Here is a 48,345-nt window from a genome sequence, read left to right as displayed (position 1 = left end):
TGAACGCTGAACGCTGAACAGCGATGATTAAAAACGGGGAGCCATGTGCTCCCCGTTTTTAATGGTACAGCCACCCGTCATTCACTTTCGATCTAGCTCTTCGCTAGGCATTGCCATACTCGCCTCTTACAATACGCATTGGCTAACGCCAGATCCACTACCGGATTACGCCCGCCGCAATACCAACATAAACCACGCGGCAACAACCTTTTCAGGCAAAGCACTAAACAATTGGAGGTTTAGGCATGACACTCACCCGAATAATCACGGCACTTATTTTTGTTTTAACTCTTAGCGCTTGTAACCAGAACGATTCCCCCGACACCACAATGCAAGCGGCCCCTTTAACATCATCCACCAGCTCTGTAGCGACCTCCGTCTGCAAAGCCGACATCAACTGGATCACTAACCCTAATCCGCCCAATGAAATTCCAGGCGGCGGCTCTAATTTTTGCCAGTTTTATCAATTCTCTTGGCAGTGGTTTTTTTACCTAATGTCACCGTCACAAACCGACCCATCACTGCGCAACTTCCAAGTTACCAGTGAATACCCAGTACTGGAGATCGATGGCAACTCTTGTGCTAGTAGTGCAACAGAACCAGTATTTTTTGTGCGCACAGTAAAAGATGAGGCCAGTGATACGGCGTTTACACTGCCTGAACGTATCGGCCAAGCCGGTGGAGGTGCCACTATTTACGACCAGGACGGCAATGTCGTTTTCTACAGTATCGCTTTTAGCCGCAGCCTATGTACGGCACCTGCCCAAGGTGATTTGCCCGATGACACCACGGAACTAAAACTTGCTTGGCGAGTGATTAGTGATGCTGAAAAGTCCGATTACTTTTGGATTGAAGCCGACGTCATACCCGAACAAGGCGCCCCGGTTGGTGAAACCCTCGGTTTAATTGGTATGCACCTGGTGCGAGGCACAGCGGAACATCACGAGCTGGTATGGGCCAGTTTTGAGCACCGCAACAATGCCCCCAACTGCCAGAGCCCAGCCCAAGCGCCACAAGGAGGGTGGTCTTTTACATCCTCGCAATGCGAGAGCTGCCTCAACAACCCCACCGCCAGCTGTCTTGAGAGTTGTGCGTTTAACAAAGCCAGCCCGGCAAGCTCATTGAGCGGTGCAGCCTCGGAAATTTGCCGTGTATTCCCAGAGGGTACCGCAAAGGGTGATCATAAAGCTGGGGAAAACCTTGCGGATGTAACTGCTCTCAATCATCAAGTCCGCGATCTTCTTGCTGGAGTCAACACCCCACAATCCATGCAGGTATTGGCTCAATACTTTAATATTGGGGCGCTATGGGTCAGCGACCCGAGCCAAGCCTCTACCACCGATAACCAACGCGGCTCCATGCAATTAGCCAACCCTGTAATGGAGACAACCTTCCAAGGCTCTCTGAGCATAGATGGCGGGAAAATATCAACCTCAACCAATGGCGTGCTCAATTGCTTTACCTGTCACGGTTACCAACCGGGCGAGACCGCCACGACCGGACTCAGCCATATTTTTGATGATATTCAAAAACAACAGGCAGCAACAGCACAATAAAAAAAACGGGGAGCCAAGGCTCCCCGTTTTTTTTATCCACCTTCGGTGCGATGCTCTACTTGCTGAACCATTGATTCTAAGCCTTTTTCACAAACTCACTTTTAAGCATCATATCGCCGCCTTTAGCAAGCTTGCAGTCGATATTGTGATCGCCGTCGACAATGCGCTTGATTGTGACCTTAGTGCCCACCTTCAGTACATCCGAGGTACCTTTAACTTTAAGGTCTTTGGCCAAAGTCGCGTTATCGCCCTCCAACAGTTTATTACCATTAGAGTCGCGAACAAAAATCTCTTCTTCGGCTTCTTCGCCGTTCGCCGACCACTCATACGCGCACTCTGGGCAAATTAACAATGCTTGGTCTTGATACACGAACTCAGAATTACATTTGGGGCAGGAAGGGAATGACATAATAATCTCTCAGACGGGGCTAAAGCGCGACATTATCGACCCCCGAGCCGAAATGCGCAATATCTACAACCTCTTAAGCTGTGAGCATTGCGAATCTACTGAATGCGTGCATAATGCGCGTACTACTGACCACAAAGCCAGTGCGTATCCACACAAACACGCTACCAACAGGAACCTTTATGAGCAACGGCAAGAAATATGACTTTCGCGTCATTGAGAACAATGGCGCATGGCGCGCCGAACTTACCCGCCGCGCCACCGCCCGCAAAACCGTCGTCTCTAAAGCCCAAGATGGTTTTAGTAGCGAAGCCGAAGCCAAAATCTGGGCCGAAGCCGAACTGAAAGCGCTGCTGGCCAACGTCCGAGCTCGGCAACAAACCAAGTCCTAAACACTTGGCCGACACCCACAGTACCGTTAAGTCTGAGCCGGTAAACAGCGGTTAATAAAATCGCTAATATCGGCAGTTTGCTCACGGCAAACCTCATGAGCCATAGGGTAGCGATGTGAGTCGAATTGATAACCTTGGGCCGTGAGAACGGCCTCCGCCTGAGCGGCTAGTTCAGGTACAACCACCTCATCGTTTGATCCATGCTGCACCGAGATTGGCAAACGCTGATTTTGCCCGGCAAAGTGGCAGGTAGCGCTCGTGGCAAAATAGGTGGAGAGCGCCATTAAACCCGCCAGCGGCTTTGTACTGTTAAGCGCCACATCGTAGGCCACTGCTCCACCTTGAGAAAATCCGGCGATTAAAATACGTGTACTGTCAATGCCCGCCGCTATTTGCCGCTCAATAATATCTGCAATCGCAGCGCTCGCTTGTGATAAGTGCTCAGCGTTAAATTTTCGGTTGACGTCCAAACTCAGCAAATCATACCAGGCGGGCATTTCATAACCGCTATTAACCGTCACGGGCATAGTGGGCGCCTGGGGGAAGATAAACCGAATACGCGCGTTTTCGTCTAATTGCAACTCGGGTAATAAATTGGCGAAATCATTACAGCTGGCCCCCAGACCATGTAGCCAAATAACGCAGGCGTCACTATCGCCGGCATTGGGGTTTTCTAAGGTTAAACACTCTAAGTTTGCAAATAAATTTGGCATTACTGCTCGTCTTGTAGTTAAGTAAATTAAGGCCGCGTGAAAGGGCAGCTAAAGCCCATCTTTTTAGGTGAGTCTACTGACTAGGCTAAGTCAATAAATGTCTCACGGTAGTGCTCCAGTTCCGCAATCGAGTCTTTAATGTCATCCATGGCTAGGTGTGCGCCTGATTTTTTAAAGCCTTCTAAGGCTTCGGGTTTCCAGCGGCGGGCGAGTTCTTTTAGGGTGCTCACGTCCAGGTTACGGTAGTGGAAGTAGCGCTCAAGCGCGGGCATGCCGCGAGCTAAAAAGCGGCGGTCTTGGCAGATGGAGTTGCCGCAGATGGGCGATTTACCGGCGGGTACCCACTGCTCTAAAAAGGCGATGGTGTCGGCCTCGGCCTGGGCGAGAGTGATGCTGGAGTCTTTCACCCGCTGGGTCAAGCCGGATTTGCCGTGCTGGTTGGTGTTCCACTCGTCCATAGCTTCCAGCACGCTGTCGGGCTGTTTGATGGCGTATACCGGCCCTTCGGCCAGAATATTGAGGTGGGCATCGGTGACGATGGTGGCGATTTCGATGATAACGTCGCTATCGGTGTCCAGCCCGGTCATCTCTAAATCAATCCAGATTAAATTATCGGCGTTCACGCTTGAGCTCATAAGACGTTTTTCCTTTACAATGGGATAAATCTTTTATGACCCTATCTTAACACCGCTGACCGGGAACTGCCCTTGAGCAAACGCAAGCTGACACGCCGCCAGAGCTGGCGCATCGAAAAAATTCAGAAAGAGCGCGAAAAGCGAGCCGAGCGGCGCGATGAAAAAGCCGACCAAAAACTGAATGAGAGCGACCTGGGCCCCGAGCAAGATGGGTTAATTATCACTCACTACGGCACCCAGGTAATGGTGGAGGACCCGCAAACCGGCCTCGCTAAGCGCTGTCATTTCCGCAGTAATTTAGGTGGGCTGGTAACCGGAGATCAGGTAATTTGGCGCGATGGCAACCCGTTTGGCGTGGTCGTGGCCCGCAGTCAGCGCGCCACGACTCTGATGCGCCCCGACCCTTACGGGGACATGAAAGCCGTGGCGGCCAACATTGACCGTATTGTGATTGTCGTCGCCCCCTATCCCGAGCCCCATTTCAATTTGATCGACCGCTACCTAGTCGCGGCCGAGGCCATCGGTATCGAGCCGGCGCTGGTAATCAACAAAGTTGATTTAATTGATGATCAGCAGCGCGACAAGGTGGCCAGCATCGAGGCGCTCTACACCTCGCTCGGTTACACGGTGATTCTCGCCTCGGCCACGCAAGATCACGGCCTAGAGCCCTTGCGCGACTATTTGTCGCATTTTACCTGTGTTTTTGTGGGTCAGTCGGGAGTGGGCAAATCTTCCCTGGTCAATGCACTGCTGCCCAAGGCCAACATTCGGGTGGGGAGCTTGAGCGAACGGCAAACCGGTACCCACACCACCACCAACGCCAGGCTCTACCACATCCCCAGCGGCGGCCGCCTGATTGACTCACCGGGCATCCGCGAATTTGGCCTGTGGCATATTGAACCCGAGGATGTACTGGCAGGCTTTAAAGAATTCCGCCCGTTTATAGGGAGCTGTAAATTCCGTGACTGCTCACATTCTCACGAGCCTGGCTGTGCTATCTTACAAGCGCTAGAAGACGGTGAAATTTCTGCCGGCCGACTGGATGGTTACCGCCGCATTTTGGCGGATATGCACCCCAATCGATAACGGCCATGGCCCTATGTTTTAAAGGATGAGTTATGCCTAAGCTACCGCTTATTATTGAGCCCTCCGACTTGCTGCCACTGCTGGACAGCCCCGAGGCGCCACTGATTGTCGATTTAAGCTCCGAGAGCAATTATCGCCGGGGCCATATCGCCGGAGCTGTGCATGTACCGCCACAAATGTTGCTGTGCAACCACCCACCAGCACCGGGTCGAATCGCAGCGGTGGAACAACTGTCACGGCTGTTTACCTATTTAGGCCTTACCGCCGATACCCATATCGTTGTCTACGACGATGAAGGCGGCGGCTGGGCCGGGCGTTTTATTTGGACACTGGATACCATTGGCCACCCCCACTACAGCTACCTGAATGGTGGCCTACACGCCTGGCTAGGCGAGGAATACCCAGTCACCGCTGAAGTGGCAGACCCCAAAAGCCAAGCGGCGGATGTTGAGATCAACCCCGAACATTTGATCGAAATACCCGACATTTTGGCTGGATTAGAAAACGACAGCATCCAAGTATGGGATGCACGCAGCCCAGCCGAGTACAACGGCCAAAAAGTGATGACACAAAAAGCCGGTCATATTCCGGGCGCAATCAATGCCGAGTGGACCGAATTAATGGACCGCCAAAACGGCCTGCGTATTCGCCCCGATGCACGGGAATATTTAGCCGCTAAGGGCATCACTGGCGACAAAACCATTGTCACCCACTGCCAGAGCCATCACCGCTCGGGCTTCACCTACCTAGTCGGTAAGTCACTAGGCTTTGATATTAAGGGTTACCACGGCTCCTGGTCTGAATGGGGCAACCACCCCGATACACCCGTTGAGGTTTAAACTTGTTCGACTGGCTTAATATAACCCTGATAAAAGTAGGGGAATACAACTTAACCACTGGCGCGCTCTGTGCATCACTGGTGGTTATTGCCGCAACTTTTATTGTGGCTAAACTGGTCAGTCGCGCCATCAACCGTTTGGCACTCTATCGTCACCCCACGGTCAGTCACCAAATATACACAATCAATAAAATCGTCTATTACTTTTTGATTGTATTAGGCTTTATTGGCGCACTGTCGGTACTGGGGCTACAGCTCGACAAACTGGTGATTATCGGTGGTGCACTGGGTATTGGTATCGGCCTGGGCTTACAGTCTATCGTCAATAACTTTGTCTCGGGCATTATTATTTTGCTGGAAAAATCCATCAAAGTTGGGGATTTTCTTGAGCTAGATTCCGGCCTGATGGGGGAGGTAAAAGCCATTCGCTTGCGCTCCACCTTGATCCGCACCAATGACAACATTGATATTTTAGTGCCCAGTTCAGAGTTTATCAGCGGCCGAGTCATCAACTGGACACTAGAGGAAGACGTGCGCCGCTTTCGCATTCCCTTTGGAGTAGCCTACGGTTCAGACAAACAAAAAGTGAAAGACGCCGTACTCCAGGCGGTGAATAAAATCAGCTATACCTTAGATGACGACCGACACAAACCCCTAGTATGGATGACAGGGTTTGGCGACAGTAGCTTGAACTTTTCTCTGGGAGTGTGGGTTAACCCCGATGCGGTTAAGCGCCCCAGTCAAGTGACATCAGATTACTTGTGGGCCATTGATGATGCGCTGCGTGAGGCCGGTATCGAAATACCTTTCCCGCAGAGAGACCTGCATTTCCGCTCAAGCCAAATTGAGCTGACAGAGCGTACATCCGACTGCTGAATGCGATAAATTTTGCGCTGAGCTCAACCTGCGTCAAGTCTCGCTCAGTATTTTTTGCATACAGCACCCTAGCGTTCGGCCGGGTGGTTTAGGCATCGTTATTTTTAATCGGTTTTACCCGGTCGCCTTTCCAGATCATGCGATACAAATCGTGCCGGCGATCTTTTAAGTTTTGTACCGTGCCACTATTGCGCGCTTTTAGTAACGTCTCGGGGCGCAAGTCAGCAAAGGCCACTGTCTCGACATTGGGATCAGTATCGGCGGCGATACCGTCGCGGGCAAAACCAAAATCGCAGGGCGTTAAAATACAGCTTTGTGCGTACTGAATATCCATATTGGCCACATTCGGTAAATTTCCCACATTGCCCGACATAACCACGTAAAACTGGTTTTCCACCGCTCGCGCTTGGCACGAGTAACGAACGCGCAAATAACTTTGACGCTCATCGGTACAAAAAGGGACAAACAATATTTGTATGCCCTGATCCGCCAAGTGGCGCGCCAACTCGGGGAATTCGGAGTCGTAACAAATCAGCACGCCAATGGGGCCGCAGTCGGTATCGATAGCGCGCAAAGTGCTGCCTCCTTCAATATCCCACCAATAGACCTCGTTGGGCGTGGGGTGAATTTTAGGTTGCTCGAACATACGGCCATCGCGTAAGAACACATAGGCAATATTTTCGATACGGCCATTTTCCATACGCGTAGGATGAGAACCGGCAATTATATTCACGTTATAGTGCAACGCCATATTGCGAAACGCTTCTTTTAAGCGCGGCGTGTATTTGGTGAGCGCCTCAATAGATTCAAATGGTGACAATTCCTGGTCTTCAATCGACAACAACTGTAACGTTATTAACTCCGGGAAAACGACAAAATCACTTTTGTAATCAGCCACCACATCGACAAAGTATTCGATGTATTTTACAAATTCCCCAAACGACGAAATTTTGCGCTGCATATACTGCACGGTTGCCACACGCACGGTCTCGGGCATGCTAACACCGTACTGTTTACCCGGCTTATCGTCCGCACCCGGTACGGTGGGGTTCTCCCACTTCATGTGCACCGCGCAACCCAGTGATTGTTTATCTTCATCGAGGTAATCTCTCAGAATTCCAATCATCTCGAACCCGTTACGAAACTGGAACGACAGCACCGGGTCTTTGGCTTTTTTATGAATCACTTGGTCGACATAGTTCTCTACGGTTTTGAACTTTTTAATACGCCGGGCTAAGTTGGGCATACGCCCGGCAAACACCACGCCCTTAAGACCTAGCGATTGGCAAAGTTTTTTGCGCTCGTTGTACAACCGCTGACCAATACGGTACCCGCGGTACTCGTCATCAACGCACACTTCCATACCGTACAACCAATCGCCATTGATATCGTGGCGCGAAGCGTAACCATTACCGGTGATTTCCACCCAGTTATGGGGTCGCAAAGCATACTTACCGGCAATACGGAAAGTCGCGCAGTACCCCACCAAGACCTCCCCTACCATGACCACAATTTGTCCTTGGGGAAAATTATTGATCTGCCCTACCACCGCCGAGGGGGCGTAAGCTTCCATATCAACGGGCTCATACACCCGCTTGGATAACGCCACAATGGCATCGACATCCGCTAAGGTCGCATTGCGCACGGTCAAATGAGCTTTCGGGTCGGCAAGTTTATTGGCCGGAGGGGGTTGCATAAGATCTCCTATGGGTAAGAACCAATACGGCCGCCGCAGCGGCCTGTGATATCCTATTTGGCATTGTTCCCGAGACGTTGTAAATGCCTAAAATCTATTTTTTTACCCTCCTCCTTTTGTTAATGGCCGGTTGCACTGTTTTTACGGTCCATCACCAATTCAATGCTACTCAGGAAAACAGCGCGACAGCCGAGCAAGCAGAGTATTATGAAGCCTCCGTAAGGCCTATCCTTGAGACGCGCTGTACGGTATGCCACGGCTGCTACGATGCCCCCTGCCAGCTAAAAATGGATGCCACCGCCGGCGTTCTGCGCGGCGCCCATAAAGACAAGGTTTACGACGGCACCCGCCTGCTCAGTGCCCACATGTCTCGCTTATTTGAAGACGCCCATAGCACCAGCGAGTGGCGAGAAAAAGATTTTTTCTCAGTCGTTGACGGCGACCCCGGCCAGCCTAAAAGCCCAGGCGTTATGGAGCAATTACTACACCTTAAACAGCAACACCCGCTGCCCGCCCAATACCCGCTACCCGAGAGCTTTGACTTTTCGATTAAACGCGACCAACAGTGTCCCCAACCGGAAGAGTTTGCCAATTACCGGGAAAACTACCCCTTGTGGGGCATGCCCTACGGCTTGCCCGCACTCACCGAAAACGAACATCAAACTCTGATCAACTGGTTACAGACCGGCGGTATCGCCGCCTCCATGACACTCCACTCAAGCCCTGCGTTAGCTGCTGAGATTGAGCGGTGGGAAACATTTTTCAATGGCGACAGCCTGAAATCCCAGCTGGTCAACCGCTACCTATACGAGCACTTATTTTTAGCCAGCTTATGGTTTGAGCAGGCACCCGGGCAAGCGTTTAAGTTGGTGCGCTCCCACACGCCACCAGGCCAACCAATAGACCGTATTAGTACTCGCCGCCCCTTTGATGACCCCAAGGCGCCGCGAGTGTATTACCGACTCTGGCATGACCCCAGTACCACATTAGCCAAAACCCGTATGCCCTACGCTTTAAACAATAAGCGGATGGAAAACTGGCAGCAGTGGTTTTATCAAGCTGAGTATAACGTCCGTAAACTGCCAGGCTATGCGACTAAGGTGGCGTCCAACCCTTTTCTCAGCTTCGCCCAGTTACCCGTAGACTCGCGCTACCGCTTTTTATTGGACGAAGCCGAATTCTCGATTATGAATTTCATTAAAGGGCCGGTGTGTCGTGGCCAGGTGGCGCTGAACGTTATTCGCGATCATTTCTGGGTGTTTTTTATTGACCCCGATCAACTCGACATGCGTGATGATGCGCAATTTCTGCAAGAAAATATTGACCATTTAGCACTTCCCGCTGAGGTAGGCAGCACTTTTATGCCGGTTACCTACTGGCTCGAGTACGCCAACCGACAAAAAGCCTATTTAGAAGCTCGGGCCAAATACCTAAATCAGCAACTCGCCCAACAACCATCGCTAAACTTATCGATCATCTGGAACGGGGGCGGCACCAACGATAATGCCGCCCTGACGATTTTCCGCCACAATGACAGCGCCTCGGTCACGCGGGGCCTAATTGGTCCACACCCGAAAACTGGCTGGGTTATCGATTACTCTTTACTAGAGCGCATTCATTACTTATTAGTGGCAGGTTTTGATGTTTACGGCAATGTATCGCATCAGTTACTCAGCCGTCTCTATATGGATTTTTTGCGTATCGAAGGGGAAATGAATCTGGTCGCCCTGCTGCCGAAAGGCGTGCAAGATCAGCACATCCACCACTGGTATCGTGGGGCGGAGGATGAAATAGAGGATTACCTGGAGCACTACCTCGATCGATTGCCACCGCTGAATATCATTGACTATCAAACCGATGCCCCTCTGGCCGAGCTATTTACTACACTGCAAAGCCGGCTTGCCCCCAGCTTTGCCTCTAGTCCTTATGTACAGCAGCTGGGCTGGCCGGATACATTGCAAGAACCCTTTACCAAGCTGCAATCCATTCACGGCAAAGCGGCCAGTCTGATGCCAGAGTCCAGCTTGATTTGGGTACCGAAAAAGGGAGTTTTTAGCCTGTTGCGCACCAGTGCCCACAGCAACTTATCATCACTGTTTCAAGAGTCTAAACGCAGACTGCCAGACGAAGATAAGCTGGTTATCACCGGCGGTGTAGTGGGCGCCTACCCCAACACCTTTTGGATGCTGGATGAAAGCAGCTGGGACGAATTTGCTCAACAAATCGTCAGTCTGAATACTGAGGCCGACTACCAGAAGTTGCGCCAGCGTTTTGGTGTCAACCGCGCCGATCCCAATTTTTGGCAAATCAGCGATGCGATTCACCAAGCCTATCACCAGCATCAGCCCCAGCGGGCAGGGCTTTTGGATTTTAACCGGCTGGAAAATCGTTAAGCCACTACAATCCAGGCCGGGTTCAAGGTAAAGTGCGCGCTATGGAATCATCTCTTATCCCCGAACAACCGCTGCTTATTTCGCCCTCTCTGGCCGCCACGATCGGCCTTGAGGAGTCGATTATGCTGGCAGTGCTGAGCGAGGCGGCGGCCTATCAGACGAGTTCACCACTCGCTCTGAACCGCGCCCAAGTACAAAAGCGCCTGCCTTTTTGGTCCGATGCCGATATTCAACGCATCAGCAAAAACCTCCAAGAGAAAGGCATTATTAGCATCGCCAGCGCGCCCTACTTACAGAGTCAGAATCTCGCTTGGCACTTCAGCGCCGGGGTTATGGCCGCCACTGAACCTAAGGTGGCAACACCTCCGGTAGCACCTCCTCCGAGCCGCCAAAGCAACCAAATAGCTCCCCAGTGGCAACCCGACACGGAACTGATGGCCCAGCTCGGCCAGTATAATATCCCCGATTATTTTATCCGCCAGCAGGTGCCAGAGTTTGTCTCTTACTGGCGCGAGCGCGGCGAACCTCATCATGCCTGGGGCAATAAATTCCTCAAGCAGGTGGTGCGACGCTGGCGCGAGCACGAAACCGGCCTCTTTCAGCGCGACCAAGACACCCCCATGACCAGCGACTGGCGCCCCTCGCGCGATGCACTAGAGCTATTAGTGCGCCACTCGGGTATCAACCTAACCTTCGTTGAGGACGCCATTCCTGAATTTGTGCTCTATTGGCAGGAGCGCGGCGAGGTGGGTCGCACCTGGAACACCAAATTTAGCCAACACGTCAAACGCCAGTGGGCGCGCTTTACCAGTGCCATAGAGCACGACACAGAGCCCAAACGCATTCCGGAAAACTGGCAACCCAGCGCCGATGTATTCGATGTATTGGCACTGGCCAATATTGACCTGGAATTCGCCCACAGTCAGGTGCCGGAATTTGTGCTATTTTGGCGGGAAAGCAACCGGGTTTACCCCTCCTGGAACACAAAGTTTTTACAGCATGTAAAATACCACTGGGCGCGACAGCACGCGCTCACCAATACGGCAGAGCAAGGTAACCAACATGGCCAACAGCAATCACCTGCTGGAGCAAGCGCAACGCGAGATCGAAGCCTTATCCAAGACCTCACAGACCGCAGCTGGGCAAGCTGAGCCGACCCACAAGGCGAGCGATGGCCACATTGATGCACTCAATGAGGTGTTTGCCCTATTCCGGATCAATTACCACAATCAGTATTACAAGGCCTATAGTGACTCCTCGGTATTGGCGCAGATTAAAAAGCTGTGGCTGGAATCTCTGGTGAGATTTGAGCCAGACACCATCCGGCGCGGCGCCCGCGAGGTGATCGAAAGCTCCGATTACTTGCCAACCTTGCACCGTATGCTGACCGCCTGTCAGGGAGATTTAAGCAAGCACGGGCTAAAAGACCCCCATGCGGCCTATATAGAAGCCTGCCATGCCCCGTCCCCCAAAGCGGCCCAGCGCTGGAGCCACCCGGCCGTTTATCACGCCGGTAAAGCTAGCGATTGGTACTTTTTGGCCAGTTCAACAGAGCGCACCGCCTATCCGGTGTTTGCCGGCCACTACAAGCGCCTGTGCGAGCAAGTGATTAACGGTGTCTCTCTCCCCCTACCCGATGCCCCGGCACTACCAGAGTCCATAGAGACGCCCCTGTCGCGCGAAGAGAACCAGCGTCGAATGCAGGCACTGCGCGACGATCTCGATATTTAAACGGCTGTTAGGCACCTTCGAAATCAAGCTAAGCCAAATCAACTAAGCCCCTACCGCTTGGAATAATCTGTGTATGAGTCGCAATAAGTCTATTTTTATCGCCGCGCTACTGGCCGCCTACGCCATATTCACCTTAATTCTGACCTTGTTTTTAACCGAAGTGCGTCCCGTAGCCACGAGCTTGGGCCAGCTCAAAGGTAAAACGTATCTGCCCGACATGCGATCCATCAGCGAAATACCACAACGCAAAAAGCAGTTTATCGGCACTCTAGCGCCCATTATTCAGCAAAAGAATGATCAGCTTAGGCAATTGCGTCAGTCACTAAAGTTGTGGCTCGCCCAGCTCAACGAGGGCAATTCTTTAACCCACCGGCAAGCGCTTTTACTCAAACGCTTAGAGGCGCGCTATAAATTAAGCGACAATACCCAGCAACCCTCACTCGAGCGTATTACCGCGCTGCTAAAACGAGTGGACACCTTGCCCGCCTCATTGGTATTGGCGCAGGCGGCAAAAGAATCGGGCTGGGGCACCTCGCGCTTTGCCAGAGAGGCAAACAATCTCTTTGGGCAATGGTGTTATCAAAAAGGCTGTGGCTTGGTTCCCAAAAGACGCTCGAGCGGCGCCCGCCACGAGGTACAAACCTTTGCGGCCATTGAGCCGGCCATAGATGCCTATTTTCACAACTTAAATACGCATCAAGCTTACGCCGAACTGCGCCGCGAAAGGCAACGTCTGCGCCAGGCGGGGGAAACAGCCACAGGAACACAACTCGCCGGGTACCTAAAGCACTACTCCAGCCGCGGGCAAGTGTATATTGAAGAGCTCAAAGCACTGATAAGTTACAATAAATTGGCGCAATACGATCTTATTGCGCCCATCACCGCCCAAGAATAAACGCTTAAAAAGACGAGCCCGGCGTGGCTAAAAACGCGACTTCTTCACTGGTACTGGGGCGGCCTAAAACATCGTTGCGGTGAGGGTAGCGGCCAAATCGATCAATAATCGCTTTGTGTTTGTATTCAAACTGCAAATAACTTTGCTTAGACAATTTTGCAAACAACCGACAAGCGTGCTCGTGAATAGTTATATCTTCGCTGTGCATATAAGGCATATACAAAAAAGCCCGCTGATCATCCGATAGAGAACGATCCAGTCCCCGTGCAACTGCACTTTGGGCAAGCTTTAGTGCCAAATCATCATACGCAAACGCCTCGGCCTGCCCGCGAAACATATTTCTAGAGAATTGATCCAGCACTATTACCTGAGCTAACACTTTCCAGGATTGAGCGCCCAACGCCAGCTCAGACTCTTGCGCCTGCTCGCGGTGTAATGATTTAAAACGAGTGGTAATGATGCTATCCAGGGCATCGCTTTTCTTAAACCAATCGGCGGGCTTTAATTCAGCAAACCAAAATTTTAATACGGAATTTAATCCTGATGTTGCCACCGGCCATCCTCCCCTTGGGTAAAAAATGGATACGAGTACCAATAATAGCGTTTCGAATCGGGGGCCCTGGCCGTGCAGTTAATACGAGTACGCCCGGCGGCAAGTGTGTCTGGCACTTTTACTTCCAGCTCCCGCTCATTGATGACCGTAGGCGCAAGCGGCTCACCTTGATAAAAGCAATTCAAGCGCTCAGCCAATCCCGATTTTGCCAAACGCAATACGATAACCGGCTGCTGCCCAGCCCGGGCAATAAAACGGTCGGCCTGTTGAGAACGCACGCCTTCGCTCTCGACCGGTAAGGGCATGGCTTGCACCTTAGTGGCGAACGTATCCATAGCCGCGTAGCTACCGCCCATCGCAAAGCGCGGCACGCGCTGTAAATCGGTGTTCGGACCCACCGCGCCTGATTGTTGACCCAAAGCGATATAACCCAACTCTTTCACCACGGCCATGACCTCGCGATTAAATTCACCGTAAGGATAAGCCAATAAAGCGGGGGCCTGCCCGAGTTTATCTCGTATTTCAGTTTGCGCCTGTTCGATTTCGCGGCCAATTCGTTCGCGCCACTGAGTTTTATTTTCATCCGGTCGCTGTCGCACCATATACGGGTGCGACACAGTATGGTTGGCAATGCTGGCCCCTGCTTGCTTCAACTCGCCAAGCTGCGGCCAGCTCATATAACCCGGCGCCCCCACCGATGCGGTGTTAATAAAAACGGTAAAAGGGTAATCGTATTGAGTCAGTAGTGGCATGGCTTCGGTATAGATATCGAGGTAACCATCGTCAAACGTAATGGCCACTTGCGGCTTGGCCCTAGGGTCTGCCGACTTGCGGTCTCGTTCGTTCAGTAACGATTCGAGCGCAACCACCTTAATGCCCTCGGCCCTTAAGTGTTCCAAGTGTCGCGTAAAAAGTTTTGGAGCAATTGAGGTGGATGCTGGCGTCTGCTCACTGACGTGGTGGTACACAAGTATCACGCCCGCCCGAGCTTGAGCGGCGCAGCATAATAAGAATACGATTAACAGTCTGGATATAAGCATTAAGGTTGTTGGCAAAGTGTACGGGTAATAGATTCAGGCAAACTGGAGGTGCACTGCCATTCAATCAAAGTAAAACTGCCCTCGGTGACAGGGGTAAGCTCGACAAAATGACTGCCAGGCAGGTGCTCTTCAACAAGCTCCACGTAAATCGTACCTGGTGCACGCAGCCGAGCAGTATCAATATAGCGGCTGTTTATGGGCGCACCATAACCCAAAACACCCATGGTGAGCGGCATAACACCGCGCAAATGATAATATTCAGTAACCGCTACCTTTAACGTACTCAACTCCGCCAAAACCCGAGCAAAATTTGAGCGCAGCAATGCCAACTGATACAGATCGCGCTCGGCCGCCAATACATTTTCGTTATTGGTGGGCGCAGGCGTTGGAATTTTTTCCGGAGCTTGATTAGAGCCTACAGGTCTAGTCTTGGTGACCTCAGAAATTTCCACCTGAGCCCGAAAATCATCGAGGGCCAACAGATGTTGTGTGGCCATTTCAAAGGCCACTCTCACCGCGCCGGTTAAGTCTAACCGCTGATGCAGGCGAGTGGCAGCAATCCCTTCAGTCGCTACGGTTATCAGGGGATCGGATTCGCCGGGGGTTGAGAGTGTCCAGCGAACCTTCAACCAAGCATTTAATAAATCGAATTCATGTGCGTTAGAATTTTCCAAATCTCCGGTGTGGGCACTGGCGTGTAACTGGCTGCGACAGGCGTTGATATTCAGATCAATAATTTCACCGCTCAGCAGCACAGCCCCGACGTCTGTTAAATCTGGCGTACTGTAGTGTCCGGCGCGATACAAACTACCATAGGCATTTACTCGCAATGTGCGAAATACATCTGCCGTCAGATTGTTTTCATCGCGTAGAACTTTGGGATAGGTGGTGCGCAACTGGTTAAAGTCTTGCGAGGTGGGAGAGACACAGTCGCCGCCAAAATAATAAGTAATCAGCTCTTTTTCAGCGGCACTTACATCGGTTGAATAATAAAAATTATCTAGCAATAATGGGGCGACGTTGCGATCAAAAGGCATTGGCACTTGTGCACTAATGACCCGAGGCGGCGGCATAGTGCCGATATCTATCTGCGTGGCTTCGGCATTATCGACTCTGCGTTGATCGGAGTAATGCACTTTACCCGAGTCGTCTTTCCACATATAAACTTGAGCCGTAGCTGACCAGCACACCACCCACAGACAACACCCCCAGAGAAACCTCGGCATTTTATCGCCCTATGTTTGGGTGAACCTGAGACCAACACCACCGGACTCGGCTCGGACCACTTCCATTTCGAGTATCGGTGCGTCATCCATTAGGCCTTGTATTTGGCCTGTCACGAGATCACCAATCGGCGGCGCCTTCTCCGGATCCAGAATGACAAAGACACCCCCATCGGAAATATCGCGCGTTTTAACCAACATTTCCCCCAACTGCTCGTGACATATTTTTATTTGGCAAGCCATAGGGGTTCGAAAGTGTTCGCGTTTGTCACTCATGCCATCGTCCTTATTATTTTTCCGCTATATTGAGTTTATCCACTTTTTGAAAGCCACGCGGAAGTTTATTACCGCGACGCCCTCTCTCTCCGCGGTAGTGCTCAAGATCGGTCGGCTTCAATGTTAAGTGCCGTTTGCCGGAATACACCGTAAGCGAATCCTGCACGCCAAAGGCGACTATCGCAACGGCAAACTCTTCGCGAGACTGCACCCGCGCGGCCGAGATATTAATAATTTTATTGCCTTTACCGCGCGCCAGCCGGGGGAGCTCGGCTATAGCAAACACCAACAAGCGCCCTTCGTTGCTCACGGCCGCCACCCAGCTATTTTCCGGGTCTGCGACAACAACCGGCGGCAGTACTTTACTGCCCTTGGGCAAGGTCAACGCGTTTTTACCCGCTTTGTTTTTACTGTATAGATCCGCCATTGAGGTGACAAAACCATAACCGGCGTCACTGGCAAGCAACACACTTTGATCGTCTGCCCCCATCAGCAAGCCATCAAAGGTAGCACCGTTGGGGGGGTTGAGTTTGCCGCTAACCGGTTCGCCCTGCCCGCGCGCGGAAGGCAGAGTGTGGGCGGCAATGGCGTAACTGCGTCCGGTGGAGTCGAGCAAAATAACCGACTGGTTGGATTTCCCCGGCACCGCCAGCTTAAACGAATCCCCCGCCTTATAATTTAGCGCAGTCGGATCAATATCGTGGCCTTTAGCAGCGCGAATCCACCCTTTGTCAGACAACACCACCGTGATCGGATCGACACTGATTAAGTCGGCCTCGTTAAACGCTTGCGACTCAGCGCGGGCCACAATCGGCGAGCGGCGGTCATCGCCGTAATCTTTTGCAACTTGCGTTAATTCTTTACGCACTAAGGTTTTTAACCGAGCTGCTGAGCCGAGAATTTTATTGAGGTTGTCGCGTTCTTTTTCCAGTTTTTCTTGTTCTTCACGGATTTTTATTTCTTCCAGACGCGCCAACTGACGCAGTTTGGTTTCCAAAATATATTCCGCTTGCATTTCAACCAGATTAAAACGCTCCATCAACACCGGTTTAGGGTGCTCTTCTTCGCGGATAATGCGAATCACCTCATCCACATTGAGATAGACGATCATCAATGCAGCGAGGCGCAGCAATCGCTCTTCCACCTTTTGCAAACGATACTGTAGCCGGCGGCGAGTGGTCACTGTGCGAAAGCTCAACCATTCGCTCAATATTTTCTGCAAGCTTTTGACCGCTGGTTTGCCGTCAATACCAATCATATTCATATTGACGCGGTAGGACTTTTCCAAATCCGTAGTGGCGAACAAGTGCTGCATAAGTTGTTCGTTATCAACTCGATTGGAGCGTGGAGTTATGATAAGCCGCGTGGGATTTTCGTGATCGGATTCATCGCGTAAGTCGGCAACCATCGGCAGTTTTTTATTCTGCATTTGGGCGGCAATTTGTTCCAAAATCTTGGCGCCACTAACCTGATGCGGCAGTGCGGTAACGACAATATCGCCAGTCTCTTTTTCGAAGTTCCACAAGGCGCGCATTTTTAGGCTGCCGCGACCGGTTTTGTATAACCCGACAATATCGGCACGCGGAGTAATGATTTCCGCATCGGTGGGCATATCCGGCCCCTGCACAAATTCACACAACTCTTCCAAGGTTGCCTTCGGATTGTCGAGCAGATGAATACAGGCTTCGACCACTTCGCGCAAATTATGAGGTGGGATATCGGTGGCCATACCCACCGCAATACCGGTGGTACCGTTTAATAAGACATTGGGAACTCGAGCGGGGAAGACCTCAGGCTCATCCATGGTGCCATCGAAATTGGGCTGCCAATCAACGGTACCCTGCCCCAGCTCTTCTAGTAGTACTTCGGCGTAGCGCGCCAGCTTAGATTCGGTGTAGCGCATGGCGGCAAATGATTTAGGATCGTCGGGCGAACCCCAGTTACCTTGGCCATCCACCAATGGGTAGCGATAAGAAAACGGCTGCGCCATGATCACCATGGCCTCATAGGCGGCCGAGTCGCCGTGCGGGTGAAACTTACCGATCACATCACCCACGGTACGCGCTGATTTTTTGTATTTAGCGGTGGACTTTAAGCCCAGCTCACTCATGGCGTAAACGATTCGACGCTGCACTGGCTTCAGGCCATCGCCAATATGTGGCAACGCCCGGTCGAGAATAACGTACATGGAATAGTCGAGATACGCCTTTTCGGCGTATTCTTTGAGCGAAATAAACTCTTCCGCTTCGGCAAATGTCGTATGTTCAGACATAATAGTTCCTGTGGTACATCCGGCGCTAAGGCTCGGAAATCAGTCTTTAGCGGTGCCAAGTGGGATCAACGCTACTTATTATTGCAAAGGCTGCAGGCTAAAGGCGAGGTACAGCTAACGGCTTAACCTAGCCAATCTTCTAATCTCTATTGCTCGCTATGCTATAGGACATACTGCTCGCCGACAATTGCTTAAGGAACGGCAGATTTTCGACGATCTCTGCACACAAAACCAAATACGAGCCAAATGTGTCAATTTTGTGCGATACCAACTCTGTAGTCATAGCGATTGATCATAACCGCCCGGCACTTTGTGACAGAAATCACATTTTAACCCGTAGCGCCTGTGATCTAATCACGGCCATGTTTAAAACCTTCACCACTGGCCCATGAGCTTTTATGCCTGACCACCGTACACTTAGCCAAGCGTTGCTTGGCAGCAGGGAAATACGCTTTAACAATCGACAGGAATCGATCTACCCTAACCTGATGCGCTTTTGCTTGGACTTCAAGTTTAAGGTGTTACAGCTACTATTAAGTCCTGCATCGGAAACGGCCGCTCCCGCGCGGGTGGTGGTTATGACCAAGGCCGATTTTACCGGCGATCCCGACTGCGCGATTACCCCGGCGTTCACTGAACTTGAACAACTCGAGCGCTATGTGGCTGACAATCAAGTGGATATTCTGCACGATTATTTATTTGGTCTCGACGAGCTGACCAATAGCGCCGGCTAACGCCTTATTGTAATTCGGCCTCAAATTCCGCCAGTAAATCCAACGGCTCCCACTCATCGCCCTCGAGCTCAGTGGTCCAGTTTAGCCCCACTAACAATACATCGTCGTGCATGCCAGGCAGCCACTCTTCCAGCAGCTCTTCTAAGGCAATGGCCACTGGTTTATAAATTTTCCATTCGTCTACACACACAGCGGCGGCCAAATCGCGGTCGGACCACAGAGGCATGACATCGGTATCTTGATACCGATCAGAATCGCACAGTGCCCACCCATCAGGCCCTTCTAGCCCCCACACACAACCCGATTCAATACTCTCGACAATAAGCCGGTCGGCATTTTCTTCAAAATCGTCGCTTAGAGGTTCCATAATCATGACTCCGGTTGGGGCAAAGAGAGGGTGTGGCCATGTTCTCGCAACCACCGCTGGTGTACATCGTACCCAGGATAGAGGCTGGCCACTTGTCGCCAAAATGCGGCTCCGTGATGCTGGTGGCGCAAGTGACTAACTTCGTGAGCTACAAGATAATCCACCACAGACTCAGGAGCCAGCAGTATTTGCCAGTTGTACTGAATATCCCCCGTGCGGGTACAGTGGCCCCACTTGGAGCGCGTGGCACGCACTTTTACTGATCGACAGTTTTTCCCTAGCTTAGCACTGAGTTGTTGGGTTTTTTGACTGAGCAGTGTCTGAGCTTGCTCGCGATACCAGCCCGTCACTTGCTCATAGACTTGTATCTCGACAGGCTTGCGAGAGCGCGCACTGGTGGTTATGTGTAGCGCCGCCCCCTCACGGCAGGCACCGAGTTTAACGCCGGCAACAACCTTCAGGGTAAGCTTACCGCCTAAATAAGGCAGCACCTCACCACAGGTATAGCGATAGCGTGGCCGGGTGGCAATACGTGCACTTTGCGCCTGCACCTTTGATGTGATCCAGTCTACCCTTGCACTGATCGCACGATCTAAAAGTACGCGCGGGTAGCCTTGTGGAGCACGCACCAATACACGCCCTTCACGCACTTCGATAGCGAGGGTTTTGCGGCGCGTCGAATAACGATACTGCAGTGGCCAGGGGAACGCATTAGCCAAAATTCTTATCCGCCACAAAAGGGTTGCTGGCGCGCTCGGCGCCGAAGGTAGAAACCGGGCCGTGGCCGGGCACAAATTGAATGTCGTCCCCCAGAGGCCAAAGCTTAGTGGTAATCGCCTGCACTAATTGGGCTTGATCACCGCGCGGAAAGTCAGTGCGGCCCACTGAGCCTTTAAACAAAACGTCGCCCACAAAGGCAATTTTAGCCGCGCAGTCGACAAACACTACATGGCCGGGGGTATGCCCGGGGCAGTGCCTTACTTGTAACTGATGCTGCCCTAAGGTTACGGTATCGCCATCGGCGAGCCACTGATCGGGGTGCACCGCCTCACAGGGCTCGAACCCCATCATTTGCGCTTGCTGATCCAGCATACCCAGCCAAAATAACTCTTCCTTGTGGGGCCCGATAATCGGCACTTCAAACGCTCGGGCCACCTCGGTAGCCGCCCCCACATGATCCATATGGCCGTGAGTGAGTAAAACCTTTGTTAATCTGAGACCGGAGCGTTCAACAGCATCAATCAATTTTTGAGCCTCGCCACCAGGATCAACCAGCGCCGCTTCACGACTTTGCTCACACCAAACCAAACTACAGTTTTGTTGGTAATGGGTAACCGGTATAATTTGAACTCGCAGCACATCGCCCCCAACTCATTACTGGAAAGTACGTATTCTAGCAGCCCGCTCGCTTGCGCCCAATGGCGTACCGGCAATCTATACCGGGCCTGGCAACGACAGGAATTTTATGAAAGATACATTGTTTATTATTATGCAGTACCTGACCCCGCAACACTTGCTTTCTCGCTTAGTGGGCAAGTTGGCCGAATGTCGCCTGCCGGGACTCAAAAACCTGTTAATTAAATTATTTGCCAAGCGCTATAACGTGGATATGTCGCAGGCACAAATCGAACAGCTCAATGAATACGAAAATTTTAACCATTTTTTCACCCGCGCACTCAAGGCCGATGCCCGCCCGATCGATGCCGATACGAACAGTATCGTCTTTCCTGCCGACGGCAGTGTCAGTCAATTAGGTGACATACAAGACGGTCGTATTTTCCAGGCCAAGGGCCAGATGTACAGCACACTCGAACTGCTCGGTGGTAGCGAAGCCTTAGCCGCTCAGTTTGATCAGGGCAAGTTTGCCACTATTTATCTTTCGCCCCGTGACTATCACCGCGTGCATATGCCTCTAGGGGGCAAGTTGCGGCAAATGATTACCGTGCCGGGAGAGTTATTTTCTGTCAACGAAGCTACTGCCGCCACCGTACCGCGGCTATTTGCACGCAATGAGCGCGTCGTATGCCTGTTTGATACCGATGCCGGGCCCATGGCTTTAATTTTGGTGGGTGCCATGATTGTTGCGGGCATTGAAACCGTGTGGGCCGGTACGCAAGCGCCTCTGCGCCGCCGTGTGAGCACCAGCCATTACGGCGATGCCGCCTTAAGTGGGGTTCAACTGAATAAGGGCGAAGAGATGGGCCGTTTTAAATTGGGCTCGACCGCTATTGTGCTGTTCGGTAAAGATTGCGTCGACTGGGAAGCCGCACTCGAAGCCGGTTCGGCAACGGTAATGGGAGAGAAGCTAGGGCGCGTTCGATAAACGCGACCTATACACTGGTCAGGCGACTGATAAAGCCTTTAATGCCTTTTTTCTCGCCGGCCAGTAAATAATCATCGCGAATTTTTAAAATATCCACCTCGTAGCTGCCGGGCTCTAGATCGCGCACTATTTCCACTTTTTGGACTTCATCCAAAGTTTTTTTACCGGCATCAATCAGCTGTTGTTTGCGACGATCGTCTGCCGCCAAGTCAAACAACTTATGCTTATCGAGCGGCTCCTTCATGGCATCCAGCACAACCATTACCAAGGGTTTTAGACGCCGCTCAAAGTTTTGCTCAACCACAACACCCACCTCACCGGTGTTCAACTCCACCAAGGTACCCGTGGGGTAAAGGCCAATAGCGCGGATAAACTCCACCACTAAATCTTCTTGAAACTGACTATTTTTTAAATCGTACAATTGCGATACCGCCCTAGAAGGCGCCGTCGGCACCGTGGCGCCTCGCGGGGTCACTACGGTATCGTAATAAGTCACAATGCCCGCGATTTTACCGAGCAAAGGCACTTTATCCCCCACTAATTGCTTGGGAAATCCACTGCCATCTAAGCGCTCACAGTGGGTTCGAACCACACTGATCACTCTGGGTTCAACGCCTTGGGAGTTGCGCAAAATATTCACCCCCAACTCCACAAAGCTTTGATACTCCTCCTGCTCTTTTTCATTCAAATCTGACTTAAGCAGCAGTCGGCGTGGCAGCTGTGTTTTACCCACATCTTTTAACAAGACACCCAGTGCCAATATATCCAGATCTTTTTTCGCCATACCGATATGACGACCAAATAAAATCGCCCAAACCGACGCCCGCAAAGCGTGGCTGTATGTGTAATCGTCCGCTTCTTTCACACGAGTGAGCCAAGTTAATGCATCGGGATTGCGCACCACACTGTCGACCATATCGCTGGCAAGCTTGCGTGTTTCAGCAATGGGCATGTCGTGCATCTGCTCAGAATCTAACTTCTGCAGAATCTCACCTACTGCAATGTAAACTTTCTGATGCAGTTGTTTGGCGCTTTTAACTTCGCGATGAAGGGCTTTCACCGGTGGATAATGCTGATGATTCACTTTAATAGGCTTAACGGGGATCTGAGGCGCCAGGGGTGCCCGGCTGCCTGGACGCTTGTGCACCGACTGAGACGAGGACCCAGTACCCATCGTTTTAAGGTTGATAGCCATTGGGGCGCGCCCTTTGACCACATCCACATAAACATGGTTACACAAGCTTTTGAGCTTTTTCAGCTCCTCAATGTCGCGGATATAGAAGCCTTGCAGAGGAAATGGGCTTTGCGTCCACGGTCGATCCAGGCCGGACACAAACATGCCCACCGTCAGCTCGTTAACATTGATTTTTAACTGCTTGATTCCCACAAACTACCTCTCGTGTATACCGGGTCATCCTCACCCGGGCGCCCTGCTCCAGCGTTATCAAGCTTCGCACTCACAGCTTAGATCTGCCAGAAGTGCCAAGCACAGGCGCCGTACCGGAAATTCCCTACAGCTGGCAGTTTAATCAATAAACAATAAATGTGCCATATCCGGCCACTTTTACCGTCTAACAGCTTGAAAATTCGTGAACTGCTCGAATAAATGCGCCCGCGTGCTCGGGGTCAACCTCTGGTGTAATCCCATGCCCTAGGTTAAAAACGTGGCCCGGGCCGGGCCCAAAGGAGCCCAAAATGCGTTTAACTTCTTCGCGAATTCGCTCAGGCGAGGCGTAGAGAATGGTTGGATCCATATTGCCCTGTAACGCTACCCGATCACCCACCCGGGCGCGAGCCTGGCTCATATCGGTTGTCCAGTCTAAACCCAATGCATCGGCGCCGGTATCGGCCATTGATTCTAACCACTGACCTCCGCCCTTGGTAAACAATATCACTGGCACGCGGCGTCCCTCGCGTTCGCGGATAAGCCCGGCGACAATTTTATTCATGTAGTGCAGCGAAAACTCTTGATAGGCAACGTGAGATAAGGCTCCACCCCAGGTATCAAAAATCTGTACCGCTTGGGCACCAGCTTCAATTTGGGCATTGAGATAGACGATGACCGACTCAGCCAGAGTATCCAACAACTGATGCATCAGCTCGGGAGTGTTGTACATCATTTGCTTAGCGCGGCGAAAATCTTTACTGGAACCACCCTCAATCATATAGGTGGCCAGTGTCCAGGGGCTACCGGAAAAGCCAATCAAGGGAACGCGGCCATTCAGCTCACGACGGATCAGGCTGACCGCATCCACGACATAAGGCAAATCTTTGTGCGGATCGATAATTTTTAAAGCGTTAATATCGGCTTCTGTTCTTACCGGCTTTTTAAACTTTGGACCCTCGCCCGTTTCAAAATACAGCCCTAATCCCATTGCATCGGGAATGGTAAGAATATCGGAAAACAAAATAGCCGCATCCAATGGGTAGCGCTCCAACGGCTGCATGGTTACCTCGCAAGCCATTTCCGGATTGCCACACAACCCCATAAAGTTACCGGCTTTTGCTCTGGAGGCTCGATACTCAGGCAAATAGCGACCGGCCTGGCGCATCATCCAGACTGGGGTCATATCAACGGGTTGGCGCAATAGCGCGCGCAAAAAACGGTCGTTCTTTAACTCGCTCATCATCGGACTCTGTACTCAATTTATTATGGGGCAAACACTGGCATAAAAAAGCCGGTCATAAGACCGGCTTTTCGATCACACTTCGAGGTAGTCGAGGATACCATCAGCGGCCTCTCGGCCCTCCCAGATGGCTGTCACCACCAAGTCGGAACCGCGCACCATGTCGCCACCGGCAAAGACTTTGGGATTGCTGGTTTGGAATTTGAATTCCTGCTCTTCGGGTGCTTCAACACCCCCCCAACTATTCACATTAACGTCGTGATCTTTGAGCCACTCGGGTGGGTTAGGTCTAAAGCCAAAAGCGATCAATACCACATCGGCAGGTAAAATTTCTTCGCTGCCTGCAATTGGCTCGGGGCGACGGCGACCATTCTCATCGGGCTCGCCCAGCTGAGTGGTCACCACTTTGACGCCTTCGACTTTATCTTCACCGACAATCGCTACCGGCTGGCGGTTAAACAAAAACTCAACCCCTTCTTCGCGGGCGTTGGCAACTTCGCGTTTCGAGCCAGGCATATTGGCTTCGTCGCGACGATAGGCACAGGCAACACTTTCGGCGCCCTGACGAATCGAGGTGCGGTTACAGTCCATCGCGGTATCGCCGCCGCCGAGCACAACAACACGTTTACCGGCAACACTGATAAAGTCATCGGCGCTCTTTTCAAAGCCCAGATTGCGATTGACATTGGAAACCAAAAACGGCAGAGCGTCATAAACACCCGGTAAATCTTCACCCGCAAAGCCGCCTTTCATGTAGGTGTAAGTCCCCATACCCATAAACACCGCATCGTAATCATTCAGCAGCTCGTCCATGGTGATATCTTTGCCCACTTCCGTATTCAAACGAAATTCAATACCCATTTCGGTAAAGATTTCACGGCGACGGCTAAGTACACTTTTTTCCAGCTTAAACTCGGGGATACCAAACGTCAGTAGGCCGCCAATTTCAGGGTAGCGATCAAAGACAACAGGCTTAACGCCGCTACGTACCAGTACGTCGGCACAACCAAGGCCGGCAGGGCCGGCACCTATAATGGCGACCTTTTTATCGGTCCAGGTCACCTTCGACATATCCGGGCGCCAACCCATGGCGAACGCGGTATCGGTAATGTATTTTTCTGCATTACCGATGGTCACCGCACCAAAGCCGTCGTTCAAGGTACAAGCGCCCTCACACAAGCGATCTTGTGGGCACACGCGACCACAAACTTCTGGCAAGGTGTTGGTTTGGTGGCTCAGCTCAGCCGCTTCAAAAATATTGCCTTCGGAAATCAACTTTAACCAGTTGGGGATAAAGTTGTGCACCGGGCACTTCCACTCACAGTAAGGATTGCCACACTCAAGACAGCGATGTGCCTGATCGGCCACCTGCTCTTTGTTGTAGGGCTCGTAGATTTCCACAAACTGATGTCGGCGGGTATCTATGTCCTTTTTCTGTGGGTCTTGGCGACCCACATCGAGAAACTGAAAGTTATTACTTAAACGATCGGCCATGTTGTATGCCTCTAAACTGTTCAACCCAAAGAATTATTCGCCGCGTGTTTTAATGCTGTCTAACAAGCTTTTAAAACTGGCTGCTTTGGGTTTGACTAACCAGAATTTACCCACGTAATCATCAAACTCGGCCAGCAACTCGGCTCCCCAAGCGCTGTCGGTTTCGTCGGTAAATTCTTCGATTATGCCGCGCAAGTTATTGCGATGGGCTTCAAGTGATTCGGTATCAATTCGATGGATCTCAACCAGCTCGTGGTTGTAGCGATCAACAAAGCTATTGTCGTCATCCAGGACATAGGCAAAACCACCGGTCATACCGGCACCGAAGTTAACCCCGGTATTACCCAGTACAGTGACAACACCGCCGGTCATGTATTCACAACAGTGATCACCGGCGCCTTCCACCACAACATGGGCTCCAGAGTTACGCACACCGCAACGCTCACCGGCTGTACCGGCTGCATACAATTTACCGCCGGTGGCACCGTACAAACAGGTGTTACCGATAATGCTGGTTTTGTTGGTTGCGAATTCTGACCCTTGCGGCGGACGAATAACGATCTTACCGCCAGCCATACCTTTGCCGACATAGTCGTTGGCATCGCCTTGCAAATACATCTCTAAGCCACCTGCGTTCCAAACACCGAAACTCTGTCCGGCAATACCGGTGAGGTTCAGTTTGATAGGTTTGTCGGCCATGCCTTGGTTGCCGTAACGCTTAGCTATTTCACCGCTGATGCGAGCCCCGATGGAGCGGTCGCAATTGGTGATATGAAACGCGAATTCTCCACCGGTTCTGGCTTCAATACTGGGCAAGAGCTCGCGCACCATTGCCTCGGCCATCTCACCTTTATCGAAAGGTACATTGCGCTCCACCGCGCAAAGCTGAGGCTTGGTAGCAAGGAAATCATCGGTATGCACAATCGGACTCAAATCCAATTGTTTCTGTTTCGCAGTCGTGCCTTCGGTCAATTCTAATAAATCGACACGGCCGACTAACTCAGCCAAGGTCCGCACGCCTAAATCGGCCATCAGCAATCGCGCTTCCTCAGCGACAAAGCGGAAAAAGTTTTTCGCCATTTCCACGGTGCCGATGTAGTGGTCACGGCGCAGCTTCTCATTTTGCGTAGCAACACCGGTGGCGCAGTTGTTCAGGTGACAAATACGCAGATATTTACAACCCAAAGCCACCATTGGTGCCGTACCGAAACCAAAGCTTTCAGCGCCGAGCATAGCGGCTTTAATGACATCGAGGCCCGTTTTTAAACCGCCATCGGTTTGTACCCGAACCTTATCGCGCAGATCATTGGCACGCAGCGTTTGATGCGTTTCCGACAGCCCCAGCTCCCATGGAGAGCCGGCAAAACGGATGGAAGTCAGCGGACTGGCCGCGGTACCGCCGTCGTAGCCAGAAATCGTAATCAAATCAGCGTAGGCCTTAGCCACACCCGCAGCAATAGTACCCACGCCAGGGCGAGACACCAACTTAACCGATACAAGCGCATCCGGGTTGACCTGCTTGAGGTCGTAAATCAGCTGCGCCAAGTCTTCAATCGAGTAAATATCGTGATGCGGCGGAGGTGAAATCAGTGTGACGCCAGGCACCGAGTAGCGCAAGCGTGCAATCAAATCATTCACTTTGCCACCGGGCAACTGACCGCCCTCACCGGGCTTGGCACCCTGTGCTACTTTAATTTGCAACACTTCGGCATTGACCAAATAGTGAGGCGTTACCCCAAAACGGCCTGAGGCAATCTGCTTGATTTTAGACACCTTGGGCGAGTTGAAACGCACGGGGTCTTCACCACCTTCACCGCTATTGGAACGACCACCCAGGGAGTTCATTGCCTCCGCCAGAGCTTCGTGTGCCTCGGGCGACAGGGCGCCGAGTGACATGCCGGCGGAGTCAAAGCGTTTTATAATGGACTCTACTGGCTCTACCTCATCCAGTGCGACCGGCTCACCAGCACCGCCGCGAACTTTAATTAGATCACGCAGGGTTGCTACCGGGCGGTGGTTCACTAAGTCAGAGTATTTTTGCCACTGCTTCCACTCACCGGTTTGCACAGCGTCTTGTAGAGCTTGCACCACATCCGGATTAAAGGCGTGGTATTCCTGGCCGTGCACGTATTTGAGCAAACCACCCTGAACAATAGGCTTGCGATCCAACCAGGCTGTTTTGGCCAGCGCTTGTTGGTCGGCCTGTAAATCCTCAAAGCGTGCGCCTTTAATGCGCGAGGCGGTGCCCGGGAAGCACATGTCGACCACATCTTCCGCCAAGCCAATGGCTTCAAACAATTGAGCGCCGCGATAAGAAGTAATGGTCGAGATTCCCATTTTGGAAAGAATCTTCAACAAACCTTTATCCAGGCCTTTACGGTAATTTTTATAGGCTTGATCCACATCGATAAGCAGTTCGCCGGTGTCAATCAAATCGTTCATTAGGTAGTAGCTAAGGTATGGATAGACCGCCGTTGCCCCGTAGCCAATCAGGGTGGCAACTTGATGTGAATCGCGCGCCGTGCCGGTTTCTACCACGATGTTAGCGTCACAACGCAAACCTTCTTGGGTCAGGTAGTGATGCACGGCACCGGTAGCCAGTAGCGCATGCATAGGCAACTGGCCTTTTTGCAGCCCCATATCGCTGAGAATAACAATAACGGCGCCTTGACGAACCGCTTCGGCTACATCATCGCGCAACTTTTCAATCGCTTGTTGCAAATTAAGGTTAGCGGGATCATAAGCCAAGCTAAAGGTTTGCGCCCGGTAGTCATCGCGGCCTAAATTTTTCAAAGAGCGGAATTTAGCCGGCGACAGCACCGGTGAAGATAAAATCACCCGGTTGGCGTGTGCCTCAGTCTCTTCGTACACGGAGAGTTCGCGACCCACACAAGTCTCCAGCGACATCACAATCGCTTCGCGCAGTGGATCAATCGGCGGGTTGGTTACCTGCGCAAATTGCTGGCGGAAGTAATCGTACAATTGACGTTGTTTACTGGACAGCACTGCCATGGGGGTATCATCACCCATAGAGCCTACAGCCTCTTGACCACCTTCGGCCAGTGGGCGTAAAACCTGATCACGCTCCTCAAAGGTCACCTGGTACTGCTTCATGTAGGCTTTCATATCAGCCTCAGACAAGCCATTTTCGGCTACATCTGATTCCAAGGTCGACTCAATACGCACCGCGTTATCTTTTAACCATTGCTTATAGGGCTTGCCCTGCTTGAGCTGGTTGTCGATATCTTGCGTGTGATAGAGTTTGCCGGTTTCGGTGTCCACCGATAAGATTTGGCCCGGCCCCAAGCGACCTTTAGCCACCACGTCCTCGGGTTTGTAGTCGTATACACCCACCTCAGACGCCACAGTAATCAGATCATCTTTGGTAATAACCCAGCGCGAAGGACGTAAACCGTTGCGATCCAGTGTACACACCGCGTAGCGGCCATCGGTAATCACCAAGCCGGCCGGGCCATCCCAAGGCTCCACGTGCATGGAGTTATATTCGTAGAAGGCGCGCAGATCGGAGTCCATATGCTCAACGTTCTGCCACGCTGGTGGTACCAGCATACGCACCGCGCGATGTAATTCCATACCACCAATAAGCAGCACTTCCAGCATATTATCCAAGCTGGACGAATCGGAGCCGGTGCGGTTGACCAATGGGGCCACTTCGGTGATTTTAGGCAGCAACGGGGTCGAAAACTTATCGGTACGCGCTACCGACCAGTTGCGGTTGCCCATTACGGTGTTGATTTCACCGTTGTGAGCCAACATACGGAATGGCTGAGCCAGCGGCCACTGTGGGCTGGTATTGGTGGAAAAGCGCTGATGGAAGACACAAATAGCGGTCTCCAGACGCTCATCGGCCAAATCAGTAAAAAATTTGGGCAAATCCACCGGCATCATCAAGCCTTTATAAGACAGGATGCTGGTGCTCAGGCTGGCAATATAAAACGCTTTGTCATCTTTTAAAGCCAGCTCAGTGCGGCGGCGTGCCATCAGCAGCTTAGCGCTGAACTCTTCATTACTTAGCTCGCCAACGCCATTAACAAACACATGATTAAACAGCGGCAAAGACTCCAGAGCCATGGGGCCCAGGCAGCTAGAATCCACCGGCAATTCGCGCCAGCCGGCCACTTCTAGCCCTTCTGCAGCCAGTGCTTGCTCCAGCGCCTCACGTGCAGCGGCGGCTTTTTCAACGCTGCGGCTCAACATCACGGAACCGACACCGTATAGCTCTGCCAGCGGCATGCAACCAGCCTCGGCGGCCACAGTGCGCAAGAATGAGTCCGGTTTTTGCAGCAGTAGGCCACAACCGTCACCGGTTTTGCCATCGGCCGCAATACCACCGCGGTGAGTCATGCAGGTCAATGACTCGATCGCAGTTTCAAGCAAACGGTGGCTGGTTTTGCCTTTTAAATGGGCAATCAACCCAAAGCCACAGTTATCTTTAAACTCGTCCAAACTGTACAGACCAGTGGTCATACGCTGTCTCTCAATTAATACTGTTTAAACCCGCGCCGCCGACTACCAAAGGTCATTACAGCGCGCCAGACAAAAAAGCCCCTGAACTAGAGGGGCTTACAAATGGGCGCAGAATATTACCCGCTAGAGCCCTTTTAGGCAAGCGGACAAGCATTATCCCAGCCATTTACGGCCGTTCTAGGTTGTTAAAATGAAGGTGCTGAATATGAAGTCCGAGGTTAGGCGCAAGTGGCTTCAATTGCAATAACCCAAGCTTAAATTGGCCAACAACACAACTAGAAACTACAATAACACCTAACAACAAGGGCCTGAAATTAAAAGAATTTGTAAAAATGTGTCACTAATCGCCATTTTCATTCAATAAGGCCTTTATCCCGCTCGAAAATTGCGCTAGTTTAAGCAATTGGAGCGGTGTTTCGGGCAGATTTCGTTCGCAAACACGGATTTCCCACCCCAAAAGCGCCGTCAGGATAAAAACCGTCAGGCGCTTCGGTGGCGAAGAACAATGACAATTCCGATAATTTCAGGACTTAGATATGCGGATTCATACATTCGGGGCACAAGCTTCTAAATACTGCAGCGCACTGGCGCTTTGCCTAGGATTGGCCGCTTGTGGCGGCGGTAACACTGGCACGGCCCTTGGTAATCTCAACGGTGACGGCAGTGGCAATACCGATGGCGATGGCGATAGCGCGACCACGGTTTCCATTGGCTATGTTGACAATGGCGAGTTTATCCCAGGTGAAATTAAAACCAACCTAAATGACAATATGCTAGCCCCCGGCGGCACGACTGTTTTACAGGTTAACTTGTACCGAAACGATCGCCTACTAGGTAATGCTAGCGATGTGGTCTTTAACAGTACCTGTTTTATCAATGGCGAAGCACACTTCGAAGTCACCACCATCACCGACGGTGTGACCGAAACGAAAGACGGCAATATCGTAACCGCTAATAATGGTACCGCCAGTATCCGCTATACCGCCACGAGCTGCACCGGCGAAGACTTAATTGAGGCAACGTCCACTAATGACGGCATTGTCGTAGCAGCCAGTAGCATTATTCCTATTGCCCCAGATTCAGTAAACACCGTCACCTTTGTCAGCTCCGAGCCGGAGTATATTTCATTAAAAGGTACCGGCGGCTCTGAAGCCTCGGAAGTCACATTCCAGATTCGCGGCGGCACCGGCGCCCCCGTTAAAGACATACCCGTTAATTTTGCTCTTAACACCGATGCAGGCGGCATCACCCTAACTCAGGACAATGACATATCCGACCAAGAAGGTTATGTGTCAACCATAATTCAATCAGGCAGCACCCCCACCTCTGTGCGAGTATCAGCCACTACTGACAATGGCGTAACCACACAATCGAGTCGAGTAGTTGCCTCTACCGGCCTACCCGACCAAAACAGTATGAGCATTGCCTCGGAGCTGCTTTACCCCGTCGGCTGGGACCAGGACGGTATTGAGTCCGAAATCACCGTAAGCTTGGCAGACGCCTTCAATAACCCCGTCCCCAAAGACACCCCCGTATACTTCACTACCAATGGCGGCAACGTTGAAGCAGCTTGCCTAACCGAAGAAAAAATCAATCCAGACAACGCTAACTCCGACCTCTACCCGCCAGGCACCTGCGCTGTAACTTGGCGCAGCTCGAACCCCCGACCAAGAGGTGACAATCAAGTGTATGCCGATGAGTCTGGCACCGTACCGGTATTGCGCTGCGAACCCAACGGTTTGCTAGCAGGCGTAGAAACCGAGTGCCGGAACGGTCGCGCCATTGTAATGGCAACCACTATTGGCAATGAATCCTTTAACGACAACAACAATAACGGTTTATATGATGCCGGTGAAACGTTTAACACTGCCACCTCTACCAACGGTAATCCAACCCTCCGCGCCATTAACTGTTTGCGCGCCGCACCTATCTCAACCGCTGCCTCCACTCAGTATGGCTGTGACGACTTAGGCACCCCCTACATAGATCGTAATTTTAATGGCCAACACGATCCGGATGAAGAAATTGCGAATATCGACAATGAATTCAGCAACACTTACGAACCGGGAAACGGCATATACAACGGTGCCCTCTGCCGACAGGCAGACCACAACGCAGGCATCTGTAGCCGCAACTCCGTTCTGGTACGTGACACAGTTTCTTTGATTATGACTAGCGCTCTACAGGGATTTTTCCTAACCCCTGACGGCAGAATCCCAGGCCAGCCATCAGGAGTGCTTTCTCTATCGGATGGTGAAAATGCCATTGTTCAATTGTTGTTAGCGGACGTTAACGGCAATGGCCTTCCCACTGCCACTCAAGTAGAAATCAACTCATTCAGTGGCGTTACTGCGACTGTAACACCAAGCACAATTGGGGCGCGCAATGAGCCTACCTTAGTTACCATTCAGCTAACAGGCAGTAGCGCTAGCTCAGGCATTGTAAGTCTTACCCTGAATATCGACCCCGACAACGATGGCGGCGCAGATCCCATCTCCTATACAATTGGTCACTTTGCTGTGGAGGTCTATGAGGCAGTGGCCAATTAAACCACGCTAACAAAACCAAAAAAAACCTGGCACTTGCCAGGTTTTTTTTGGTTTACAATATATAGCGAGCAAGGGTCTTGTAGGCCTCACTTAATCGAGAATATCCTGCTGAACCGAACTCAATTGGCGCAACCAAGGCTGTGCGCGCTGCTGGGTAACAGGTAGATTTTGTTTCGCGGCCTCCGCTGCCGCACGATCTGGATAGACACCCGCCAACACCACATACCACGGTTTTCCGCTACGCTCGGTTTGAAACAGACGCAAGACCTGACTGTTACTTTGCCTTGCCACATAACTCAGCGCCGAATTTTTTTGACTAGCCCCCAGCACCTGCAAAGTATAGGAATTTGAAGACCAAGAGAGTATCTCCAGCTCATCGTCACTATACTTGCGAGCTGGAGGCCTAACACTGCTATAAGCCTCTTGCTGGTTATCGACCTGCGTTGCCGCTGGCAGCTCTGTAGTATCGGTTTTCGTACTTGAGGCAAAAGAGCCTTGACTCGAGCGTTGCTTCAATGTTGCCGCATTTTCAACATCAATCGATACCGAGCTTGCCGATAACGACTCGAACTGCCGCTCCTGCACCAAGCCCGGCTTTGAGTCAGTCGATTCAAGCTGGGAAGGCTGGGTCCAAACCGAAGTATTTCTAGTGGTCGCCGCACTCGATACTGCGGGAGCCTTACCGCTCTCAGACTGCACTGTAACCACACGCTGAGACGCCACCCTCTCTTCCGGAGTATAGAGATACAACACCGTTAATCCTGATAATAATGCCGCCACTGTCAGAATATGGCCTACGGGCAAACTGCGCCCTGAGGGCTGACCTTTTGTAGACAACTGCGGAACATCAAGTGATTCAGAAACACCATCACCAGCGGAGGCTAAGGCCTCTTTATCGGCCTGAGTCATCTCCTCCGATACTAAACAATCTAGTGGCGGCATTTGTGCTGAAGGATTATCTAATTTCGGCAAGTCGGGTATCGTACCTGCGGACACCGACCGCAAAGGGCTTGAAGCTCTACCATTTGCCAATAAATGCAATCGTGCTCGCTCAACCAGCCTATTGAAATTACCCTCCGCCTCACACCACCAAGATGTGACGCTTTTTTCATCAAGTACAGAGAAACTGGCGCCAGCCTCTAGTAAAAGATCGTTGAGCCATGCGGTGGCCTCAACTAAATTAGGGGTAGGTAAGGTGAGCTGATGAACAGGAACAGCCGAGTTAAGTACCAAAGCACCTGGGGGCGGGCAGGCCAACACAACCAGTTTGATTTTTGTGCTCGCCAACAACCCCGCCTGATGTAAACTGGTAAGCCATCCGTTAAGCTCTCTCTCGGGTAACCGATCAACGTTATCTACCAGTAAAACAATGGGGTCTACCTGCTCACTGTTAAATACTTGGACGGCGGGGGCGAGGAGCTCACGCGAATTTTCCGGTGCAGTTAATAATAGAAGCTCATTGAGCTGTTGGGCGATATACTGTGGACCATGGCCCTGAGCCGCGTCAAACAACAACACTTCGCCTCTGCACGCCAAAAGCTGTTGTAGATGTTGGGCTAGAGTCGTTTTACCCGCGCCACGTGGGCCGGTCACCCATACTAGGGGGCAGGAGAACTCCAGCTCGTGAATAAGATTGACCGCCAGCTCTCGCAGCCCTTGCCAGGGCCGCCCCTCGCTGAGTTGGAATGGGTCACTATGTAACCCTAGGCTTTCCTTGTAGTCGGCAATAGACACGCGCCTACACCTCTCTAAGAAGGACGGAAGGCGTCCAGTGTATGATTGAGCGCTTCGATATCAATATCGGAGGTAACAAAAGCCTCGCCCAGTTGCTGCAGCAAGATAAGCCTGAGCCGGCCATCTTGCACTTTTTTATCCACGGCCATTAACTCCATGTATTGCTCGTTGCTCATATTGCCTGGCCCCATAACGGGCAGCCCAGCCCGTGAAACCAAAACCGTAGCGCGCTCTAAAACGGAATTTTCCACTAACCCCATACGCACAGAGAGATCGACAGCCATAAGCATTCCTGTGGCGACCGCTTCACCGTGCAGCCAATTGCCGTAACCCTGTGCCGTTTCGATGGCGTGGCCAAAAGTATGGCCGAGGTTTAAGATGGCGCGAATACCGCCCTCGCGTTCATCTTGAGCCACCACCTGAGCCTTATCCTGGCAAGAGCGCTCCACGCAGTATTCCAGCGCTTCAGGGTCTCCGCTCATAACGCGATCGATGTTTTCTTCCAACCACTGAAAGAACATTTGATCGCAAATTAAACCGTACTTAATTACTTCGGCCACACCGGCAGCCAACTCTCGTTTGGGGAGCGTTGCCAGCTGTGCCACATCCGCCAAGACGGCTTGGGGCTGATAGAAAGCACCGATCATATTCTTACCCAGGGTATGATTAACGCCGGTCTTCCCCCCCACTGAAGAGTCCACCATCGACAGCAAGGTAGTTGGCACCTGAATAAAATTTACGCCGCGCTGATAACAGGCCGCGGCAAAGCCTGCCATATCCCCTACCACACCGCCGCCGAGCGCGAGTACTGTACCGCTGCGGTTAAAGCGCGCCTGTAGTAACCGGGTAAAAATAAGGTCCAAGGTTTCGAGATTTTTATAGGATTCGCCGTCGGGCAGCTCCACACTGGAAACCTCGAAGCCCTGCTGTTGAAGCAGGCTTGTATAGTGCTCTAGGTATAGCGGGGCAATGGTAGCATTGGTAACCACACACACTTGCTTACCGTGCACATGAGGCGCCAACAAACTGGCATCGTGAGTTAGATGGGTTCCAATATAGATCGGGTAGCTGCGCTCACCCAGCTCAACTTTTAGCGTTTTCATAGCGGCTTGTCTTAACTCAAAACCGCCATATTATCACACTCTTCAGCAGGTTAAGGGGTAACCCCCAAGCGGGACAACGCCTCCAAAATTTCTTGTACCGCGGCCTTAGGTCCGTAACGATCAGTATTCACCACGATCTGAGAAACCGAACGATAACTGGGCTCTCGCTCGGCCAATATTTGCTCGATTTTTTCGCGCGGGTTGTCAACTTGCAACAATGGGCGCTTTTTGTCCCGTGCCGTACGCTCAACCAATTGCTCGACGGAAGCTTGCAAATAGCAAGTCGTCCCGGCATTGCGCATAAGCTCTAGGTTTTTTTCTCGCGTGACAATTCCCCCGCCAGTAGCAACTACCGATGCGGTCATCTGACAAATATCAGCCAATACGTTGGTTTCACGCTGACGGAAGCCGTCCTCGCCTTCCATATCAAATATCCAGGGAATATCCGCCCCTGTGCGCTCTTCAATTACACGGTCGGTATCGAGGAAAGGTAAACCCAAGTCAGAGGCCAGCATGCGGCCTATAGTGGACTTGCCGACCCCCATGGGGCCGACAAGGAATACATGAGCTCGAATCATGAATTAATCGGTTAACTCATCAGACATAATGCGAGGAGTAATAAAGACTAGCAACTCGCTCTTCTCAGTGGCGATGGTGTCACGGCGGAACAAGCGACCAAGGAAAGGAATGTCACCAAAGAACGGTACTTTATCCACACCTTTAAGCTGCTCCATCTCAAAAATGCCACCCAGCACAATGGTTTGACCATCGTTAACCAGCACCTTTGTCTGGACATTGGTGACATCAATAATAGGAACACCAAACTCCTGGTTAAACTCGGCCAACAGATCTTTTTTGATAATCAGATCCATAATGATATTGTTGTCTGGCGTAATCTGTGGCGTTACATCTAACTCTAGCAACACCTCCTTAAAGCTTGCCGAGGTTGCACCGCTGGCGGAGGCCTCTTGGTAAGGGATTTCACTACCGGTAGAAATAATCGCTTGCTGCTTATCGCCAGTTACTACCTTGGGCTGAGACACAATTTCAGCGTGGCCATTATACTCCATGGCTGACAGCTCAAGATCCAAAAAGGTATTGTCGGTCAGCAAGCCAAACGCAATGCTACCCACTGGGCTAGCTACACCCATATCAACCATCATGTTTTCGTCAAGATCGACTGAGCTTCCACCGTAGATAAAATCAGCCGGAGAGCCGGGGAATGAATCAAGACCTGCAGTTGAACCACCAACCTCAACCAGCGAATCGCTCGATAGATTAGCGCCTACACCACCCCAGCGTACACCCAGCTCACGACGAAAGTCTTTATTGGCAATGACTAGGCGCGCTTCGATCATTACCTGCTTAATGGGTACATCGATCTCTTCCAGCAAACGCTTAAAGTCTTCCACTCGATCGGCAGTATCGGTAATAATGATGGAGTTTGTACGCTCGTCGACAACGGCGTGGCCGCGCTCAGACATCAGCGAATAAGTGGCGCCGCGATTGCTATCCCTGCGATTACCACTTTCGCCCCCCATGGCAATGGCAAACACCTCATCTGCACTAGCGTAGCTGATACGAATATACTCGGTACGCAGCGGCGCCAATTCTTCAAGCTGACGCTTGGTGGATAACTCCTGACGTTCTCGCTCGGCAATTTCGGCGGCGGGCGCCACCATTAACACATTGCCGTCTTGACGCTTGTCCAACCCTTTGGTTTTCAGCACCATATCGAGCGCTTGATCCCAGGGCACATTATCCAAGCGCAGTGTGATACGCCCCTGAACGGTATCGGAAGCCACCAAGTTTAAGTCGGTAAAGTCGGCAATAATTTGCAGCACTGCCCGCACTTCAATATCTTGGAAGTTAAAGGACAGGCGGGCACCGGTGTATTCAAAAAGGCGCTCCTGCTCAGCTTTTTCTTTCTCGGTTAACGGTTTAACACTAACGACGTAACGATTACCAGTTTGATATGCAAGGTAATCATAATCCCCTTGCGCACTGATATTAATAATCGCATCACCCGCGTCGTTATCCACCGAAATTACATTTACCGGTGTAGCAAAATCCATCACATCTAGGCGGCGGCGCAACGCTTGTTCGACAAAGGTATTGGCAAAACGCACACGCACACCATCAGACGTGTCACGCATGTCAGCGCTGATTGAGCTGTTAGACAGGTCTACAATAATGCGCCCTTCGCCGTCTTCACCGCGACGGAAATCGACTGCCGCAATTTCGCGATCACTGCTCGTGCTGCTTTGCTTACTCACTGCAATCGCAGTTCCAGATTTAGCGTCGCTAATCTGTAAATCTGCAGAGCCGCTACCTGAACCAACTTCAACGAAGTAAGTATTTCCTTCAATGCGCGTATCGTAACCAGACAGCCGCTCAAGATTAAGAATTAATCGCGTGCGACCTGAGCCTGTCATCACCAGAGCTCCAGTACCATTATCAAAAGCTAACGGAAAATGACGCTCACTTAAATTGCTCACCACATCTGGAAAATCCAACACAATACGCGCTGGGCTTTCAATGGTATACCCATCGGGCTCAGGCGGCGCATCGTTAAATTTCAACTGCACTTCAAAGCGCTGATTCGGTAGCTCAGCAAATCGAATATCGTCTAGGGTAGCAGCCCCTACAAGTGGAGCCAGCATGGACACCATTAACAACGCTAGAGAGTATTTCATCTTGAACCCCACTAAGAACAAAGCACGCATGACTGCCTATTCCTTTTCTTCTAATTTAATAATACGAGGACGCTCAACCCAGCCGCCATCGCCGTCGGCTACGATTTCCATCACCTCAATTTGATTGGGTGATGCGGTGATAATCTCGCCGTGATTACGCCCCATATAATTCCCCACTGTTACCGGTTCCACGCTGCGCTGGGCGCCTGGTCCCGTATCGATCAACGCCCAAAGCGTTCCTTTTTGCTCAACCGTACCGACCATAGACATATTGGTGATACTGAAGTTTTCTAGGTATTCTTTAGGGCGAGATAAATCTGGCTCGACAGTCTTACCGCCTTTGACGCTCGCCAACTCTTCAACTGGACGCTCAAAAGGACTGCGTTTTGTCATCGCCGCATAACTAAAAGGCGGCAGTGGTCTAAAAACGGGTAAAGGCTCAATTTGCTTACCTGGCCGACGCTTAGTCTCTTCAATCTCATCCTGCAATTTACTTAAATCACCACCACCGCAAGCCGATAACGCCAAGGCCATTGCCAGTACAATCAGTTTGGAGGTTTTATTCAGCATCGTTTTGCTCCCCACCCTGATAGTAATAAGTTTTTGCGGTTATTTGCATGTTTAAATCGCCACCGCCATCTGACGTCTCAATAGTAAAGTCGTGCAAGGTGACAATCCGAGGCATACCTGCCACGCCGCTGACAAAACCACCAAAATCATGATAGCCGCCGCGCACATTGATCTCCATGGGCTTTTCTACGTAATACTCGGCATCCTGTTCTGGCTGCAGCTCTAGCTTGAAATCCCCCAGACCACTTTCCACACTGCGCGCATCAATATCATCGAGAAGGCCAGCCACCTCAGTGTCGGTAGGCAGACGCGACAACAAAGACTCAAAGGAGGCTTTCATTTCTTCCATCTGCGCCTTATAGGCATCGAGGTTTGCAGCCTGCGCCGCTTTTAACTCGAAAGTATCCCGCAGCCCTTTCTCTTTAATTTGCTCCGAGGTCAACTGCTGCTCAATCGGCTTCACTTTAAACCAGTAACCAGCAAAAATAAGAGCCACTGCGATCAGCACACAAACTAAAATTTTAGTTGGTAGCGGCCAAACACCTAAGCGCTCAGGATCACTATAATCAAAGTCCCGTGCCCGCTCTATAGCATCTTTCCAAGACATTAGTTAGCTCCCTCTTCAGACGCATCACTCAGCTCGGCAGAGACGACGGCTTTCACTGTCATTTCAAATGCATTTGCCTGCCCACCCTCTTCAGGTGCGACTTCGACAGAAGACAAGCTGGGATCTTCATACCAATCCGATGCCGATAGGTTTCGCATAAAACTAGACACGCGGTTGTTTGATTCGGCGATGCCTAAAATACTCACCACATCCCCCTCACGCGACAACTTAGTCAAAAAGACCCCATCGGGCAAAGCTCTCACCAAATCGTCGAACTGATGCACAATGACTGAACGCGTACCCTCCAAATCACGAATTAAGCGCATTAGCTCTAGTAGCTCTTCGCGACGCGCCTGCAGCTGCTCAATTTCTTTCACCTGTTTATCCAGCTGCTTTATCTCGTTATCGAGCATTTGGTTGCGCGCGCGCTGATGATCCACTTTGCCGTTAGCATGAGAGATCCAAGCAAACGCAATCACCGCAGCGACGACAGCAACAATGACCATTATGCCGATAAATTCTTTTTTCTTTTCCTCCCGGTGCTTATCGCGCCAGGGGAGTAAATTAATTGTCGCCATCAGTCAAAACTCCTCATTGCCAGACCAGTCGCCACCATCAAGGAGGGCGCATCGTTAGCCAGTGCCGCCGCATTGACTCTTGAGGCGACCGACATATTGGCAAATGGATTGGCAACCAGCGCTTGCGTGCCCAGTTTTTCTTCGATTAGCTCGTTCAACCCTTCCATTGAAGCGACACCGCCAGCCAACACGATATAGTCCACATCATTGTATTCGCTGGCGGAGAAGAAGAATTGCAACGAGCGTGTCACCTGCTGAACCACCGCCTCTTTGAAGGGCTCAAGCACCTCGGAATCATAGTCGTCAGGCAAGCCACCCTGCTTCTTGGCAAGGCCGGCCTCTTCAGCCGATAAACCATAACGGCGCTGGATTTCTTCGGTCAGCTGACGGCCACCAAACAATTGTTCACGGGTGTAAACGGTTTTGCCATCCACTAAAACACTGAGCGTGGTCATGGTGGCGCCTACATCAAGTACTGCCACCACTTGGTTATCTTGATCTTCTAACTGCTCAAGTATGAATTCGAACGCCCGCTCCATGGCGTAGGCTTCAACATCAACCACCTCTTCCTCAAGACCGGCCAGTCGAATCGTTTCCACACGGGTTTCGACGTTTTCGGTGCGGCAAGCGGCCAACAGCACTTCAACTTGCTCAGGGTCGTTAGGAGACTCGCCCTGAACCTCGAAGTCTATGGAGACTTCATCAGTATCAAAGGGGATGTATTGGTCGGCTTCGATATAAATGCGGTTTTCAAGATCGTCGTCAGACAACCCCGCCGGCATCTCAATCACTTTGGTAATCACAGCCGAACCCGCTACCGAAACAGCGGCCTGCTTCAGCTTGGTTTTGGACTGTTTTACCAACGCTCTGATTACCTCAGCCACCGCATCTGCGTCGTTGATATTTTTCTCAACAACAGCGTTTGGCGGGAGTGGTCTCACCGCATAGGTTTCAACCCGGTAGCGGTCGCCACTGCGGCTCAACTCCAGGAGCTTAACCGAGGTGGAACTAATATCTAGCCCCAGCACCGGTTTTGTCTTTTTATCAAGGAACCCGAAAATGCCCATTTTTCTATCTATATCCGTAACTTAGCCGTCGTTTATGTTATAGCACTTTAAGTTAAGCCTGCAACAAGAACGTACGTATGTAAACAGGAAAAAACCCCGTATAATGCATCGCCAATAAGGTAAATATCGCTAACCCACTAATTCCCATAGAAAAAATGCTTAAAAAATATTCTTTTATCAAAGTCGTTTTCTGGCTATTCCTCGCGGGATGCGGTGTGACCGGCGTCACGTTTGCCGGTTTGTACCTGTATTTGGCCCCCAAACTGCCCGATGTTCAAATGCTACGGGAGGTTAAATTACAGACCCCGTTGCGTATATATTCAAGCGATAACAAGCTTATTGGTGAATTTGGTGAACAGCGACGCACCCCTATTAGCTATGAAAAGATTCCTCCATTATATGTAAAAGCACTGCTTTCGGCAGAGGACGCCCAATTCTACGACCATAACGGTGTTTCCATTAGAGGACTTTTGCGAGCCGCTTCACAATTATTGCAAACGGGTAGCATCCAATCCGGAGGCAGCACCATCACCATGCAGGTGGCCCGCAACTTCTTTTTAACCTTTAAGCAAACCTTCGCCCGTAAATTCAATGAAATTTTGCTGGCCCTGCAAATTGAACGCGAACTGAGTAAGGCCGAGATTTTAGAGCTGTACAGCAACAAAATTTACTTTGGCAACCGCGCTTATGGCATACAGGCCGCCGCTAATGTCTACTATGGCAAAGACATCAACGACCTAAGCTTAGCTCAATGGGCCATGATTGCCGGCCTCCCCAAGGCACCATCTGCCTACAACCCGCTGGCAAACCCTCAGCGAGCACTGATCCGACGCGACTGGATTTTAGGTCGTATGCTTGAACTCGGCCATATTGACCAAACCACTCACGACCAAGCCGTCAAAGAGCCGGTAAGCGCCGAGTACCACGGCCTCAGCCCAGAACTCTACGCCCCTCATGTGGCAGAAATGGCCCGTCAACACGCCGTCACACTCTACGGCAAGCAAGCGTATAGCGATGGCTACAGTGTTTACACAACAGTAAACGCTCACTTACAAGAGGTGGCTCAAGCAGTCTTAGTCGAAGGTGTCCTTACTTACGATCAACGCCACGGCTATCGCGGGCCCGAGGCTAATTTAGGACTAGAAGACCCCGATACTTGGATTGAGCAGCTGGCGGACATAAGCACCTACGGCGGCCTCAAACCCGCCGTTGTTAGCAGCACCGATGAGCAGAGCGCTGAGATATTATTCGCCGATGGTAGCCTTTACACATTACAGTGGGAGGACGGTTTATCGAGTGCACGCCCCTATATTGATGAAAATTACCGCGGCAAGCGACCGCAAACTACCGCGGATATTTTTTCCCCAGGAGACCTAATTCGCGTACGCCCCAGCGACAACGGCTGGCAGTTGGCCCAACTGCCAGAGGCAGAGGCTGCCCTGATATCACTTAACCCAAACAACGGCGCCATTGTGTCCCTCGTGGGCGGCTTTGACTTCAATAAAAGCAATTTCAACCGGGTAACGCTGTCCACCCGCCAGCCGGGCTCTTCCTTCAAACCCTTTATTTACACGACGGCACTGGATAATGGCTTTACCCCAGCCACCATAATCAACGATGCGCCTATTGTGATTGAAGATGCCAGCCTGGAGGGCACCTGGCGCCCCGTCAACGATGGCGGCAGCTTTCTGGGGCCCATGCGAATGCGTACCGCTCTGTACCGCTCACGCAACCTCGTTTCTATTCGTATATTGCGCTCCATCGGCATACAGACCGCCCACCGCGGCATTGCCCGCTTTGGCTTCGACGCCGAGGCTCTGCCCTACGATCTTTCTTTGGCGCTCGGCAGTCACGACGTGACACCATTACAGCTGGCTGAAGGTTATGCCACCCTCGCCAACGGTGGCTTTAAAGTGTCACCTTACTTGATTGAGCGTATCGAGGATGTGGATGGCGCTGTTTTATTTGAAGCAGCCCCTGCAACCGTTTGCCGTCAGTGCGAAGGCCAGTCTTTAGCGGAGCAAGATTCACCCCAAGAGCCCGCCAGCGAAGCGCAAACATTAGAGGAGTTACTGGGCGGGGAGGGTTCTGATCAGGAGCCTTCGGAGCGCACTTTACCGCGCGCGCCGCGCGTACTCAGCGCCGAAACCGCTTTTATTGCCGACTCGATGCTGCGCGATGTTATCGCGCGCGGCACTGGCCGCCGGGCTAGAGTTCTGGAGCGAGGCGATATTGCCGGCAAAACCGGCACCACCAACGGCCCCAGAGACTCATGGTTTGCCGGCTACAACCCAGACATTACCACCATCACCTGGCTCGGCTTTGACAACAATACCAACCTCGGTAATAACGAATACGGCGGCACGGCGGCACTGCCCATCTGGATCAACTACATGCGCGAGGCATTGCAAGATCATCCCGAGGTACCCCCTCGCCGCCCCGACGGTATTGTCACGGTACGTATTGACCCTGAAACGGGTAAACGCGCCGCCGCCAACGACCCCGATGCCATCTTCGAGATCTTTCGAGCAAGCGAGGTACCCGCAACCAAAGATACCGAATCGGCCGGGGGCGACAACACCAACGCCGACATACTGCCGGAAGAACTTTTTTAGATGAGCAATCGAAGACAGTAGAATTAGCAGACATAAAAAAACCCGCTCAAGGCGGGTTTTTTTATGCTCGCTACAGTGTAGTAATCGCTTACTTACCACCACCGATACGGCTGGCAAAACGCTTATTAAAGCGATCGATACGGCCGCCGGTATCTACTACTTTCTGCTTGCCGGTAAAGAAAGGGTGGCACTCAGAACAAACGTCGATGTGAAAATCTTCACCGCGAGTAGAACGAGTTTCAATTTTGTTACCGCAGCTGCAGCTTGCAGTTACGTTTTCATATTTAGGATGAATATCTGCTTTCATGGTATTTGCCCGTTTGTTGTATACCGCCACCCGATCATAAAACTGAATCAGTCTCTGCGCCGAGCACGGTATCTCAGGTTGGTTAGTGCTTAGGGGCGGCGATACTACCACAGACCGAGACCAAATCAAGAAAAATGTGTATTTTTCAAACGATTTCTCACAGCATCCGACACGGCTGAAGTGAGCGGTTAAATACCGTAATATGATGCTCACTTAGAACTTGGGCTTTTTCATTCACCCGATATGATAGATTGCAGTGTCAATCAACTCATCCACAATAAATGGCCACCGCATTCAATGACCGCGCAGCGTATCATACAAGTCGCCCTTCCCGTTCCGCTGCGGCGCGTATTCGACTATTTATTGCCTAATGAGCAACACAAGCCAGCGATAGGCGCGCGGGTCGAAGTGCCCTTTGGCCACCGTACATTAATTGGTATTGTGCTTAAGCACGCATCCCAAAGTGACACCCCGACCGACCGACTAAAGCCGATTACCTCGGTGCTCGACCCCACCCCCGCGGTCAACGATGAACTGCTGCAACTGCTACTTTGGGCAGCCGATTACTACCAGTGCCCCATTGGCGAAGCTCTACAGGCCGCCCTACCGGTATTGCTGCGCCAAGGGGCAGCCATGACACCACAATTATCTACCACCGAGCAGTGCTGGCAACTCACCACCGAAGGACTGGGCCTGCCAGACAACGCTTTAGCGAAAGCGCCCAAGCAAGCGCAACTATTACACCAATTGCGCGAACGGCCCGGAACCACGTGGCAAGCTTTAAAAGAAGCAGGTTTTGCCCGCGACGCCCTATTACGCCTACAAGAAAAGGGCTTGGCCCACACCTGCGCGGCGCCACCTGTAACCAATAGCGAATCCCCCCTTAACCTCAACGCTGAACAGCAGGCTGCTCTTGATGCCATTTCGTTTGAGCGCTATCAGACCTATTTACTCGACGGTGCCACTGGCAGTGGTAAAACCGAAGTTTATTTACAAGCCATCGCTCGCTTACGCGAAGGCGCTGAGCAGGCTCAAACTCTCGTACTGGTGCCTGAAATAGGCCTAACCCCGCAAACCATCAAGCGTTTTGCACGGCGATTTGGCGCCTCAGTCGCCGTATTACACTCGGGCCTCAACGATCGCGAGCGGCTTAACAGTTGGCTGCGCGCTGCCAGCGGGGAAGCCAGCATTATCATTGGCACCCGCTCGGCCCTGTTTACCCCATTGAAAAACCCAGGGCTTATCATTATTGATGAGGAACACGATACCTCCTTCAAGCAGCAAGATGGTTTTCGCTACTCGGCCCGCGACCTTGCCTGTGTACGCGCCAAAAATTTAAACATACCGCTGATATTAGGCTCGGCCACACCGGCGCTTGAGAGCTTGCACAATGTCAACACCGGTCGTTTTCAGGCCTTGCCATTGCGGCACAGAGCCAATCGTCAAGCGGCACCTTTAATTAACGTCATCGACAGCAGTGATCACCACCAAGGTTTAGCCGCCGAGAGCTTATTGGCCATTGAGCAGCACTTAGCCCAAGGCAACCAGGTATTAGTTTTTCTCAATCGGCGCGGCTTTGCACCGGCGTTAAAATGCCGGGATTGTGGCGCGGTGGTCAACTGCCCCAATTGCGACGCGCGGCTCACCCTGCACCATAACCCGCGACACTTACATTGCCATCACTGCGATTTTCAACGCCCCATTTTGCGCACTTGCGAAAGCTGCCACGGACACCATTTAGAACCAATCGGCCAGGGCACCGAACGCAGTGAACAGGCTTTGAATCAGCGCCTCACCTCCGTGCCTGTCTGGCGTATTGACCGCGACAGCACTCGCCAAAAAGGGGCTTTGGAAGACCTGTTTACACGCATCAACAGTGGTGAACCCTGTATTTTGGTCGGCACCCAAATGCTGGCCAAAGGCCATCATTTCCCCAAGGTTTCTCTCGCGATTATTCTCGATGTCGATGGCGGCCTGCTGAGCGCGGATTTTCGCGGCCCCGAACGCCTGGGGCAGCTCATTACTCAGGTTGCGGGGCGTTCGGGGCGCGGTGATCGGCGCGGTGAGGTTATTCTGCAAACCCAAAACCGCCACCATCCGCTGCTCCAACGACTGATACAGCAGGGCTATTCCGCCTTCGCCGCAACCTTACTGGAAGAGCGGCAAATGAGTCAGATGCCGCCCTTTCTACCCATCGCACTGGTCCGCGCCGACGCCCCCGAAGCCGACAGCCCGCATCAGTTTCTCAACCAGCTGAGGCAAAGTCTGACACCACTTGCGGAGCAAAACGCGGTGCAAATGCTGGGGCCAATGCCAGCCCTGATGGAGAAAAAAGGCCAGCGTTATCGCCATCTACTGCAAGTCAGAGGCCCTTCCCGCCACGCCCTACAGGCCTTTCTCAGAGCTTTGGCCGAGCACCTCGACTCCATCAAAACCCCACGCCATTTGCGCTGGTCTATTGATGTAGACCCACAAGATATGAGCTAATTGTGGCCAGTCGATCATCCTAAACCACTCAAAACCAACAGAACTTACGGCTCGTCACCACAGCTCTGTTTGACATTGCGACGACCAGAACTGAACACAATATGGCTCGACGCCCCAACAAATAGCACTTTCACGTTGCCCCCTAGTACCGTCGGCCGTAAAATAGCGGCTTTTGCTCAGAGCCAACTTAATGACCCGCGATTACGCTAAGAAAAAACGCCCGCCGACTAAAGCCAAAAAAACGGCCCCCAAGGCCCAAGTCCCTTGGTGGGTATGGCTTTTTATCGGCTCTGTGTTGGGCGCTTTTATCAGTTTTTTGGTGTATCTCGCAGGTGTTACTCCAACACCACAACCCCAGGTCCCCGCCCAAGCCACCACCAGCCCAGCCCCAAAGTCTGCGACCGAGCAAGCGCCAACGCCTGCGCCAGAACAGACGCTGCCCAAGCCGCGCTTCGATTTTTATAAACTTTTGCAGGAGAGTGAAGAAATCGTACCGGCTACCGAGCCTGCCGAAATTGAAACCAACGTCAGCACGCCGGTTGAGTACCTACTGCAAGTGGGCTCATTCCGGCGCGCTGAAGATGCCGACGCCTTGCGTGCGCAGTTAATTTTACTGAACCTAGACGCCCATACTGAACAAGTCACCATTCGCGGTGGCGAATTGTGGCACCGGGTGGTGGTTGGCCCCTTTGACAATCAAAGCCGCATGGCCAAAGCGCGCTCAACATTGGTATCAAATCGCTACAGCGCATTGGTATTAAAACGCAAAACCGAAAGCTGAGCACAGCCAGCCACTCGCTTTTCCATTCAAACTCAACAATCATTCAGCACGGCGCCGGATAACTTGAAATAGTCCGGCGCTGCCCCCAATTACTGTTTAAATCAGATTTATACATTCATCCGAACATCGTATAAGGAGTACTCGTGGAACAGTACCGGGGTACCACTATTCTTTCCGTGCGCCGTGGCAACAGTGTTGTTATCGGCGGTGACGGCCAAGTGTCTTTAGGCAACACCATTATGAAAGGCAATGCACGCAAGGTGCGCCGACTTTATAACGGTCAGGTAATCGCAGGCTTTGCCGGCGGTACCGCTGATGCCTTTACATTATTTGAACGCTTTGAAGCCAAACTGGAGGCCTATAACGGCCAGCTCACCCGAGCGGCGGTAGAACTCGCCAAAGACTGGCGCACCGAGCGCTCACTGCGAAAACTCGAAGCGCTGTTGGCGGTAGCCGATAAAGAGGCGTCGCTGATTATTACCGGCAATGGTGATGTCATTCAGCCCGAGGACGACTTAATCGCTATTGGCTCTGGTGGTGCTTTCGCACAATCGGCCGCTAGAGCGCTTTTGGACAACACCGACATGGCCGCCGAGGATATTGTCAGAAAAGGCCTCGGTATTGCCGGTGACATCTG

At 51.8% G+C, this 48,345-nt stretch carries 41 protein-coding genes (1 of these 41 running past the window's edge); 16 read left to right on the top strand and 25 right to left on the bottom strand.

The window, feature by feature from the left end; genetic code table 11:
• Positions 1 to 245: 245 nt before the first annotated feature.
• On the top strand, positions 246 to 1,556 hold the full coding sequence (locus Q4526_RS10260) for a hypothetical protein (protein ID WP_215976982.1): 1,311 nt from the start codon (positions 246 to 248) through the stop codon (positions 1,554 to 1,556).
• Between the two features lie 76 nt (positions 1,557 to 1,632).
• Here Q4526_RS10260 and Q4526_RS10255 read toward each other — a convergent pair whose 3' ends face one another.
• The gene (locus Q4526_RS10255) at positions 1,633 to 1,968 is read right to left on the bottom strand and encodes a zinc ribbon domain-containing protein YjdM (protein ID WP_215977115.1); all 336 of its coding nucleotides are present in this window, start codon (positions 1,966 to 1,968) and stop codon (positions 1,633 to 1,635) included.
• A gap of 176 nt (positions 1,969 to 2,144) precedes the next feature.
• Between Q4526_RS10255 and Q4526_RS10250 the strand changes: the two genes are divergently transcribed.
• Positions 2,145 to 2,354: a DUF3622 domain-containing protein gene (locus Q4526_RS10250; RefSeq protein WP_215976981.1), complete on the top strand. Its 210-nt coding sequence runs from the start codon at positions 2,145 to 2,147 to the stop codon at positions 2,352 to 2,354.
• A 26-nt stretch (positions 2,355 to 2,380) separates the two neighbouring features.
• On the opposite strand, the gene Q4526_RS10245 is transcribed toward Q4526_RS10250, so the two are convergent.
• Entirely contained in the window at positions 2,381 to 3,067 is a 687-nt protein-coding gene (locus Q4526_RS10245; protein WP_215976980.1) for an alpha/beta hydrolase, read from the bottom strand.
• An 80-nt stretch (positions 3,068 to 3,147) separates the two neighbouring features.
• Positions 3,148 to 3,702, bottom strand: a complete 555-nt coding sequence (orn, locus tag Q4526_RS10240) for an oligoribonuclease (RefSeq protein WP_215976979.1) — start codon at positions 3,700 to 3,702, stop codon at positions 3,148 to 3,150.
• Positions 3,703 to 3,774: 72 nt separating this feature from the next.
• Between orn and rsgA the strand changes: the two genes are divergently transcribed.
• Genes rsgA through Q4526_RS10225 form a run of 3 tightly spaced genes read left to right on the top strand, consistent with a single transcriptional unit; the run spans position 3,775 to position 6,502 of the window.
• Entirely contained in the window at positions 3,775 to 4,788 is a 1,014-nt protein-coding gene (rsgA, locus tag Q4526_RS10235) for a small ribosomal subunit biogenesis GTPase RsgA (protein ID WP_215976978.1), read from the top strand.
• Between the two features lie 32 nt (positions 4,789 to 4,820).
• On the top strand, positions 4,821 to 5,627 hold the full coding sequence (locus Q4526_RS10230; protein WP_215976977.1) for a sulfurtransferase: 807 nt from the start codon (positions 4,821 to 4,823) through the stop codon (positions 5,625 to 5,627).
• A 2-nt stretch (positions 5,628 to 5,629) separates the two neighbouring features.
• Entirely contained in the window at positions 5,630 to 6,502 is an 873-nt protein-coding gene (locus Q4526_RS10225; RefSeq protein WP_215976976.1) for a mechanosensitive ion channel family protein, read from the top strand.
• Between the two features lie 88 nt (positions 6,503 to 6,590).
• Here Q4526_RS10225 and Q4526_RS10220 read toward each other — a convergent pair whose 3' ends face one another.
• Positions 6,591 to 8,198, bottom strand: coding sequence for a bifunctional GNAT family N-acetyltransferase/carbon-nitrogen hydrolase family protein (locus tag Q4526_RS10220; RefSeq protein ID WP_215976975.1), 1,608 nt, complete (start codon positions 8,196 to 8,198; stop codon positions 6,591 to 6,593).
• Between the two features lie 83 nt (positions 8,199 to 8,281).
• Here Q4526_RS10220 and Q4526_RS10215 point away from each other — a divergent pair, with 83 nt between their 5' ends.
• The 4 genes from Q4526_RS10215 to Q4526_RS10200 all read left to right on the top strand — a co-directional run bounded on the left by Q4526_RS10215 (position 8,282) and on the right by Q4526_RS10200 (position 13,217).
• On the top strand, positions 8,282 to 10,591 hold the full coding sequence (locus Q4526_RS10215; protein WP_215976974.1) for a fatty acid cis/trans isomerase: 2,310 nt from the start codon (positions 8,282 to 8,284) through the stop codon (positions 10,589 to 10,591).
• 41 nt (positions 10,592 to 10,632) lie between these two features.
• Positions 10,633 to 11,742 carry a DnaT-like ssDNA-binding domain-containing protein gene (locus tag Q4526_RS10210; protein ID WP_215976973.1) on the top strand — a complete coding sequence of 370 codons (1,110 nt, stop codon included), beginning with the start codon at positions 10,633 to 10,635 and terminating at the stop codon, positions 11,740 to 11,742.
• Positions 11,654 to 12,322, top strand: coding sequence for a hypothetical protein (locus Q4526_RS10205; RefSeq protein WP_215976972.1), 669 nt, complete (start codon positions 11,654 to 11,656; stop codon positions 12,320 to 12,322). The genes Q4526_RS10210 and Q4526_RS10205 overlap by 89 nt, the downstream gene beginning before the upstream one ends.
• Positions 12,323 to 12,395: 73 nt before the next feature.
• A complete protein-coding gene (locus Q4526_RS10200) occupies positions 12,396 to 13,217 on the top strand; it encodes a glucosaminidase domain-containing protein (protein ID WP_215976971.1) in 822 nt (273 codons plus the stop codon).
• Between the two features lie 4 nt (positions 13,218 to 13,221).
• On the opposite strand, the gene Q4526_RS10195 is transcribed toward Q4526_RS10200, so the two are convergent.
• From Q4526_RS10195 to parC, 5 genes are all read right to left on the bottom strand, one after another.
• A complete protein-coding gene (locus Q4526_RS10195) occupies positions 13,222 to 13,770 on the bottom strand; it encodes a DUF924 family protein (RefSeq protein WP_215976970.1) in 549 nt (182 codons plus the stop codon).
• The gene (locus Q4526_RS10190) at positions 13,752 to 14,669 is read right to left on the bottom strand and encodes a polysaccharide deacetylase family protein (RefSeq protein ID WP_303609612.1); all 918 of its coding nucleotides are present in this window, start codon (positions 14,667 to 14,669) and stop codon (positions 13,752 to 13,754) included. The genes Q4526_RS10195 and Q4526_RS10190 overlap by 19 nt, the downstream gene beginning before the upstream one ends.
• A gap of 140 nt (positions 14,670 to 14,809) precedes the next feature.
• A complete protein-coding gene (locus Q4526_RS10185) occupies positions 14,810 to 16,036 on the bottom strand; it encodes a DUF4124 domain-containing protein (protein WP_215976968.1) in 1,227 nt (408 codons plus the stop codon).
• Positions 16,037 to 16,045: 9 nt separating this feature from the next.
• Positions 16,046 to 16,309 (bottom strand): PilZ domain-containing protein, encoded by a 264-nt coding sequence (locus Q4526_RS10180; protein WP_215976967.1) that lies wholly within the window; start codon positions 16,307 to 16,309, stop codon positions 16,046 to 16,048.
• Between the two features lie 13 nt (positions 16,310 to 16,322).
• Positions 16,323 to 18,581 carry a DNA topoisomerase IV subunit A gene (gene parC / locus Q4526_RS10175; protein ID WP_215976966.1) on the bottom strand — a complete coding sequence of 753 codons (2,259 nt, stop codon included), beginning with the start codon at positions 18,579 to 18,581 and terminating at the stop codon, positions 16,323 to 16,325.
• 398 nt (positions 18,582 to 18,979) lie between these two features.
• On the opposite strand from parC, the gene Q4526_RS10170 reads away from it, so the two are divergent.
• Positions 18,980 to 19,315 (top strand): hypothetical protein, encoded by a 336-nt coding sequence (locus tag Q4526_RS10170; protein ID WP_215976965.1) that lies wholly within the window; start codon positions 18,980 to 18,982, stop codon positions 19,313 to 19,315.
• 4 nt (positions 19,316 to 19,319) lie between these two features.
• Here the strand turns inward: Q4526_RS10170 and Q4526_RS10165 are convergent, their stop codons facing one another.
• From Q4526_RS10165 to Q4526_RS10155, 3 genes are read right to left on the bottom strand one after another with little or no spacing between them, the layout of a single operon-like run.
• Positions 19,320 to 19,682, bottom strand: coding sequence for a DUF2750 domain-containing protein (locus tag Q4526_RS10165; RefSeq protein ID WP_215976964.1), 363 nt, complete (start codon positions 19,680 to 19,682; stop codon positions 19,320 to 19,322).
• 2 nt (positions 19,683 to 19,684) lie between these two features.
• The gene (locus tag Q4526_RS10160) at positions 19,685 to 20,401 is read right to left on the bottom strand and encodes a M48 family metallopeptidase (RefSeq protein ID WP_215976963.1); all 717 of its coding nucleotides are present in this window, start codon (positions 20,399 to 20,401) and stop codon (positions 19,685 to 19,687) included.
• A complete protein-coding gene (locus Q4526_RS10155; RefSeq protein ID WP_303609611.1) occupies positions 20,394 to 21,041 on the bottom strand; it encodes an MBL fold metallo-hydrolase in 648 nt (215 codons plus the stop codon). Before Q4526_RS10155 ends, Q4526_RS10160 begins: the two co-directional genes overlap by 8 nt.
• Before the next feature lie 106 nt (positions 21,042 to 21,147).
• Here Q4526_RS10155 and asd point away from each other — a divergent pair, with 106 nt between their 5' ends.
• On the top strand, positions 21,148 to 22,005 hold the full coding sequence (asd, locus tag Q4526_RS10150) for an archaetidylserine decarboxylase (RefSeq protein ID WP_215976962.1): 858 nt from the start codon (positions 21,148 to 21,150) through the stop codon (positions 22,003 to 22,005).
• A gap of 7 nt (positions 22,006 to 22,012) precedes the next feature.
• Here the strand turns inward: asd and Q4526_RS10145 are convergent, their stop codons facing one another.
• The 4 genes from Q4526_RS10145 to gltB form a co-directional block, all read right to left on the bottom strand.
• Entirely contained in the window at positions 22,013 to 23,392 is a 1,380-nt protein-coding gene (locus tag Q4526_RS10145; protein WP_215976961.1) for an HD-GYP domain-containing protein, read from the bottom strand.
• 184 nt (positions 23,393 to 23,576) lie between these two features.
• Positions 23,577 to 24,632: a uroporphyrinogen decarboxylase gene (gene hemE, locus Q4526_RS10140; protein WP_215976960.1), complete on the bottom strand. Its 1,056-nt coding sequence runs from the start codon at positions 24,630 to 24,632 to the stop codon at positions 23,577 to 23,579.
• Positions 24,633 to 24,707: 75 nt separating this feature from the next.
• The gene (locus Q4526_RS10135) at positions 24,708 to 26,126 is read right to left on the bottom strand and encodes an FAD-dependent oxidoreductase (protein ID WP_215976959.1); all 1,419 of its coding nucleotides are present in this window, start codon (positions 26,124 to 26,126) and stop codon (positions 24,708 to 24,710) included.
• Positions 26,127 to 26,159: 33 nt separating this feature from the next.
• Positions 26,160 to 30,614: a glutamate synthase large subunit gene (gltB, locus tag Q4526_RS10130; RefSeq protein WP_215976958.1), complete on the bottom strand. Its 4,455-nt coding sequence runs from the start codon at positions 30,612 to 30,614 to the stop codon at positions 26,160 to 26,162.
• A 536-nt stretch (positions 30,615 to 31,150) separates the two neighbouring features.
• On the opposite strand from gltB, the gene Q4526_RS10125 reads away from it, so the two are divergent.
• Complete coding sequence (locus tag Q4526_RS10125; RefSeq protein WP_215976957.1) at positions 31,151 to 33,163, top strand: hypothetical protein; 2,013 nt, start codon at positions 31,151 to 31,153, stop codon at positions 33,161 to 33,163.
• A 90-nt stretch (positions 33,164 to 33,253) separates the two neighbouring features.
• On the opposite strand, the gene Q4526_RS10120 is transcribed toward Q4526_RS10125, so the two are convergent.
• Genes Q4526_RS10120 through Q4526_RS10085 form a run of 8 tightly spaced genes read right to left on the bottom strand, consistent with a single transcriptional unit; the run spans position 33,254 to position 41,518 of the window.
• The gene (locus Q4526_RS10120) at positions 33,254 to 34,897 is read right to left on the bottom strand and encodes an AAA family ATPase (RefSeq protein ID WP_215976956.1); all 1,644 of its coding nucleotides are present in this window, start codon (positions 34,895 to 34,897) and stop codon (positions 33,254 to 33,256) included.
• Between the two features lie 14 nt (positions 34,898 to 34,911).
• Positions 34,912 to 36,000: a 3-dehydroquinate synthase gene (aroB, locus tag Q4526_RS10115; protein WP_215976955.1), complete on the bottom strand. Its 1,089-nt coding sequence runs from the start codon at positions 35,998 to 36,000 to the stop codon at positions 34,912 to 34,914.
• A gap of 50 nt (positions 36,001 to 36,050) precedes the next feature.
• Entirely contained in the window at positions 36,051 to 36,578 is a 528-nt protein-coding gene (locus Q4526_RS10110; RefSeq protein WP_215976954.1) for a shikimate kinase, read from the bottom strand.
• Between the two features lie 3 nt (positions 36,579 to 36,581).
• Positions 36,582 to 38,696: a type IV pilus secretin PilQ gene (locus Q4526_RS10105; protein WP_303609610.1), complete on the bottom strand. Its 2,115-nt coding sequence runs from the start codon at positions 38,694 to 38,696 to the stop codon at positions 36,582 to 36,584.
• A 36-nt stretch (positions 38,697 to 38,732) separates the two neighbouring features.
• The gene (locus Q4526_RS10100; protein WP_303609609.1) at positions 38,733 to 39,266 is read right to left on the bottom strand and encodes a pilus assembly protein PilP; all 534 of its coding nucleotides are present in this window, start codon (positions 39,264 to 39,266) and stop codon (positions 38,733 to 38,735) included.
• Positions 39,256 to 39,873, bottom strand: a complete 618-nt coding sequence (locus Q4526_RS10095) for a type 4a pilus biogenesis protein PilO (RefSeq protein ID WP_215976952.1) — start codon at positions 39,871 to 39,873, stop codon at positions 39,256 to 39,258. The genes Q4526_RS10100 and Q4526_RS10095 overlap by 11 nt, the downstream gene beginning before the upstream one ends.
• Positions 39,873 to 40,451, bottom strand: coding sequence for a PilN domain-containing protein (locus Q4526_RS10090; RefSeq protein WP_215976951.1), 579 nt, complete (start codon positions 40,449 to 40,451; stop codon positions 39,873 to 39,875). The genes Q4526_RS10095 and Q4526_RS10090 overlap by 1 nt, the downstream gene beginning before the upstream one ends.
• Positions 40,451 to 41,518 carry a pilus assembly protein PilM gene (locus tag Q4526_RS10085; protein ID WP_215976950.1) on the bottom strand — a complete coding sequence of 356 codons (1,068 nt, stop codon included), beginning with the start codon at positions 41,516 to 41,518 and terminating at the stop codon, positions 40,451 to 40,453. Before Q4526_RS10085 ends, Q4526_RS10090 begins: the two co-directional genes overlap by 1 nt.
• Before the next feature lie 215 nt (positions 41,519 to 41,733).
• Here Q4526_RS10085 and Q4526_RS10080 point away from each other — a divergent pair, with 215 nt between their 5' ends.
• Complete coding sequence (locus Q4526_RS10080; protein WP_303603651.1) at positions 41,734 to 44,133, top strand: penicillin-binding protein 1A; 2,400 nt, start codon at positions 41,734 to 41,736, stop codon at positions 44,131 to 44,133.
• 88 nt (positions 44,134 to 44,221) lie between these two features.
• Here the strand turns inward: Q4526_RS10080 and rpmE are convergent, their stop codons facing one another.
• A complete protein-coding gene (gene rpmE, locus Q4526_RS10075; protein WP_215976948.1) occupies positions 44,222 to 44,440 on the bottom strand; it encodes a 50S ribosomal protein L31 in 219 nt (72 codons plus the stop codon).
• A 297-nt stretch (positions 44,441 to 44,737) separates the two neighbouring features.
• On the opposite strand from rpmE, the gene Q4526_RS10070 reads away from it, so the two are divergent.
• The 3 genes from Q4526_RS10070 to hslV form a co-directional block, all read left to right on the top strand.
• The gene (locus Q4526_RS10070; RefSeq protein WP_215976947.1) at positions 44,738 to 46,927 is read left to right on the top strand and encodes a primosomal protein N'; all 2,190 of its coding nucleotides are present in this window, start codon (positions 44,738 to 44,740) and stop codon (positions 46,925 to 46,927) included.
• A 190-nt stretch (positions 46,928 to 47,117) separates the two neighbouring features.
• On the top strand, positions 47,118 to 47,708 hold the full coding sequence (locus Q4526_RS10065) for an SPOR domain-containing protein (protein ID WP_215976946.1): 591 nt from the start codon (positions 47,118 to 47,120) through the stop codon (positions 47,706 to 47,708).
• 143 nt (positions 47,709 to 47,851) lie between these two features.
• Positions 47,852 to 48,345, top strand: partial view of an ATP-dependent protease subunit HslV gene (hslV, locus tag Q4526_RS10060; RefSeq protein ID WP_215976945.1) — the 5' portion only. 46 nt of this gene lie beyond the right edge of the window; only the first 494 of its 540 coding nucleotides appear in the window; the start codon lies at positions 47,852 to 47,854; the stop codon falls past the right edge of the window.

It is taken from the genome of Gilvimarinus sp. 2_MG-2023 (assembly GCF_030547685.1).
Lineage (GTDB): Bacteria > Pseudomonadota > Gammaproteobacteria > Pseudomonadales > Cellvibrionaceae > Gilvimarinus.
Note: the sequence above shows the minus strand (reverse complement) of the source record. Positions and strands in the feature narration are given on the sequence as shown.

Excerpts from the sequence above, each read along its gene's own strand:
- Q4526_RS10260 (WP_215976982.1), top strand. The coding sequence starts at position 246 with ATGACACTCACCCGAATAATCACGGCACTTATTTTTGTTTTAACTCTT.
- Q4526_RS10250 (WP_215976981.1), top strand. The coding sequence starts at position 2,145 with ATGAGCAACGGCAAGAAATATGACTTTCGCGTCATTGAGAACAATGGC.
- Q4526_RS10245 (WP_215976980.1), bottom strand. The coding sequence starts at position 3,067 with ATGCCAAATTTATTTGCAAACTTAGAGTGTTTAACCTTAGAAAACCCC.
- orn (WP_215976979.1), bottom strand. The coding sequence starts at position 3,702 with ATGAGCTCAAGCGTGAACGCCGATAATTTAATCTGGATTGATTTAGAG.
- Q4526_RS10230 (WP_215976977.1), top strand. The coding sequence starts at position 4,821 with ATGCCTAAGCTACCGCTTATTATTGAGCCCTCCGACTTGCTGCCACTG.
- Q4526_RS10220 (WP_215976975.1), bottom strand. The coding sequence starts at position 8,198 with ATGCAACCCCCTCCGGCCAATAAACTTGCCGACCCGAAAGCTCATTTG.
- Q4526_RS10215 (WP_215976974.1), top strand. The coding sequence starts at position 8,282 with ATGCCTAAAATCTATTTTTTTACCCTCCTCCTTTTGTTAATGGCCGGT.
- Q4526_RS10210 (WP_215976973.1), top strand. The coding sequence starts at position 10,633 with ATGGAATCATCTCTTATCCCCGAACAACCGCTGCTTATTTCGCCCTCT.
- Q4526_RS10205 (WP_215976972.1), top strand. The coding sequence starts at position 11,654 with ATGGCCAACAGCAATCACCTGCTGGAGCAAGCGCAACGCGAGATCGAA.
- Q4526_RS10200 (WP_215976971.1), top strand. The coding sequence starts at position 12,396 with ATGAGTCGCAATAAGTCTATTTTTATCGCCGCGCTACTGGCCGCCTAC.
- Q4526_RS10185 (WP_215976968.1), bottom strand. The coding sequence starts at position 16,036 with ATGCCGAGGTTTCTCTGGGGGTGTTGTCTGTGGGTGGTGTGCTGGTCA.
- Q4526_RS10180 (WP_215976967.1), bottom strand. The coding sequence starts at position 16,309 with ATGAGTGACAAACGCGAACACTTTCGAACCCCTATGGCTTGCCAAATA.
- parC (WP_215976966.1), bottom strand. The coding sequence starts at position 18,581 with ATGTCTGAACATACGACATTTGCCGAAGCGGAAGAGTTTATTTCGCTC.
- Q4526_RS10170 (WP_215976965.1), top strand. The coding sequence starts at position 18,980 with ATGCCTGACCACCGTACACTTAGCCAAGCGTTGCTTGGCAGCAGGGAA.
- Q4526_RS10165 (WP_215976964.1), bottom strand. The coding sequence starts at position 19,682 with ATGGAACCTCTAAGCGACGATTTTGAAGAAAATGCCGACCGGCTTATT.
- asd (WP_215976962.1), top strand. The coding sequence starts at position 21,148 with ATGAAAGATACATTGTTTATTATTATGCAGTACCTGACCCCGCAACAC.
- hemE (WP_215976960.1), bottom strand. The coding sequence starts at position 24,632 with ATGAGCGAGTTAAAGAACGACCGTTTTTTGCGCGCGCTATTGCGCCAA.
- Q4526_RS10135 (WP_215976959.1), bottom strand. The coding sequence starts at position 26,126 with ATGGCCGATCGTTTAAGTAATAACTTTCAGTTTCTCGATGTGGGTCGC.
- gltB (WP_215976958.1), bottom strand. The coding sequence starts at position 30,614 with ATGACCACTGGTCTGTACAGTTTGGACGAGTTTAAAGATAACTGTGGC.
- Q4526_RS10125 (WP_215976957.1), top strand. The coding sequence starts at position 31,151 with ATGCGGATTCATACATTCGGGGCACAAGCTTCTAAATACTGCAGCGCA.
- aroB (WP_215976955.1), bottom strand. The coding sequence starts at position 36,000 with ATGAAAACGCTAAAAGTTGAGCTGGGTGAGCGCAGCTACCCGATCTAT.
- Q4526_RS10110 (WP_215976954.1), bottom strand. The coding sequence starts at position 36,578 with ATGATTCGAGCTCATGTATTCCTTGTCGGCCCCATGGGGGTCGGCAAG.
- Q4526_RS10105 (WP_303609610.1), bottom strand. The coding sequence starts at position 38,696 with ATGAAATACTCTCTAGCGTTGTTAATGGTGTCCATGCTGGCTCCACTT.
- Q4526_RS10100 (WP_303609609.1), bottom strand. The coding sequence starts at position 39,266 with ATGCTGAATAAAACCTCCAAACTGATTGTACTGGCAATGGCCTTGGCG.
- Q4526_RS10095 (WP_215976952.1), bottom strand. The coding sequence starts at position 39,873 with ATGTCTTGGAAAGATGCTATAGAGCGGGCACGGGACTTTGATTATAGT.
- Q4526_RS10090 (WP_215976951.1), bottom strand. The coding sequence starts at position 40,451 with ATGGCGACAATTAATTTACTCCCCTGGCGCGATAAGCACCGGGAGGAA.
- Q4526_RS10085 (WP_215976950.1), bottom strand. The coding sequence starts at position 41,518 with ATGGGCATTTTCGGGTTCCTTGATAAAAAGACAAAACCGGTGCTGGGG.
- rpmE (WP_215976948.1), bottom strand. The coding sequence starts at position 44,440 with ATGAAAGCAGATATTCATCCTAAATATGAAAACGTAACTGCAAGCTGC.
- Q4526_RS10070 (WP_215976947.1), top strand. The coding sequence starts at position 44,738 with ATGACCGCGCAGCGTATCATACAAGTCGCCCTTCCCGTTCCGCTGCGG.
- Q4526_RS10065 (WP_215976946.1), top strand. The coding sequence starts at position 47,118 with ATGACCCGCGATTACGCTAAGAAAAAACGCCCGCCGACTAAAGCCAAA.